The sequence below is a fragment of the Flavobacterium sp. genome (genome assembly GCF_043780635.1).
GTDB lineage: Bacteria > Bacteroidota > Bacteroidia > Flavobacteriales > Flavobacteriaceae > Flavobacterium.
In genome coordinates this window covers 1-49532 of sequence record NZ_JAYWCK010000047.1, presented here as the reverse complement: position 1 = coordinate 49532, position 49532 = coordinate 1, and the positions used below count along the sequence as shown (strand labels likewise).

Here is a 49532-nt window from a genome sequence, read left to right as displayed (position 1 = left end):
TCACCGTCGAATGCAGCTCTTGCAGCATCGACAGCAGTATTTACATCTTCGATTTGTGCTTCTGGAACGGTTGCTATCACCTCTTTTGTAGCAGGATTTAGTATGTTTCTGGTTTTCTTGGAAACAGAATCTACAAAAGCTCCATTGATATACATTTTATACATATTTTCTATTTTATGAATAATAAATCTGAATTAATTTGGGCTACAAATAAATTGTCACCGATTGTTCTACAATTTTTGTCAATGCGACTGATGAATCTTCGGTTTTGATGATTTTTTTGTCCCAATTATTCTTCGGGCAAAACTTCGCGTTCTGCAATTACTGCTTGAGAATTGGGATTTATAGATTTTATTATCATTGTATTTTTCTTTATTTTAAATCTTTTTAAAAAATATCAAAAACTGCACTAGCCATTCTTTTTGTGATTTGGCCGTCTTTCAACGTTTCTGATAAAATCAATTTTTGTGCGGTTTCATTATCTAAAACTTCGTCCATCGAACGAATATCTCCACACGGAACATTATCGCTTTTTAGTTCTTTTAACAGAGTTTCACTATCAAATTTCGAAAATGCTTCAGCTAATATTTCTCCTAATTTTATACGGTTTTGAACTCGTAAAATATTATTTTTAAACAAATTTAAAGCATCAACGTTTTTTAAATCTAGACATCCACATAGAGATTCAAATTGCTTATCATTCCCAACGGCAAGCACAATTGCTTTTCCATCGTTTGTATAAAACGTTTCTCCATAAGGAGCAATATTTGGGTGCAAACTTCCCATTCGTTGTGGAATTTCACCTCCCATTAAATAGTTTGTTGCCTGATTTGCCAATGACGAAAGCGCCGCATTATATAATGAAACATGAGCTATTGACCCCAAACCTGTTTTGGAACGCTGTAATAAAGCAACTAATACTGCTTCTTTCAACTGATGCGCAGCCAAAATATCTATCATTGCAATTGGCATTTTTAAAGGCACACCTCCAGTTTCTCCGTTGATGAACATAAAACCAGCTTCAGCTTGAAGTACTACATCAAAGGCAGGAGTTTCATCATCAATACCGTAGCCGCTAATTTGTGCATAAATCAGTTTGGGAAATTTTTTACATATCGTAATCGCATCCAATCCTAATTGTTTAGCGGATGAAGGTTTGAAATTGGAAATCACGACATCTGCTGATGCGATATGATTTAATACCATTTCCAAATCAGCAGCTTTTTTTAAATCTGCCCAAATAATAGTTTTGTTGTAATTCACACTACTATAATAGGCAGACTGTGTATTTTGACTTTCTGATTCCAAACGCCAACTGCGCGTTACATCTCCATTATTGGATGGATTTTCTACTTTTAGAACATTTGCACCGAGTTCTGAAAAGAACATTCCAACAGCAGGACCAGCCAAAACTCCGGCAAGTTCAACTACTTTTAAATCAGCAAATAATTCTTGTTTTAACATCAAAAAAATAATTAATGATTCTCGCTCAATTTTGTGTTTGGATCCAAAGGCCAATACATCAAAACCGAACAGTTTCCGCTTCGGGGATCATCTAAATAATCAAATAATGGTTCGACCAAAATGAATCCGCATTTGGTTTGAGCCGTAACTGTTGGATCAATGATTTCGCCTTTTATTAATTTCTCACAATATTCGGCAATCGTCATTTGGTCTTTTACTTTGTCATAACCAATAGGCATTCCTGCAGTCATTTGACCTTTAGTTCCCATTGCTCTAGCTACTTCCTGACGTGCATTGTAGATTTCTCTTCCAATACCTTTTCCTTGATAATCAGGATGAACAGAAACATCCAATCCATAAAGCCAATCCGCTTTTGGGTCGTGAGTTCCTAACCATAAATTATCCGAAATCTCCAGGAAAGTATGGTGCCCTTTGTGATAATTTTGCATCAAAGTTGTTGTTGCTGCTATAACTCTATCTCCATCCAAAACAATCATTTGACCTTCAGGGAAAATCTCAATATGCCTTTTATATTGAGCTTCCGTCATTAGTTCTTCTTCCGACAAAGTTGGAAAAACAATTTTTTGAAGTTCAGCTTCTTGTTTTGCATATTCTGGTGTAGCAGTTTGCAAAATGTACTTGCCTAAAATTTCTTTTTTCATAATTTGATGTATTATACCTGATAGGTTTTAAAAACCTGTCAGGCATTATATTAAGACATATTCCCGTAACTGATTAATTTTAATTCCAAGTATTCTTTTAATCCTTCGGAACCGGATTCGTGACCAATTCCACTACTTTTTATTCCCACGAAAGGCAATTCTGTTCCGTGTGCAGCCCATTCGTTGATTCCTACCATTCCAAATTCCAGATTTTCTGCATAGAAATTAGCGGTTTTGATATGATTGGTAAATACATAAGAAGCCAAACCATATTCGGTGTCATTCGCCCATTCTAGCACTTGTTCTTTAGTTTCGAAAGGAATCACAATCATCAACGGACCAAACACTTCCGTCTTGATGAATTCCTGAGTTTGTCTTGCTTCAATCAAAGCCGGATGAACGAAAAATCCTTTTTCCGAAGCTTCTCCACCAATATGAATTGTTGCTCCATCACTTTTTGCTTTTTCGAGCATTGCCAAGGAATGCTTTTGCTGGGTTTTATTAATTAACGGTCCAACAAAATCAATATCACCTCCATTAATTCCGGTTTTCAATTTCGAAATATCATCTTTTACAATAGATACAAATTGATTGAAAATATCCGAATGCACATAAAAACGCTGTGGAGAAACACAAACCTGACCACAATTTCTCAATTTGGCAACAATTGCTTGATGCGCAATCGCTTCAACATCTATATCTTTTTCAATAATTACCGGAGCATTTCCGCCCAATTCAAGCGATAATTTAGTCGACGTTTTAGATGCTCCATCCATCAGAATTTTGCCAACTCTTGTACTTCCAGTAAAACTTATTTTTTTCAATAAAGGATTTTCAATCATTTCGATTCCAGTAGAAACTGGTTCTGTGTTGATTAAATTGAAAACTCCTTTTGGTATTCCGGCTTCATGCAACGCTTTTGCCATATTAAAACTCGACAAAGGTGTAAATTCAGAGCCTCTCATCACCACACTACAACCAGCGGCTAAAGCAGCTGCAACTGCGCGCGCAGGATTATAAGCCGGGAAATTCCAGGCTGTAATCACACCAATAACTCCTAACGGCTGATAAATAACCATAGAGCGTTTGTCGATTCTGCTTGACGGAATCACTCGCCCGTAACTGCGTTTTCCTTCTTCGGCGTACCATTCAAAAAGGTTGGCTGAAACCTGCCATTCTCCACGAGATTCTAGCATTGGTTTTCCTGTTTCCAATGAAGTTTCTTTGGCGAAAGACTCAGCATTGGTACGCATATAATCGGCTGCTTTTTTTAGAATTTCAGCCCTAAAGTAAGGCGTTGTATTTTTCCAAGTTTTGAAAGAAGCATCGGCTGCCGCAATCGCTTTTTTACAATCACCAGCATTCCCGAAAGGAACTTTATCTAAAATTTCTTCGGTAGAAGGACTTTGCAAATCCCAAGTGGCACCACTAATTGCGTCGCACCATTCTCCGTTTATATATTGTTTTCTCATTAGAGCACTTCTTTTATAGTTTCTTCCAAAATTTCCAAACCTTTTTCCAAGATTTCGTCTGCAATAAATAAAGGACTCAATATTCGGATGCAATTTCCATAGGTTCCGGATGTGATTACGATTAATCCTTTTGCAAGGCATTTATCCACAATTGCTTTTGTTGAAACCCCATCAGGCATTCCAGTTGTTGGATTAAAAAATTCAATAGCCATCATCGCTCCTAAACCGCGAACATCAGTAATGTTTTTTGGATATAAAGCCTGTAACTGATTGAATCTGCCACGAACCACTTTACCGACTTTTTCACCAGCGGCATTGATATTGTTTTTTTGCATATAATTAATGCTAGCCAACGAAGCTACGCAACTCAAAGGTCCTCCAAGATAGGTTCCTCCAATAAGCCCTGGTTTTATGGCATCCATAATTTCAGCTTTGCCAATAACGGCACCAATTGGCATTCCGCCACCCATAGATTTTGCCCAAGTGGACAAATCCGGAGTTACTCCATAATGCTCATAAGCTGCCCATTTCCCTGTACGACCGAAACCGGATTGAACTTCATCAAAAATCAAGAAAATATTATTTTCAGTACAGAATTTACGTAAATACTGCACATATTTTTTAGAAGCTACCGTGAAACCACCTTCGCCTTGAACCAATTCCATTATGATTGCTGCCGTTTGAGTAGCCGAAACCGTTGATGAAAAAGTCTTGTGCAACTTCATAATCATCAAATCGTCGAATTCATCCTGAGACATTCTGGCGTTCATACTCGGTTTGTAATATGGATATTCCAAACGATACACTTCAGGAGCATAAGGACCGGCGCCTTCTTTGTATTTCACGTTAGATGTCAAAGTCATTGCCATCATTGTACGCCCGTGAAACGAACCATCATAACAAATAATCCCTGATTTCCCAGTTACGGCACGAGCAATTTTGATAGCATTTTCAACAGACTCAGCACCTGATAATGTCAGCATTGCTTTGGTGGAATCTCCGTGAGGAAGTATTTCGCACAATTTTTCGGTCAAATCTAGATATTGCTCATAGACAGATACGTTGAATGAAGCATGGATAAATTTATCGGCCTGAATTTTTATGGCTTCAATAATTTCGGGCACACCGTGACCTGCATTATTTACACCAATACCTCCTGCGAAATCAATTAATTCATTGCCATCAGCGTCAATGATTATGGCTCCTTTGGCTGATTGAATACTGGATGGATTGAAAATCCCCAAAGCATTTGGCACACTATTTTTCCTTCTTTCGTATAATTTGTCTGTATTATTCATTTTGCTTGCTTGATAATTTTGCTAATTCTAAATCTGGTTGTGAAATTTTATAAATTTTCATATACATATTGGTTTTGGTATCATAAACACCGTCCAAAACGTGTATTTTTTCGCCTATTAATTCATTAAGATGTTCCATATCTCGACACATTACATTGGCTTCAATATCAAAATCTCCTGATACCAATGCCAAAAAACTTATTTCCGGCAACTTTATTAATTCTTCAAAAATAGAGTTCATAAACGTCTTTGGTTTAACTGAAATTAAAACACTTGCATAGGCATTAAATCCAATTTTATTGGGGTCAATCCTTCCTATTATTTTCAAAGTACCATCTTCGACCAAATTGATAAAACGGTGTCGAATCGTACTCACAGCTACGTTAATTTCTTTTGAAATTTCAGTAAATGACATTCTGCCGTCTTTTTGAAGCAGTTTCAATATTTGATAATCTAAATCGTCGTCGAGTGCACTCATTATTGGGTTGGGGTTTTATGTTTTGGGTTTTGGGCTTTAAAATCCATAACCATTAACTATTTTTTATATTTTAATTCTCCGTTTATCCAAGTTTGACTGGCTTCAACGTCAGAAACATTTTCTAATTCAAAAGGGTCTTTATCCAAAACAATAAAATCGGCAAATTTCCCTTTGGAAAGACTTCCTTTTAAATGTCCTAAATTATCGGCAATGGCACTTCCGAGCGTGTAAGCTTTTAAAGCTTGCTGAAAAGTGATTTTTTGGCTTTCGCCAATAACGAAACCATCGGCTGCTTTTCGTGTGACCGCTGTTTCCATATTGACCCAAGGATTTATTTCTTTCACCACAGGACCATCGGTTGATAACGCCAAATTTATTCCGTTATCCAAAACGGTTTTGCAAGGATAAACCACATCCAATAATTCGTCTGGCAAAGTACTTTTGAAATTATTTGCCAATTCGTAAATGAAAATCGGCTGCATTGCGGCAGTCATATTCATCGTCTGAAAATCCTTTATATTTTCATTGGATAAAAATCCAACGTGTTCTATTCTGTGTTGTAAAGTAGTATCGATTTTGAATAAATCGCGATACACTTTCAAAGTCAAGTCGACCGCCTGATGGCCGATTGCATGTGTTGCCACTGAAAATCCTTTGTCAACCGCTTCTTTGGCAGTTTCATAGAATTTATCATAATCCAATCGCAAAACACCTTTATATCCATCGGTATTTTTGTAAGGAACATTAATTGCTGCTGTAGCTGAACTCAAGCCTCCATCAGAAAAAAACTTCACGGTTTTTATTTGCAAAAATTCCGATTCATATATTTCTGGTAAAACCTGAATTTCGTCACTTCCGTCAGGAATTCGAAGCGGAAAAACATTCATTCGTACTTTCAACAATCCTTCCTTATCCAATCGAATGTAAGCATCCAAAAGTTCTTCGTTTGCAGCAGGATCAGTAGCACTTGTAATTCCGAGACTCAACAAATAATTATGTGCTTCGAGAATCATATTTTTATATTCATCGAAAGTAAAAGCGGGAATGTTGTTCATAATCAATCCCAATGCTCTTTCGGTAAAAATACCTTGTAGACTTCCATCTTTATTTTTACGAATTTCTCCACCAAAAGGGACTTCGGTTGTTTCTGAAACTTCCGAAATTTCAATAGCTTTTGAATTGGCGATACCAACGTGAGCACAAGTTCTGATTACAAAAACAGGTCTATCAGAAATCACTTCATCCAAATCTTCTTTGGTTGGCAATCGTTTTTCTTCGAGCACCATTTCATTGATTCCGCGAGCCATAATCCAATTTGTACCTGGATTTTTTTCTACGAAATCTTTTAATTTTACTTTGAATTCAACAATGGATTTTATACCACGAACATCGAGCATATACGTTCGAAGATGACCGATTTTCCATACGTGAATATGAGCATCATTTAGACCTGGTACAATCGTTTTGCCTTGAAAATTAACTTCTTTAGAAAAAGAGAAGAATTTATCTCGCAATTCTTTTTCAGTTCCAACGGCTTCGATTTTTCCCAAAGTATTAATTACCATAGCATCTGCTTTTGGAAAAGCATCATCCATAGTAATAATATTGGCATTATATATTAATTTGAAATTCATTTTTTTTTCACCCACAACCCCTCTCCAAAAGAGAGGGAAGTAGAGTATTTAAGTTATTTGAATCTATTTTCTTTCAGATAAAACGTCTGCAATTGCTTGTTCAATTACGTCCATTCCTTCGTTTAATTGTTCGTCAGTGATTACAATTGGAGGCAAGAAACGGATACAGTTTGTGTATAAACCGGCACGAATCAAAATCAAACCATTAGAAACACATTTTTTGATTACTGCCATTGCAAAATCCATATCTGGCTCTTTGGTTTTTCTGTCTTTTACAAATTCTACAACAAGCATTGCTCCTATTCCACGAATATCGCCAATGATTGAAAATTTTTCGCTCATTGCAGTCAAACGGTTTGTAATGATGTTTCCAACATGAGTGGCTTTTGCCAAAAACTCTGGCGTGTTGATTTGTTTCACGGTTTCTAAAGCAGCTACTACTGCAAGTGGACTTCCTGAATACGTTCCTCCAACTCCACCTAAATGCGGTGCATCCATAATATCAGCTCTACCAGTGGTAGCACTAATTGGCATTCCTGAACCGATAGATTTTGCCATTGTTACAATGTCTGGAATTACGCCAGAATGTTCGATAGAAAGAAATTTCCCAGTTCTTCCTGCTCCAGCTTGTACTTCGTCAGCGATGAAAACAATACCGTGTTGGTCACAAACTTGTCTAATTTTTTCAAGAAAACGTTTTGGAACTGGAATAAATCCACCTTCACCTTGAACTGGCTCAATGATAATTGCTGCCACTGCAGATGGATCAACATGAGAAATTAGATTTTGGTCAAAACGTTCGATACAAAAATCAATGTATTCTTCTTTGGTCATACTATCCGGTTTTCTGTACACATTTGGTGAATGAAAACGGTAAATATCCGGAGCGAAATTTCCAAAACCTCGTTTGAATAAACCGTATTTACTGGTCAAACTCAAAGTTAGCATTGTACGTCCGTGATAAGCCCCTTCGAAACAAATGATAGCAGGTCTTTTTGTAAAATATTTAGCTGTAGAAATAGCGTTTTCTACTGCTTCGGAACCAGAACAAGCTAATAAAGTTTTCTTAGGAAAATCACCAGGAGTTATAGCATTAAGCATTTCGGCAAATTCTATATACGGCTCGAAAGTGGTTACCAATGCTCCGGTATGAATGTATTTGTCCATTTGATCTTTGATAGCATTGACAACAGCTTCTGGTCTATGACCTAGATTCACCATCCCAATTCCACCGGCAAAATCAATTAGCTGATTCCCATCAACATCCCATACCAAAGCTCCTTCGGCTTTTTCTACAACCACTTCGGTAGATTTTCCTAAACCCGCTGGCAAAGCTGCCATTCTTCTTGCTAATATTAAAGCGCTTTTTGGGCCAGGAATTTCTGATACTTTCTTAATATGTTTCATTTTTTTAGTTTTTAGGCCTTTGGCAAAAGCCAGTAGCCAATCATTATTTATTTAAAATATTTTTCTTCTAATTTATAATTCTCATCAACTGGATAGTACATTAAAATACTTGCATCACCCGATTCAGGATCACTTATATAATTGTATAATGGCTTAATCCATCGAAAGCCAGATTTCATTTGAGGTGTAATTGTTGGATCCGTAAATTCATTATTTCCTAATCGTTCACAATATTCCTCAATAGTCATTTGGTCTTTTACCTTTCCATACCCAATAGTCATTCCGGCAATTATCTGTGCTTTTATACCCAATGTTCGGCAAACTTGATGACGTGCTTTGTACATTTCTTTGGAAAGTCCTAATCCTCTATATTCTGGCAGAACTCCCATATCAAAACCATACATCCAATCACCATCTGATTTGTGAGCATTCGTAATCCATAAGTTATCACAAGAATCTAAAAAAGTATGCTCATGTTCAGGAAAATCACATCTAAATGTGCTGGCAGAACCTATAACTAAACCGTCTTTCTCTACAACCAACTGACCTTCCGGAAACACTTTGATATGATTTGCAAAATGTGCCCTATTCATCAACTCTGATTCATGTAAAGTTGGAAAACATTGTGCTTGAACATATTCCATCCGAATTGCATCTTCAGGAGTTGCGGTTCTCACTATAAAACTTCCATCTAAAACTTTATTATAAATCATAGGTTTAAATTTTAACGAGTTTTTTCAATTCTATAATTTTCATCTACTGGCAAATACATTAAAACACAAGCAAAACCAGCTTGAGGATCATCAATATGATTATAAAGAGGCCTAATCCACCTGAAACCTGCTTTCATTTGCGGAGTTATTGTAGGGTCTGTAAACTTTTTAATTTCCAGAGCATAACAATACTCTTCTATGGTCATTCTGTTCTTAACTCTGCCATACCCTATCGCCATTCCCGCAATTAATTGTCCTTTTAACCCTAATTTTTTTCCGATTTCTTGTCTCGCCAAGTATAATTCTCTAGAGAAACCCATCCCCCGATATTCCGGTAAAACCCCGATATCAATTCCGTACATCCAATCACCTTCTGGATTGTGAGTATTAGTTATCCATAGATTATCCGTAATTTCAAGATACGTAGGATCGTGTTCTGGAAAATCGCTCCTCATAGAACTGGCAGAACCAACAATGATTCCATCCATTTCAATCACAATTTGACCTTCAGGAAATGTTTTTATATGATTTATAAAATGAGTCCTATTCATCAATGCTGATTCGTGCAAGCTAGGATAACATTGTTTTTGAACGTACTCCATCTGAATTGCATCATCTGGAGTAGCGTTTCTAATTATAAAATCTTCTAAAATTTCTTTCCGAATCATATATTAAAATTATAAGACAAACCCAGCTATAAGATAAACTACAGATGAAGCTACAAAAATGATCATTTGATATGGAAATTGTGAAATACCATGTTTCATCATATCCACTTTACAAGATTGTGCTGTAAGTACTCTATTGTCTGAGAAGAAACAAGCTGCTGCTCCCCAAACTGTTCCTGATGCTAATGCTCCTTGAGTTAACCAAAAATCTGCATGAACCTGATTCGACAAAATAGCTGTTGTAGGCACAAGAATTGCATATATCCCCCAGTTTGAGCCAGTTGCCCAACAAATCCAAGCTACTAATGCAAAAACTATAAATGGAAGTGTAGCATTGTTTAACCAACTAATTCCTTCTAGGTGTGAAGCAACAAACTCATTAAATCCTAATGCGTTTTGAACATCTTTTAATAAATAAGTAAAGCCTAAAACTGCCAATACAAAGGTGATTGTTTCAAGTCCTTTTACGAAATTGGCAGAAATTTTATGAAAATCTACAATTTTGAATATCCAGAAATACAAATAAACGAATACACAAGCCGTTGCGATACCTCTTAATGCATCGATACTACCAAAAACATAATCCATAGAAAAGGTAAATCCACTTCCCCAATAGTCAAAATCCCAAGGATAAGGAAATATGGTACAGAAAATCAATATTAATAAAGGCATTAAAAAATACATTACTTTACCTTCTTTTTTGTCTTTTCTATTTAATTTTTCTTTTTTCTCTTCTATAACAACAGCGGCTTCTGCAGCTTTTATCCCTGCAAAATCCGGAAGAAACTCATAAACTACTAAAGCTCCAAGAATCAAAGAAATCCAGGCCGAAAAGTTATATGGAATAGTATGCATAAATGCCTCAATTGGACTTGTAATTGCGTGACCAGTACTATCCATAACGCCGCCTTCAATTGCGGCGATTTGAGTTCCGTAAAAAATTGTCCAGGTAGAAATTGGAAAAATAATTGTCAATGGGACACAAACAAAACTTAAAACCAAAGCTAATTTATCTCTGGAAACTCCAAATTTATCTGTAATAGGTCTCATTGTGTTTCCTACTGATAACGCACTGAAATAATCGTCCAAGAAAAAGAAAAAACTCAACCAATACGTCATCAATAAAGATTGTTTTTTTGTTTTTACATGGTTTTCAGAATATTTACCTACAGCTTTAATTCCTCCAGATGCAACAACCATCTGAACAAATGCACCGTATAATATACATACTAATATTACCCAAATTAATCCACCATCATGAGCATCTCTGGCTATTGATGAAAATAATCCATCAAACATATTTAAAGGAAAAATCATTCCTTCCCCTTCTGGAAACCATTCTTTAGACCCTCCTTGTTTTGCTAAAAGGATAAATCCTATAGCACAACCTATAATAAGAGGTTCCAATGCTTTCCTTGTAATAATTGCTATTCCCAATACAGTAAATGCAGGAACTAAAGCATGCCAGTTAATAAAATAGCAAAGAGCTGCCAAAAATAATAAGGCGACTCCGACAATTGTTGAGACCGATTTCATTGATTTCATTCGTTTTTGGTTTTGGTTAATAAATAATAATTGGTTTAATTCTGTTAATTTTTAACTCAGATTTCCCTCACTTTTCAAAATATTCAATCTTGTAAATAAGTTAACATGTGTGTCAATTTTTTGTAAATCTAACAATATTTTTGATACACGCAAAAAAATCTATTTATTTTTTATTATTTTTTGTATATTTGAAAAAAATTTAAATTAGATATTATGTCATTTAACGAAGTAAAAAACTTTATAAACGGGGAGTTTAAATCCGGAAGTTCCGCAAAAATTCATTCCGTTATCTCTCCTTTAGACGGTGAGAAATTAACTACTTTCAATGAATCTACTATGGAAGATTTGAATGAAATTGTAGCCACTGCAGAAAAAGCACAAAAAGCTTGGCAAAAAGTAACTTTAAAAGAAAGAGTACAAGTTTTCTATAAATACAAACAGTTATTAGAAAAAAATAGTGTTGAACTTACCGAAATTATTTACAATGAAAACGGAAAAATTCACGGAGAAGCAAAAGCAGAAATTGATAAAGCTATCGAACTTACAGAATTTGCCTGTTCTTTACCACAATTTGTAAATGGTGAAAATATGGAAGTTAGCCGAGGAGTTTATTGTTCTTCTACCAGAAATCCTCTTGGAATCGTAGCTTCAATAGTTCCTTTTAATTTTCCAAGTATGGTTCCGCATTGGACAATAGTAAATGCCATTGCTCTTGGAAATGCCATGATTTTAAAACCATCGGAATCTGTTCCAATCAGCAGTCAATATATTGCAAAATTATTAAAAGAAGCCGGACTTCCTGACGGTCTTTTTAATGTAATCAATGGAACCCAATCAACAGTTGAAAATATTTGTGACCATCCCGGAATCAAAGCAGTAACTTTTGTTGGTTCTACCAAAGTGGCCAAAATTGTTTATCAAAGAGCCAGTAATAATTTGAAACAAGTATTAGCTCTTGGTGGAGCAAAAAATCATATTATTTTATTGCCAGACGCACATCCGGATATGGCTTCGTCCAATATTGTCGCTTCAATGAGTGGTTGTGCCGGACAGCGTTGTATGGCTGCGGCTACTTTAATTGCTGTTGGTAATTGCGATGCTATTCTGGATAAATTAATAGGTGACGCTCAAAAAATTCAATGCGGAACCACTTTAGGAGCCGTGATTTCGAAAGCTGCCAAAGAAAGAATTGAAAGTTACATTACAGAAGCAGAACAACAAGGTGCTAAAATCATTTTGGACGGCAGAAATACTGTTGTTCCTGGAAAAGAAAATGGATTTTATGTTGGTCCTACCTTAATAGATTATGCCACTGCCGATATGAAAATTGCAAGAGAAGAAGTTTTCGGACCTGTTCTCGCTATTGTTCGTGTTAAAACTATCGATGAAGCTTTGGCAATTGAAAATGCAAATCCTTATGGAAATGCGTGTTCTGTATTTACACAAAGTGGCGGTTTGGCCAATTATGTTACTGAAAATGCTTCGGCGGGAATGTGTGGCGTAAACATTGGCGTTCCAGTTCCTAGAGAACCTTTTGGTTTTGGCGGATGGAATGAATCTCGCTTTGGTTCTGGTGATATTACCGGGAAAAGTTCGATTGGATTTTTTACCAAAGAAAAGAAAACAACCACTAAATGGAATCCTGAAGCAGGAACGAATTGGATGAGCTAATTAAGAATTTTATGTTAGAAAAAGTAAAAGCGGACGATTTTTTATATATTTATCATTTATATATGAATCGAGAAGTGAATCCATATTTACTTTATGAAACGATGGATTTGGACACTTTCCGACCCATTTTTGATGATTTGCTGAAAGACGAAGTTTTATACCTATATAAAGAGGGTTCTGAAACTTTAGGAATGTGTAAACTTATCAGGCAAAAATACAGGAATGATCACATCCTATATTTAGGAGGAGTAGCCATTCATCCTGAACATTTCGGTAAAGGATTTGGAAGAAAAATGATGTTGGAAATCATTGATTTTTGCAAAAAGAATGCTGTTTTAAGAATTGAATTGACCGTTGCCATTCATAACGAAAAAGCCATTCAACTCTATGAAAGTGTAGGCTTTACAAAAGAAGGAGTTTTGAAAAAATATACTTATTTAAAAAATAAGAATCAATTTATAGATGAAGTATTAATGTCTAATTTATTATAAAAATATGATACGAAAAGCCACACTACAAGATTTAGACCAATTGACAGCCTTGTTTGATCAATACCTCGTTTTTTACAAAAAGCCTTCCAATATTGAAAAACACAAATCTTTTTTAAAAGAAAGAATGGAAAATAACGAAGCCATTATTTTCTTAGCTTTTGACGATACGAAAGAAGAAAAAGCGATTGGTTTTACCTTGATTTATCCAACATTTTCCTCCATTCTATTGAGCAAGATTTTGATTTTAAACGACTTGTATGTTGATTCTACTATTCGAAATAATGGCACAGGAGAAAAACTAATTCTTAAAACTGTCGAACTAGCAAAGGAACTTGGTGTGAAATTAGTTCGATTGCGAACTGCTAAAAACAATATAATTGCACAAGGCTTGTATCATAAAATGGGATTTGTAAGAGATGATCTTGTATATACTTATGATCTCGCCGTAAAATAAATTAAAACTAAAATTTTAAAAATAATGTTAAGTAAAGAACAAATTATTTGCGACAGTAAAGAATTCAGTCTATTCTCCTGGTCAGCACAAGCAAGCGTAAATCCAATTGCTATCGAAAGAGCTGAAGGAGTCTATTTGTATGAATTTGGAGGAAAAAGAATTATTGATTTCTCCAGCGGATTAATGTCGGTAAATATCGGTCACGGTGATCAACGAGTTACAGCAGCTGTGGTAGAACAAATGCAAAAAGTGAGTTTTGTAACACCTACCTGCACCACAGAAATTCGTGCCAAATTATCAAAAAAATTAGCAGAAATCTGCCCGGGTGATTTGAATAAAGCTTTCTTTACTTTATGCGGTACTTCTTCTGTAGATAATGCCATCAAATTAGCAAGACTTTATACCGGAAGACATAAAATCGTGGGAAGATATAGGGCTTTTCACGGAGGTTCCATTGGAGGAATGTCCGTAGGTGGCGATCCAAGAAAACTGGCCAACGATTCACAACAAATGCCAAATGCAGTTCTATTGGACGATCCTTACTATTTCTTTGGAATGAAAGATTTAGACGATGCAACAAAATTAAATTTAAGTTTGGAATATGTAGAAAGAGTTATTCATTTTGAAGGTAAAGCTAATATTGCAGCCTTTATTTTTGAAGGCGAAAGTGGATCTTCGGGTTGTTTACATTATCCAAAAGGCTATTTGAAAGGAATAAAAGCGCTTTGTGAAAAATATGGAATTCTATTCATTGCCGATGAAGTAATGAGTGGATTTGGAAGAACCGGAAAATGGTTCGGATTCGAAAATCACGATATTATTCCGGATATGGTTTGTATGGCAAAAGGTTTGACTTCTTCTTACTTACCTCTCGGTTGTTTGATGGTTTCAGATAAAATCGCAGCTAAATTTGATAACACACCAATGATGATTGGATTGACTTATAATGCTCATCCAGTAGCTTTGGCAGCATCATTGGCCGTAATCAACATTTACGAAAGCGACAAATTGATAGAGAACACTCGTAAAATGAGTGCTTACCTAGAGTCTAAAATAGAAGAAATGAGAAGTAAACATCCAAGTATGGGAGCTTTCAGAAACACAGGACTTCTGGGTTGTTTGGATATTTTAAAAAGCAAAACCACGGGAGAACTTATCGCTCCGTATAATGCAGCTGGCGAAGATTTGAAAGTAACGAATCTAATAGCAGCCAAAGTAAGAGAATTGGGATTGTATACTTTTGTTCGTTGGGGTTATATTTTTATTGCTCCACCATTGTGTATTAACGAAAAAGAAATAGATGAAGGATTGGCGATTATATCGGAAGCATTGAAAATTGCCGATGAACATTTAGGGCATTAAAGTAATTGTGTTTTTATAAAAAAAGCTCCAAGTCTTAAGTGATTTGGAGCTTTTTTTAATTTGAAAATATAAACTATTTATCTAAAACCACTTTATAGCTAGATGAAGTTTGATCTGTAGCAACATTTACAATGTAAACTCCGTTAGCTTCTCCAGACATATCAATGCTTTTGCTTTTTTCTGTGTCAGTAGTTTCTACTTTTATAGATTTTACTACTTGACCTAAAACGTTTACAATATCTATCCTACTTACAGGAATATCATTGTACTGTAAATTGACAACACCATTACTTGGGTTAGGATAGATAGCCACTTTTGTTTTGTAAACACTTTCAAGACTCAAAGCCGATGGTGTCCAAGTAAGTGTCATTGTAGATAATGGTCCAACATTAGCCGGATTAGTAGTAGCTATTGAAGCGCCTTTAGCAAAAGAATATCCCATATTAATAAAATCATGAGTATCTGGAGGACCATCAATCCAAGCCATTTCAACCCATACTTTATAACTACCATCTGGTACTAAAACAGGAGTTGTAGCACCCGTTTTTCCGTCCCAAGAAACCGAATATGCACCCCAAGCTAATGGAGCAGTACTAGCAGTACGAGTAGCACCCGTAATCGCATTTATTGTATTACCAGTAGTAGCATCATTAACCCCACCATTACCATTAGGAGCAGCTCCAGAAGCACCTGATTTAAGGCTGAATTGAGGTAAATGGTCACCAGTGTTTGACGAAACATAAAGTAAGTTCGTTTTAATAAATGTACCCGCAGCATTTTCAATCCATACTGCATCTACCTGCTTTGATGCTCCACCTTGTTGTACTGTTGTAAAATTAAAAGTCATAGAACCAGTAGTTTGAGCTGCTCCGTTTGCTGAGAAGAATAATGCAGCAGCAAAAAAGGCTAAAGAGAGTAATTTTGTTTTCATAATTTTAAATTTAATTGTCAATCTTAATCTAATAAATTGTTTTCCAAAAGTACTGATTATTAAGGTATTAAAATGTGATTTTAATCATATAACAAAATCAAATGTAAATGATAAGTGTCACAAATTGTTAAACAATTTTGACAAGTCTTATTCCTTTATAATTTCTTGAATCTTTATTAATCTCTATAGAAAATTATACCTTTACATATACTAAAAAGGGGGAACTTATGAGAAAAATTGGATTTACACTTAGTCTTTTTTTACTTTATTCGGGAATTATATACTCTCAACAAGAACCTATTAGAATTGAAGGCCAAGCCCAAGGCACAACCTATCACATTACCTATTTTGACAATCAAAACCGAGATTTTCAGCCAGAAATAGAGAAAATTTTAAAAGATTTCGATTTGTCTGTTTCAACTTATATCCCCAATTCTATTATTTCGAGAATTAATTCAAATGAAAAAAATGTAATCGTTGACAAATACTTTATAGCGTGTTTTAATAAAGCCAAAGAAGTATGGAAAAATACTGAAGGTGCTTTTGACCCAACCATTTATCCACTGAGCAATGCCTATGGTTTTGGACCCGGTAAAAAACAAAAAATAGAAAAAGCTAAAATTGATAGTATGCTTCAATTTGTTGGATTTCAATTAATCAAATTAAAAGACAATAAAGTTGTTAAAAAAGACCCACGAGTTGCTTTGGATTTTAATGCATTTGCCCAAGGATATTCCGTTGATGTGGTTTCTGATTATTTAAATTCGAAAGGAATCACAGCTTATATTGTTGAAATTGGTGACGAAGTATACGCCAAAGGTCGCAATTCGAATGGCGAGAACTGGAAAATTGGAATCGAAAAACCCATTGACAATAAAGAATCAGGAAACCCACTAAAGGCAATTGCTAAACTAGAAAATATGGCCATTGCCACCTCAGGAAATTACCGTAGGTTCATTATTGAGGATGGTGTAAAATATGTACATCATATAGATCCAAAAACCGGTTATCCAACAAAAAACAATTTATTGAGCGCTTCGATATTTGCCAAAGAATGCATTACATCGGATGCGAATGCAACGGGAGTTTTAGTTCTGGGACTTGAAAAAGCCAAAGTGTTTTTGAACAAACATCCAGAATTACAAGCCTATTTAATTTATTCTGATGACAAAGGGAATTATCAGGTTTATGAAACTCCGGGCATAAAAGCTATTGTATCCGAAGCTAAAGAATAAAAAAAGCATCCGCCAAATGACAAATGCTTTTTTATTGATTAAATTAGACAAAATTTAATTATTTGTCTAAAATTACTTTGTAGTTAGAAGTTCCTTCCTTATTAGAAACCTTAATAATGTAAATTCCATTTCCAAAACGGGAAAGATTAAGATTTTTAGTTGTTCCAGCTGCACTTTTAGCAACTTTTTCCTCATAAACAACTTGTCCCAACATATTTGAAACCTTAATATTATTAATTTCATTTTTGAAATCAATATTAAATATTCCATTAGTTGGATTTGGATAAATAACTACTTTAGTATTTGGTGAAATAGTATCGCTAAGACCTAATGCTGTAGGAACCCAATCAAGCGTAATACCGGTAAATTTAGTATCGGCGGCAGGTGTCGGATGATCTGCAACTGGTCCTTTTGTAAAAGAAAAAGATCTAAGAACAGTTGCAGTTCCATGACCCCATGTTTCTTGAATCGTCACTTGATAAGTCCCGTCAGGAACAACAGTTCCATTTAACGTCCCTGATACATTTTTACACCTCCTCAACCATCGACTTCACTGGCGGTTTATATCCTTCTGTTACTGGTGCTACAACAACAAATTCTATGTCATCATCAATCACTTCTGGTACGTGCAACAGCTGCCACAATGGTATTTCAAGAAGTAGAATTTGGACAAAATAAGCATTTGCTTATATAAAATCTGCTCCATTATTTGTTGATTTAATCAATAAATAATGGAGTATTTATTAAAAATAATCGAAAAATAAATAGCAAAATTTAAAATAAAAAAATACTATTCCTAGTAATATCGCATTGCTTTGAACAGATTTTAAATCCTCCTTTATTTTCTTTTTGATAAAAAAATTAAAATTTAAACTCCAATTGCGTAATAGGATTGTCTAAACGACCACTTTTGCGTTTTCCAAAAAGTTCCACGTGAACAATATTCATTTGATCTTCAAAGAAGTCACATAGAATACTGTCGTCAATTTTTATATTCTTAAAAGGTTTTGCAGGTTCTATTTCCAAATATACATTTACAACCTCTCGATCTATTTCGTAACCAATATAGTTTTGTTCTAGTTTCTTATCGCTTATTGTGATTTGCAAATGATTTTGTATGTATTTTTTTATAATTAAATCCATTTCGTTATGCAAGGTAAGACCAGTAAGATCAATTTTAGTTTTGTTTTGTTTACGGAGCGCATTTTCAAAATCATCGCTAAATAATTTACATAAAATCTCTACACTTTTTTGTTTATTATTGTACGATATTTCTGTAGTACTAACGTGTAATGGATGAAAATAGGAATCACTAAAAGAATGTAAACCAAATATAAAAATGAAAAATAATGTTGTTTTTGAATATAGAAAATACATAATAAATAATATTTTTGCTTAATGAATAAAAATACAATACTTTTAGCAACCAAATGTAACAAACGCCAGTCAATAAAATAGAACTTAAATGCCCCTAAACGATTTTTTATTTTATTTTCAATTAGGTTGGTCGCATTTAGTTAGTTTCGATGCACTCGACCATCAATTATTTATTTTGAGTTTAATAGCCTTATATACTCTTCCAGATATTAAAAAAATTCTCATCCTGGTTACTGCTTTTACTGTTGGACATTCGATAACTTTAGTTTTAAGTGCAATAGATATTTTTCGGTTGCCAAGTAATTGGGTTGAATTTTTAATTCCCTGTACTATAGTTATAACAGCCTTGAGTAATATTACAAAAATAAAATTCAAAACCAATGCAACTACTATTAATTACTATTTCGCAGTGGGTTTTGGATTAATACACGGGCTGGGTTTTGCCACTACTATTCGAATAATTTTGGCAAATGATCAAAATATCGTATGGGGTTTATTGAGTTTTAATTTGGGTTTGGAAATTGGGCAATTATTTTTTATGGCCTTTATTTTACTGTTTACCACATTGGCGCTCGCATACTTCAAGGTAAATAAAAACAATTGGGTATTGTTTATTTCCGCTGCAGTATTTAGTTTATCACTACAAATGGCTTTAAAACGAATTTCTTTTAATTAATAATAATAGTAAATGAACAAATTTGCAAAAACACTGTTGCTGATGACTTTTATGGGTCAGGTAATAATGGCACAAAACATTTTAAACAATCCGGGAAGTAACCACGGAAATAAGTTTGAACAGTTGGGAGGCATTTTATCAACGCCCAATGAACAGCGCACTGCAAGCGGAGCTCCAGGAGTTAAATACTGGCAACAAAGAGCCAATTATAACATTAACTGTGAATTGGACGAAAAAACCTTGACTTTAAAAGGAAGCGAAACCATTACTTATTTTAATAATTCTCCAGATGTATTGACCTATGTTTGGCTACAACTCGACGAGAATGAGCACAACAATTTAAAAAATGCCAACTATCAAAGTGCAAGTGTGATGCCGACTACAAGCAACAACATATTGATGGACACAAATTTAGAAAGCAACAGACCGGACGACAACGGTGCAGGAATAAACATAATAAGCATAACCGATTCTTTAGGAAAAAAATTAAAATACACCATTAACAAAACAATGATGCGTGTAGAAATTCCTCAGTTAAAATCAGGACAGCACTGTGTTTTTAATGTCGATTGGAATTACAAAATTACAAATCGTATTGCTGGAGGAGGTCGTGGGGGCTATGAATTTTTTCCAAACGAAAAAAATTATATTTTTACAATGTCACAATGGTATCCTCGTTTGTGCGTGTACAGCGATTTCCAAGGATGGCAAAACCATCAATTTACAGGAAGAGGTGAATTTGCGCTAACTTTTGGTGATTTTAATGTAAAAATGACCGTTCCGGCCAATCATGTCATTACTTCAACTGGAGAATGCACCAATTATAACACTGTTTTAACTCCCGCACAATTGACTCGTTACCAAAAAGCACAAACTGCTATTGAACCTATAGAAGTGGTTACATTGGCAGAAGCTAAACTATCTGAACAAAACATTACAGAAGCCAAGAAAACATGGATTTATAAAGCCAATAATGTGCGTGATTTTGCTTGGGGTTCCTCTCCAAAATTTGTCTGGGATGCAATGGCACAAAGTATAAAAGGTAAAAAAGTAATGTGCATGAGTTTTTATGGAAAAGAAGCCTATGGTTTGTATCGAAAATTTTCGACTCGTGCCGTGGCACACACTATAAAAACGTATTCCGATTTTACAATTGCATATCCATATCCAGTGGCACAAAGTGTAGAAGCGGCTAGCGGTATGGAATATCCAATGATTTGTTTTAACTATGGTCGCGCCCTGGCCGATGGCACATATAGTGAAAATACCAAAAATGGAATGCTTGGAGTGGTAATACATGAGGTAGGGCACAACTTTTTTCCAATGATTATAAACAGTGACGAACGTCAATGGAGTTGGATGGACGAGGGATTAAACACGTTTGTTCAATATTTAACAGAAGAACTTTGGGACAATAAGTTTCCAAGCAAAAGAGGACCAGCCTATACTATTGTCGATTATATGAAATTGCCTAAAGATGAATTAGAGCCAATTATGTCGAACTCTGAAAACATAGTAAACTTTGGTCCTAATGCGTATTCTAAACCTGCTACAGGATTAAACATTTTGCGTGAAACTATTATGGGAAGGGAATTGTTTGATTATGCTTTTAAAGAATATGCTAAACGTTGGGCTTTTAAACATCCAACGCCAGCTGATTTTTTCCGAACAATGGAAGATGCTAGTGGTGAAGATTTAGATTGGTTTTGGAGAGGATGGTTCTATGGAACCGATTCTTGTGATATTGCTCTAGAAAGTGTAAAGTTTGCTAAAGCAGACTACATCACATTTACTGTTGAAGATAAAAAAGACAAGAAAAATCGTATAGATAAACCCGAGGTTAATACTTTTGAAGACATTTCAAAAGTTAGAAATCGCACTTCAAATGATTTAAAATTCTATACTGATACTGATTTAGAAGCAAGAGATTTTTATTGGAAGTACGCACGTGGTTTGGTTGAAATAGACACTACTTTGGCATTGAAAAATATGCCGGTGCCCTCCATTTTACCAATGGATGAATTTACAGCAGAAGAAAAAGAAAAATACAGCAGCAAATTTTTCTACGAGCTAAACTTCACCAACAAAGGAGGCTTGGTAATGCCAATTATTGTTGAATTCACATTTAAAGATGGAACCAAATTGATTGATAGAATTCCAGCGCAAATTTGGAGACTTAATGAATCAAAAACATCGAAATTTTATGTTCACGACAAAGAAATAGCTTCTATAAAAATAGATCCAATGCTTGAAACTTCTGATATTGACGTGAAAAATAATGTTTGGGGAGCTGAAACCGTTGAGCCGTCTAAACTTCAAATGTTTAAAGCACGTGCCGGAACAGCGCTGACAAGAGGCCAATCCGTAGGACAAAACCCGATGCAGTTACAATAGAAATAGAAATAATATTTTTTTCATACTATAAAAAAGCTGTACAACATTTATTTTTTGTACAGCTTTTCTTATTTCAGGATGATCCAAAATCTACTTTTAAGTTTTTCTTTGTTCGTTCACTTCAGCACATATTCCATTTTCAAATAAAGTAATGAATGATGCGATTTCCCGATTCTCTTGCATCCATGACTTAACGCGCTGCTCTCTATTTAAAAAAAAAAAAATTGAAGGGTTATCGTGTAATAGATGTTTTATAAGTTTGGATAAATGGCAAAAATAAATTATAACTATACTATCAATCAATATATTACTTCTATTATAGAATACCTCAATTTGTTTATTTGAAACTAATTCTATATTGTTTTCTTTTTTAGAATTGCTGGAAACATTTGCATATGTAAAACCAAAAGAAATAAATACGAATAACACATTGTAACTCTTGATTTTATTTATTTTAAATTTTTACTAAAAACGAAAACAAAAAATTTAGTTGCTTCAATTATGAAATTACAAGGGAATATTTCCGTGTTTTCTAATAGGCGTTACACTAACTTTATTTTCAAGCATACTAAATGCTTTTATCAATTTACGTCTGGTATCTTGCGGTAAGATCACCTCATCGACAAAACCCCGTTGGGCTGCAGTATATGGATTGGCAAACAAATCAGCATATTCAGTTTCTTTTTCTAAAAGTTTTGCAGCTGGATCTTCGGCTTCGCTGATTTCTTTTTTGAAGATGATTTCTGATGCTCCCTTGGCTCCCATTACGGCAATTTCAGCCGTTGGCCAAGCAAAATTCATATCAGCACCAATGTGTTTTGAATTCATAACATCATAAGCACCACCATAAGCTTTTCGAGTGATTACGGTAACTCTTGGCACGGTAGCTTCGCTTAAAGCGTACAATAATTTTGCTCCGTGAACAATAATACCGTTCCATTCTTGATCGGTTCCCGGTAAAAAACCTGGTACATCAACCAATACAAGCAACGGAATATTAAAACAATCACAAAAACGGGTAAAACGTGCCGCTTTTTTCGAACTATTTACGTCCAAAACACCGGCAAGAAACATAGGTTGGTTGGCAACAATTCCTATACTTCTTCCTCCCAAACGTGCAAATCCCACAAGAATGTTTTCGGCATAGTTTTTATGAATTTCAAAAAACGAATTTTCATCAATAATACCGCCAATCACGCTATGCATATCATAAGGTTTGTTCGGATTATCTGGAATAATATTGGCTAATTGCTCCCTAACCTCATCATTTAACTGATATGGTAAATTATGAGGTGTTTCTTTATTACTTTGTGGCAAATAACTCAATAATCGTTTAAGATCTTCTAGACATTCTACATCATTTGTGGAAGTCCAATGTGCCACACCAGACTTAGTAGAATGAGTACTTGCTCCACCCAATTCTTCTGAAGTAACAGTTTCGTTGGTAACGGTTTTCACCACATTAGGTCCAGTTACAAACATATAACTTGTCTCTTCAACCATCATGGTAAAATCAGTCATTGCTGGCGAATAAACAGCTCCGCCTGCGCAAGGGCCCATGATAGCAGAAATTTGTGGAATTACCCCTGATGCTTGTACGTTTCTGTAAAAAATATCGGCATAACCTCCCAAAGAACGAACTCCTTCCTGAATCCGTGCACCACCAGAATCGTTAAGTCCAATGATAGGCGCACCCATTTTGACTGCCATATCCATAACTTTACATATTTTTTCGGCATGTGTTTCAGATAATGCACCTCCAAAAACCGTAAAATCTTGGGCAAAAATATAAACCAATCTTCCATTAATAGTTCCATATCCAGTGATAACTCCATCACCATAATAGATTTCTGCATCCATTCCGAAATCAGTAGTTCGGTGTGTAACCAACTTGCCAATTTCTTCGAAAGAACCTTCATCCAACAAATAATTAACACGCTCTCTTGCGGTTAATTTTTTCTTTTCATGTTGTTTTCCAATACGTTTTAAACCTCCGCCCAAATGAGCCTGAGCAATTTTATCGTTTAATACTTTAATTTTGTGTTCCATAATTTATTGAATTGGCAAGCGTAAAACTTTTTGATCTTCAAAATACTGTTTCAAAGCTAAAAGGGCAGCTATTTCAGCTTCTTTAACCTTTTGGACTTTTAATACTTCAGGTGAATAATATTTTTTTACAAAGTTGGTATCAAAATTTCCTGAACGGAAAGCTTCATGTTCAAAAACAAATTTCCCAAAAGGTAAAGTGGTCTCTACTCCTTCTATCTTGTAGTTTTCAATTGCTTTTAACATTAATTCTATAGATTCTTCTCGAGTCTTTCCATAAGTAATTAATTTAGATAACATTGGATCATAATAAATAGGAATATCCATACCTTGTTCAAAACCATTATCTACACGAATACCTTCGCCCACGGGCAATTGATATACATCCAAATGTCCAACGCAAGGTAAAAAATCATTTAAAGGATCTTCGGCATACACACGCAATTCCATAGCGTGACCTTTTATCTCTAAATCTTCTTGCTTGATAGTTAATGCTTCTCCACGAGCCACTCTAATTTGTAGTTCGACTAAGTCGGTTCCTGTAATCCATTCTGAAACAGGGTGTTCTACCTGCAAACGAGTATTCATTTCTAGAAAATAAAAATTATCCTTTTCATCATATAAAAACTCTACCGTTCCTGCTCCAAGATAATCACAAGACTTAGCAACAAGAACCGCTGCTTCCCCCATTTGTTTTCTTTTTTCCGGAGTCAAGACTGAAGAAGGAGCTTCTTCAATTACTTTTTGATGGCGTCGCTGAATACTGCATTCCCTTTCGAATAGATACAAAACATTGCCATGACTGTCAGCCATAATTTGGATTTCAATATGTCTTGAAGAAGCAACATACTTTTCTATAAAAACGGAACCATCACCAAAAGCAGCAATTGCTTCACTGATTGCTCTGTTCATTTGAGATTCGAAATCGCTTTCTTTTTCTACCACACGCATTCCTTTTCCACCACCACCTGCTGAGGCTTTAATCAAAATAGGAAAACCAATTATATTTGCAGTTTTCTTAGCTTCATCAATATCCGTAATAGCATGATCTACTCCGGGAACCATTGGAATGTTGTATTTCATAACCGCATCCTTGGCGGCTAGTTTACTTCCCATTATTTCAATAGCTTTTGATTTGGGACCAATAAAAATAATATTATTCAATTCACACTCTTGGGCAAATTCAGCATTTTCGCTTAGAAATCCATACCCTGGATGAATAGCATCAACATTTAATGATTTGGCTACTTCTATAATTTTACTCCCCAACAAATAAGATTGATTGGATGGAGATTCACCAATCCAAACGACTTCATCGGCAAATTTCACGTGAGGTGCATTTCTATCCACAGTAGAATATACGGCAACGGTTTTAATTCCCATTTTCTTGGCCGTTTTCATTACTCTAATAGCAATTTCTCCTCTATTGGCAACTAATAACTTTTTCATAATTATTCAAATTCAATTAATAGTTGTCCCTTATCCACTGCATCACCCATGTTAACCGAAATTGACTTGATGATTCCGTCCCTTGGAGAAAGAAAACTGTTTTCCATTTTCATAGCACCCAAAATGATTAAGCTATCATTTTCCATAACAGATTGTCCTACAACCACACTAATTTCCAAAATTAATCCAGGCATTGGTGCCTTAATAAAATTAATCTGTTTAGTGTGTCCTACTTCAAAACCCATTTCTTTTATCAAGATATCTAATGGATTTGAAATAGCAACATGATAAATGTTGTTATTCACCTTAACCGTATACTTTTTTTGATCGAAATCTGAAACAATAATTTCAGCTTTGTAAGGGAGATTTTGATGAAGAATATGAAATTTATTAGTTTCCAAACTCACGGCATCTAATTTTGAGATACTATCCTTTCCGAACTCAAACTGAAAAGTATCATTAACATTTACTTTATAAGGAATACTCATTTGCATCTATTTTATAGTGCAAAATTAGTTAAAGAAAACGTTTTCGTAGATGAAATTGGGAAGAATTTTGCTAAATTGATATAGTTATTTGAAAATATATTTTCACATCAATAATAACTTAGATTTTCTCAAAATATTCGAAGGTTTTGAATACCAAAACAATTCAATATCTTACAATGAATATTGAATCAAATAATTTTTTTATCAAAGAAGATGTGAAATGAATCTTCTCTAAATTTAAAAATATTTTTAGAAATAATTAATATTTATTTCTAAAAACATCGTCAAACATTTCAAATAATTTTTCTCTATTAATTGGTTTGGTTATGTAACCATAAAATCCAGAATTATAAATTCTAACTTCATCTTCGCTTGATGAATAAGCGGTTTGGGCAATTACAATTAATTCTGGTCGTATCACCTTTATTTTTTCCAATGCCTCAAAACCATTCATAATAGGCATTTTTATATCCATAAGAACTAAATCTATATTTGGATTATTAATACAGATATCTACAGCTTCTTGCCCGTTTACCGCTCTGATAACATTATAATTCCTGAGTTTTATTATTTTTTGAAATAACAAGAAATTAATATTATCATCTTCAGCGATTAAGATTGTCCCCTCTTCTTTCCCTTTTGAATCATCAGAACTCTTTATGGATCTCACTATAATTCTTTGTTCTTTATCATATTCCAGAGGAATTGAAAATGAAAAAATAGAACCTTCTTCAACTATAGATTCCAAGGTGATTGTTCCTCCCATCATTTCAACATAAGCTTTAGAAATGGCCAATCCTAAACCTAAACCACCAGCCTTAATTGATAAGTCGCTATCTATTCTTTTAAAACGATCAAAAATATATTTATGATTATTTTTATCTATTCCAAGTCCTGTATCTTGTATTTTAAAGATGATTTTGGCATTTTTATCGTCTACTTCATAACCAAAAGCAACATAGCCTTTATCAGTAAATTTAATAGCATTATTCACTAAATTAACAAGAACCTGCTTTAATTTAGTTTCATCAGAAATAATATTATAGGGAACAGACTGTTTGTTTTCAATTATTCTGAAATCTATCTCTTTAGATTTTGGAATAGTGATTTTTATGGTTTCATATAATTCATTGATGCAGGATTCTAAATTTATATTAGTCAAGTTAGGGGTAACTTGATTCGATTCAATTTTAGACATTTCAATAAGGTCATCAATGATTGAAACCAAATTTTTTCCACTTTTTTCGATTATTTTTAAATACTCTAATTTTTCTTCTTTATTTAATTTAGTATTAATTAGTAAATCCGTAAAACCATTAATGGCATTCATTGGAGTTCTAATCTCGTGTGATAAATTAGCAAGAAAAGATGATTTAAGCCTATCTCCTTCTTCCGCCTTTATTTTCGCATTAATTAACTCCTTTTTTTGTTCATTGTTTTCTTCAAAAAGGTTGCCTATATATCTAAATTCACCTGTAGTCGATTTCAATTCTTTTATTGATTTTCTATTTCCAGTTTCAAGAACATTTGTAATCAAATTCAGTGGAGAATAAACCCATTTTCTTGTAAAAATTAAATTAACTATAAAATTTATAAAAAAAGCAACGAAAATCAAATAGAGGATAGTTAGCATGTTTTCAAAATAAACATCAAAATCCCTTTTGAAAAATAAATTCGTTACCTTATTACCTTCACAGTCATTTAATACGATTGTCGCAAAAATATGATGTTTTTCATTTTCAGACTCTTTAACTTTATCAATAAAATTAATCTTTGAATTTGTTAAACTTTCTAAATTTAATAGGAAATTTTTATCCAAAAGTCTTGCTACAAAAAAATAGCCTGATGTTTTTGTCTTATTTTTAAAAGGATCATTCGATGGATGGATTGATGCACCAATAACTTCAACGATTCCCTCTGGAATTTTCATATAAAACCTGCTTAACCCAGATTTATTTAGATTTATCATCGCTTGTTTAGGAACAAAATCAATTGATTTTATTTTAGGCGAGGCTTTACGGATTATAAATTTTCCGTCTTGGTCGTAAGCCCCTAAATAATCTACTTTATATATTTCCTGCTCATTTCCGATGGTTTCATTAAACCATTTTGCATCTCTAGTCTTTATGAAATTTACAAACTCATCCCAATTAGTATCATTATTTATGGCAACTGTAATGGGTTTTGAATCTAAAATCAAAAAACTTTTTACTTCACTATAAAATTGCTCATTTGAAGCAGTATAAACTTGCTTTTCAACTTTTCTTGTATAAAAATAAAGAGCAGAATATAGGATTATAAAAAAGACACTTGATGAAAGAAACAAGAATAAAATTTTGGGGTAGGTTTTCTTTAATATGATTTTCATTTCATCAAAAAATTGAGGTACTTAAAAAAGAAATTAATCTAAAATAGATTCGTAATTAATCTACAAATCTAATTTAAAAAAGAAACATTTAGCCTATATTATCTTTTAATTAGTCTTATAACACTAAATTATCCTTGTAGACTATAAACAAACGAAATGCCTATATACATATTTTCTTAATAAAACTTTATAGCTAGAGGAAATAACACTTGAACCAATTATCTATTCAAAATTCAATGCTTATTTTTTTTGGCTTGTATGCAAATAAAAATCGAAAAGATCAAGATTCGATATGTATAAAATTAAAGTACGGATTTACGTCATATTAATTAAAAATGACAAAGAATTTATTATCTTTTTTTATAAAACTAACAATCCAAATTCCCTTAAAGTATTAACTGGTTTCGAATACCAAAACAATTCAAAATCTTCAAAACGAGTTTCAAAATCAGATTTTATATCCTGAAAAGTATAAATTTTAGAACTGTAAACCAAAAGTTTTTCAAGCATTTGAATCAGCCATTCTCCTTCCTTTTTGTAAGTTTGAATGGTAAAACTTTCTTTCTTGTCGTGAAAAGTCAAAGCCATAATTTCCCAAGAGTTTCCTTTTTTGGATTTCGTGAAATGTTCTACAAGTGGCTTTCCTCCTAGCCAAACAATTTTGGCAGTTGGTTTAATATTGAAATTTTCTTCTTCCTCTAAAGCATTGGCAATAAAATCGGGATGGATTTTTGTTTTTGGGATTTTGAAATCGAACCACTCCTGCAATTCATAATCAAAGCAAATGCCGTGCATAAAATTGAACAAGGATTTCTTTAAGCCAAAACTGAATTTATCGTGGTCGATTCCAGTTTTGTCAACATAATTAATGTCATTATTAGCAAAAGTTCCAATGGTTTCGGTTTCCTTCACAACTCCAAAATTTTCCGGATACATTCCCACAGGGCTGTGTGCTGTCATCGCAAATTGATGCCAAAAACCAGATTGCAAAACACCTACTTCAAACAATTGGCGAACCATTTCTAAACTATCAACAGTTTCCTGAACCGTTTGTGTTGGATAACCGTACATTAAATAGGAATGCACCATAATGCCGGCTTCAGTAAAATTCCTTGTGACTTTTGCTACTTGTTCTACAGTTACACCTTTATCAATTAATTTCAACAATCTGTCCGAAGCTACTTCGAGTCCACCAGAAACGGCAATACAACCGGAAGCTTTGAGCAACAAACACAAATCTCCAGAGAATCTTTTCTCGAATCGAATGTTGGTCCACCAAGTCACCACCAGTTTCCTGCGGAGTATTTCGATTGCCAAAGCTTGCATCAATTTTGGAGGAGCAGCTTCATCCACAAAATGGAATCCATTTTCACCTGTTTGAGCTATCATTTCCTCCATTCGATCACACAATAAATTGGCGGCGATGGGCTCGTAAATTTTAATATAATCCAATGAAATATCGCAAAACGTACATTTTCCCCAATAGCAACCGTGAGCCATCGTGAGCTTGTTCCATCGACCGTCGCTCCACATTCGATGCATTGGATTCACGATTTCAATAACCGAAATGTACTTGTCCAAAAGCAAATCAGAATAATCGGGTGTACCAACTTCTGATTGTTTGTAGTCACTGCGTATGGAATTATTTTTGTAAACTACTTTACCATTTTCGAGTAGAAAAGTTCTTTTGAATTCCAGATCCACAGGCTCAGTCTGACAAGCAGCTTTAACTAGTAATTCCACAGGTAATTCACCATCATCCAAAGTTATATAATCGAAAAACTCAAAAACACGAGCATCCGAAAGCGAACGCAATTCGGTATTTGGGAAACCGCCGCCCATCGCTATTTTGATATTTGGATAGTGTTTTTTTACATATTGAGCCGAACGAAAAGCGGAATATAAATTTCCCGGGAAAGGAACAGAAATCAGGAATAATTCGGGTTGAATGGTTTCGATTCTTTCCGTTAAAATCGAAAACAAAACTTGATCTATATAAGTAGGTTCCTCTTGTAAAGCCAAATATAATTCGTCGAAAGAATTAGCACTTCTTCCCAAACGTTCTGCATACCGACTGAAACCGAAATTGACATCCACACATTCCACAATAAAATCGGAGATGTCTTCGAGGTATAAAGTCGCCAAATGCTTTGCTTTGTCCTGGGTTCCCATTGTTCCGAAAGCCCAATCAGTATCTTCGAGTTGTGCAAAACGGGAAGCTTCCGGCAAGAAATCTTCCTGACAAATTTGCAATGCCAATGTTGGATTTTTCCCTTGTAGAAAAGCAATAACCGAATCAATAGTTTTGATGTATTCGTCTTGTAAAGCGAGAATTCTTTGGCTGTTGGGTGTTAGGTTTTGGGTTTTGGGTATAGTATGATTAAATAGATTTTCCAATCCTTCTTTCGAAAACAATTCTAAAATCACTTCGATACCTAAATCGGCTTGAGTAGAAGGAATGTTTTTAGTATTCAGAAAACCTTTGATATAGGCAGTTGCCGGATATGGTGTATTCAGTTGGGTAAATGGTGGCGTGATTAGAAATACTTTGGTTTTCAAAGAGAATTGTTTTGTGCAAAAGTAGGAGATATTTGGAGATTTTTTACAAAATGATTTCAAGGTTACTTTTTGCTATTTTAAATCTTTTTTCTAGTTCCCTTTTGTAGATATTTAGTTACATTTGTAGTCTCCAAATCATTCCAATGAGACGCATATTGTTTATTCTATTTTTATTTTTCGCAAGTTATTTATTTGCTCAAAACAAAAACCAATCCATTGGATTTAAAGAAAACAAAGGACAGATTATTGACCAGAAAGGAAAACCCAATCCTGATGTAAAATACCTTTTAAACACCAATGGATTGAATGTTCAAATTAAATCTAATGGGTTTTCGTATGACATTTATGAAACACAAAAGCATCTGGTAACCGAAAAGCAAAAAGCAAAACTTAGACCTATTTCATTTTCCGACAAAGACAAGAATACCACTCCAGAATATTCCTTAGAATACATTTACCACAGAATAGACATAGATTTTGTGAATTCGAATCCCAAAGTGGAACTAATTACAGAACAAAAATCGAAAGATTATGACAACTATTATAATGTACCCAATAAACCCGATGGTGTTTTGATGGTGCATCAATACCAACAAATTACATACAAAAATATTTATCCCAATATTGATGTTCTTTTCTCTATTCCAAAAGACAGTACTAAAGCAGTAGAATACAACTTTGTGGTTCATCCAAAAGGAAAAATTTCAGACATTCAATTGAAATTTAACGGAGCTAAAACAGAATTGGTTGATAATAAAATTCAAATGCAAGTTCGTTTTGGCGCAATGGAAGAAACCCTGCCAATGAGTTGGACAGAAGATGGAAAATGCAAAAAGGAGATTGCTGTAGGATATACCAAAATCAAGAAAAATGTGTATGGTTTTGAAAGTGTTGAAAACGTTTCTGGTAAAACGGTAGTAATTGATCCTGTACCTATACGGTTATGGGGGACTTTTTATGGGGGAGAAAAAGAAGAAAACACACTTTCTTTAGAAATAGACATAATTGGAAACTCTTATATTTGTGGACGTACCTCCAGTATGAATTTTATTGCAACCAGTAGTGCACATCAAAATAGTTTTGGCTCCTCAATTTATTATGGGCCTAATCTATATATTACAGATGGGTTTATCGCAAAATTTGATGAAAAAGGTAATAGACTATGGAGTACATTTTATGGAGGCAACGTGGACGATGATATTACAGACATAGCTATTTCTAATAATGGATTAATAGGTTTTTGTGGAAATAGTTGGAGTAACAATAATATTTCTACTCTAGGGAGTTTCAAAGATTTTAAATCTGGCTCTTATGGTGAAATGTATCTTGGGGTTTTAAATGCTAATGGAGTTCGATTGTGGGCATCCTACTATGGGAATGATAATGGAATAACTTTAGCAAATTGTATATTGGTTGATAAACAAAACTATTTTTATCTTTCAGGTACAACTACAAGTGATGCTTATATTTCAACTCCCAATTCATTCAAAGAAACAATAATTGACAATAATCGGTTTGATGGTTTTTTAGCCAAATTTGACCAAAACGGAAATAGAATTTGGGGAACATATTTTGGAGGTGATAAAGATGATTACATTGAAGATTTAACTATTGATTCTAATGATAATATAATCATAGTTGGGTACACTATCAGTACAAATGGAATTTCAACACCAAAATCTTTTCAACAATATTTATCATCAGATCAAAATTACGATGGGTTTATTACAAGTTTTACAAATAACGGTATTCAAAATTGGGGTACTTATTTTGGAAGCATTAAAGATGATAAGATTTTTAGAGTTAAAAACTTTAATAATACCCTTTATTTCAGTGGAACTACTAACAATAATGATCTAGCCACACCAAATGCTTTTGAAACCATAAATCAAAACGGATATTTTATTTCAAAATTCAACATTCAAAATCAAAAGAAGATTTGGTTGAGTTATAGTTCAGTAAAAATTACGGATTTCGATATCAATCAAAATGAGGAAATTTATTTAGTAGGAGAATCTAGCAACATAAGTAATATTGCAACTCCAAATGCTTTTAATCCCGTTAATATTGGATTTTCAAGTTTCATACGTAAAATAAATAATAATTGCGGAATAATTTGGGGGACTTATTTAGGAAGCCAAGGTTTTATAAATGAACCTTATATTAAATACTTAAATAATGATATTTTTTATGTTGCTGGTACTTGTTATTCATATTGGTCTTCGCCTCAATTCACTAATTATGGTTTAACAACTCCAAATTCATTTCAAGAAATATCAAATGGAAACCGTGAAGCTTACATAAATAAGTTCCAAGATTGTAACATTGCTTCTTTAGCATCAAGCAACTCTCCAATCTGCATTGGTAACACTATAGAACTAAAAGCATCTGGTGGAACAAATTACTCTTGGACAGGACCAAATGGTTTTACTTCATCAGACCAAAACCCAACAATAACTAATGCTTCTGCATTGAATACTGGCAAATATATCTGTAACATAACAGGAACCATCGGTTGCGACGGCATTGTAACTGTTGATGTTATAGTTGGGGACAATCAACCCGCCGTTCCAAACCTCGCAACACTCCCAACAATTACTGGAGATTGCAAAACCATAATTACCATAATCCCAACTGCTACAGATATTTGTGCTGGACTAATTACGGCAACGACTACCAGTCCACTTTCCTATAGTTTGAAGGGAACTTACACTGTAGTGTGGAATTATAATGATGGGACTGGAAATTCTGTTCCTCAAAACCAAACAGTTATCATTAGCCCTCAATCATTACCCACAGCAACTTCCCCACAAACTTTCTGTATTCAGCAAAATGCAACTATCAGGTCAATAACCATCACAGGTCAAAACATAAAATGGTACGATGCTTTAACCAATGGAAATCTTCTTGCCAATACAACTCCATTACAAAATGGAACAACGTATTACGCTTCTCAAACCATAAATGGATGCGAAAGTGACAGAATTCCAGTTCTAATAAACATTCAAAATACTGCAACTCCCTCAGCAACTTCTCCTCAAACTTTTTGCGCTAGCCAAAACCCCTCTTTAAATACTATTGTAATTACTGGAACAACTCTAAAATGGTATAATAGCTCGACCGATTTGAATGTTTTGCCGATTTCAACTCCTTTGCAAAATGGACAAATCTATTATGCAACACAAACTTTGAATGGTTGCGAAAGTCCAAGTAGATTAGCAGTAACTGTTGCACTCATTTCTACTTTACCCGCAAATAATTATGCTGAATTATTCTGTGATGATTTGAATGACGGAAAGGAAACCTTGAATTTAAGCAGTTACAATTCTAACATCATTTCAAATACAACCGATTATAGTTTCACTTATTACACTTCGCTTTCCGGTGCAGAAAATGAAACGGCAAGCAATAAAATAGCGAATTTCACCAACTATAAATTGGCTTTAGGAGACAATCAAATCTATGTTCGCATTAATTCAAATACGCCTTGTTATGCCATTGCCGAAATAAAATTGACCCTTTTTTCAAAACCCATTATCAATATCCAGGACATTGTGCCAATATGTGAAAATAATTCCATCACGATTGATGCAGGTGAAGGATTTGACAGTTATTTGTGGTCCAATGGAACAACGAATCAGACAATTTTAGTCGAAAATCCAGGCAATTTTTGGGTGACTGTAACTGATGATTATGATACTATTTCATGTTCAAGCACAAAAAACTTTGAGGTAAAGAAATCAAATAAAGCCACCATAAATTCTATTGAAACTAAAGACTGGACTGACAACGAAAATATAATCATAGTAAACATTGCTGCATCTAGTATTGGCAACTATGAATATTCAATTGATGGCTATAATTATCAAGACAGCAATCAGTTTACAGGTTTAAATAGTGGTAAATATACCGTTTTGGTTAAAGACAAAAATGGCTGTGGAACACCACCACCCTATGAGGTGTATCTATTAATGTTTCCAAAATTCTTCACTCCAAACGGTGACGGATATAACGACACTTGGAAAATTAAATTCTCGGATGTTGAAGAAGGTTTGACCATAAAAATATTCGACCGCTATGGCAAACTGATTAAAACTTTAGCGAATAATTCGAGCGAATGGAACGGGACATTCAACGGAACTGAACTTCCTTCCACCGATTATTGGTTTGTGGTTACAAGAGCAAACGGCAAAGAATACAAAGGGCATTTTAGTTTAAAACGTTAGTTCAACTTATTCCATTAAACTAAAACCCATTTTACTTCACAGTTTTCAACTCTTTAAATTTTATGTACGAATAGACAATGGGAACAATTGAAATTATTGCTGTAATGCTTATAAAAAAGTAAAAATTAATATTTTCAGGAATAACCAAATTAGAGATTACTATCAATAATCCGCCAACAATCCATAATTTCCCAGCTAAAATATGAGTTAGTTTCCAAACTTCTTCACTCTCTAATGTCCAAGGCGTTTTTATTCCAAGGAAATAATTTTGCTTGATTACTTTAAAGTAATTACCCAAAGCCATAAACAACAATCCTATCAAAACAAAAACCGTACTCGGGCTTGAAAGCGTTTGACTTTTAGACGAATGTATAATAAAAAGTGCCAAAACCGACATAAAACCAATTAAAACAAATTTTATTTGGTAATACTTCCCTCCCATTAATTCGATTCGCTTTTTGGGATCTATTTTCGGAATAACAAGCATTAAAACATAAGTAAGAACAGGTAATAAAAAGACTAATCCAATTAAAGAATATTTAGTTCCCCAATCGTCAATTTCGCCTTTGTAATTCCAGTGAATTGGTACTTTTTCGGGCAAACTATTCCATAAATAGGCCAAATAAATAAAAGGCAATAACACAAATCCAATAATTGGAAGTTCTTTTTTTAAAGTAACATTCATCATTTTATTTTTTAAAAGTTAAAATCCATTGCAAAACGTCTTCCATAATTGTAGTGTTTAAAGAGTAAATAACAAATTGCCCTTTTTTTTCGGAAGAAATTAAATCGGCACGTTTCAAAATATCCAAATGGTGAGAAATACTGGGTTTCGAAATATTAAAATAATCTGCTATTTCACCAGCAGACAAATCTTTAACTTTCAAAAGTTCCAGAATTTCTCTTCTTGTTGCGTCATTTAATGCTTTGAAAATAGCATTCATTGATTTTTGTTTATATATTTAGACAAATATCTAAATGTTTAATCAATAATCAAAGTAAAATTGGAATTAATTTAAAAATACGATTAAATCAAAATTGATGATCCTTTTTACGAATCAGCAAAAGCGAGAAGAAAGTCATCACCGCAGCAGCCGATAAATAATAACCCACATAGGTAATTCCATAATTTTTGGCAATCCAAATAGCGATTATGGGAGCAAAAGCAGCACCAAATATTCCTGCAAAATTAAATGTAAGTGAAGCACCAGAATAACGCACTTCTGTTGGAAAAAGTTCCGAAAGAAAAGTTCCTAACGGTCCGTAAGTCATTCCCATTAATGTCATTCCCAAACATAAAAATAATGTGATTAGAGTTGTATTTCCAGAACCAAGCAGCGAAGAAAAAAACAATCCAAAAATGGCAATGGCAATTGAAATTACAATCAGCACGAATCTTCGTCCAAATCTATCGGCTAAAACGGCAGATACAGGAATCGATATTCCAAAAAACACAACCGAAAAAAGCTGCATAATCAGGAAGTCACGTCTTGTGTAACCTAAATCTGAAGTAGCCCAACTTAAAGAAAAAACAGTCATCAAATAAAAAGTAACAAAGGTGGTAACTGCGGCAAGAGTTCCAAAAACAAGTTCGCGTTTGAACGACTTCAATAAAGTTACCAAAGGAATTTTTATCAGTTTTTTAGTTTCTAAAGACGCCAGAAAAGATGGTGTTTCGGTAATTTTCAAACGAATATAAAATCCAACCACCACTAAAATAGCACTTGCTATAAAAGGAATTCTCCAACCGTAATCAAAGAATTGCTTGTTTGTCAAAGTGTCGCTCAACAAAATGAAAGTTCCGCCGGAAAGCAACAAACCAATGGGTGCACCAAGCTGAGGAAACATTCCGTACCAAGCGCGTTTTCCCGGAGGTGCATTTTCTATTGCCAATAAAACAGCTCCACCCCATTCTCCGCCAAGTCCTAATCCCTGACCAAAACGGAAAAGCATCAATAATAAAGGAGCGGCAATTCCGATGCTGGCATAAGTCGGTAAAAAACCAATGGCAACGGTCGAGATTCCCATCGTTAACAAGGCAACAACCAAGGTGGTTTTTCGTCCAATTTTATCGCCATAATGTCCAAAAACAGCTGAACCAATTGGGCGCGCAAAAAAAGCAATAGAAAAAGTAGCCAGAGATTCAATCGTAGAAATCGTAGGATCAGTTCCAGGGAAAAACAATTGTGGAAATACCAAAACGGCTGCATTGGCATAAATATAGAAATCAAAAAACTCAATGGTGGTGCCAATTAAACTACCAAAAAGTACGTGTTTTAATGAATTTACCTTATCAGGATTAGAATTGTCTTTCATAGGAATATTATAATATTTCGATAAAAATGATGTTATTTTTCGAAAGTAACAAATATTTAGTTCCAATAATTTTTGGTAATTTAGCATCAAATAAAATTCATTATGCCAACTGACTGTATTAGCTATCAAAATTCTGGTTATTTCTCGCCTCTGATGAATGATTATTTAGACCAAAAACCTAATTTGCAGTCACTTTACAATCGGTTTCCATATCTTGAAAATTTTGAAGCACAAATTCAGGAAAAACAAGAAAATTTTAATGCTAAAAACAGAACAGTTTTAGTTTCAGTTTTGAAAGAACAATATTCAAAAATTTCATCTTCAGATTTAACCAAACAAAACATTGAAGCACTATTAAGCTCAAGTACTTTCACAATTACAACCGGTCACCAGTTGAATTTATTTTCCGGTCCTTTGTATTTTTTGTACAAAATAATTTCGACTATCAATTTAGCAAAGGAATTAAAGACTAAATATCCTTCACACCACTTTGTTCCCATTTATTGGATGGCAACCGAAGACCACGATTTTGAAGAAATTAATTATTTCAATTTCAAAAGTCGAAAATTCCGCTGGAACAAAGAAAGTAAAGGGCCTGTTGGACGATTATCCACTGAAGGTCTAGCTGATTTTTTTGAAGTGTACGAACGTGAACTAGGTTCCGGAACTAATGCTGATACCATTAGAAAACTTTTTCAGGAAGCGTATTTATACCATTCCACTTTGGCTGATGCCACTCATCATTTGGCAAACGCTCTTTTTGGTCAATATGGTTTAGTTATTCTCGACGCCGATAATCAAGATTTAAAACAAGCTTTTATTCCTTATATAAAAGAAGAATTAGTACGGCAAACTTCCTATAATAAAGTTATTGAAACGACCAAAAAACTAAAAAACTATACTATTCAGGTCAATCCAAGAGAAATCAATTTATTTTACCTGGAAGACAATTTGCGAGCACGTATTATTTTAGAAAAAGGAAAATACAAAATAAACAATACCAAAATAGAATTCACGGAAAGCGAAATTCTTTCTTTATCAGAAAACCATCCCGAGAAATTTAGTCCTAACGTGATTATGCGTCCGTTATATCAGGAAGTGATTTTACCCAATTTATGCTACATTGGCGGAGGCGGAGAAATCGCGTATTGGCTCGAACTGAAATCTTTTTTCGATGCGGTAAAAGTTACTTTTCCAATACTTTTGCTGAGGAATTCTGTGGTATTGGCAACCGAAAAACAGGTCGCAAAAGCAGACAAATTAGGATTAAGTTGGAAAGATCTATTTTCCAAACAAAATGATTTGGTCAATGCTAAAACAACGCAATTGTCTGAATTTCCTATCGATTTATCGATTCAAAAAGAACACCTTCGAAAACAATTCGAAAGCTTATATGAAATTGCACTTCAAACCGACAAATCCTTTATTGGTGCTGTAAAAGCACAGGAAGCCAAACAAATAAAAGGCTTAGAAAATCTGGAAAAACGTTTGCTGAAAGCTCAAAAGCGGAAATATTCTGAAACTTTAGAGCGAATTATTGATTTACAAAACGAATTGTTTCCCAATCAAAGTTTGCAGGAACGCCAAGCTAATTTTTCGGAATTTTATTTAGAGAATGGAGAGAATTTAATAGAAAAATTAATACTGAAACTAAAACCTTTGGATGCTAATTTCGAAATACTAACACTTCGTTAAAAAAAGAAAAGAATATTCAATTTTAACCAAAAAACCTATGATTAAAGAGCGTTTAACTTCACTAGATGTATTCAGAGGCTTTACTATAATGATGATGACCATTGTCAATAATCCGGGAAGTTGGTCGTCTATTTATCCACCTTTGGAACACGCAGAATGGAACGGTTGCACCCCAACTGATTTAGTTTTTCCCTTCTTTATATTTATAATGGGAACGGCAATTCCTTTTGCTATGCCGGCAAAAGTGTTTGGTCCGGCTACCTTCAATAAAATAATGGTACGCTCACTGAGAATATTTTGCTTGGGATTATTCCTGAATTTTTTTAGCAAAATTGAACTTTTTGGATTGGAAGGAATTGCGTTATTAATAGGTAAATTAGTGCTGACTTTTGCAGTAGCTTATGCATTGCTGGGAACCTTTAGCACAAAAATTAAAATGGTTTTGGCCTTTTCTGTTCTAGGTATTTTACTCTTTTTAGCTTACAGCGGAATCGAAGCCTATCAGGATGTCAGAATTCCTGGAGTTTTACAACGAATCGGGATTGTCTATTTCTTCACATCACTAGTCTATTTAAAGGCAAATCTGAAAACACAAATCTTGGTGGTTGCATCGCTTTTACTAATTTATTGGGGTTTAATGACACTCGTACCCATTCCAGGAATTGGAGCAGCAAATCTGGAAAAGGGAACCAATTTATCAGCTTATATCGACGGTCTGTTCTTAAAAAACCATATGTGGAGTCAGTCAATAACTTGGGATCCGGAAGGAATTTTAAATACGATTCCGGCAATCGCTTCCGGTATAATGGGAATGCTGATTGGACAAGTATTGAATCAGTCGTTGCCGAAACTTGAAATCGTCAAAAAAATGAGCGTAATTGGACTTGTTTTAGTAATCCTTGGATTAATCTGGAACATCGTTTTTCCAATAAACAAATCACTTTGGACCAGTTCACATGTTATATATACAGCCGGATTAGCAAGCCTTTGCCTTAGTTTATTATATTATATAATTGAAATTGCTGATTATAAAAAATGGACTAAATTGTTCTTAATTTGGGGCGTGAACCCAATGATTGTGTTCTTTTTTTCAGGAATAATTCCCAGAGTACTCACGATGATAAAAGTGGAACACCCAGGAATTCCGAATGAACCATTAGGCTTTCAAAGCTATTTTTATAATTATGGTATCACTCCTTATTTCGTAAACCCAATGAATGCCTCTTTGGCTTATGCACTGATTTACGCTATTTTTTGGTCATTTATTTTATGGATTTTATATAAAAACAAGTTGATATTCAAAGTGTAATATTTAGAAACATCTTTATTAATACCAAATAACAAGCATTTTCTTGTTGATTTATTAAAATCAATTCATAAAAAAGTCTATTTTTGCACAAAATTTAAAAAAAATAAAAAAAATGGCAACAAATAGAACTTTTACAATGATCAAACCTGATGCGGTTGAAAACGGACACATCGGAAATATATTGGCAATGATTACAAATGCAGGTTTCAAAATCGTTTCATTGAAACTAACACAATTAACTATTGCTGATGCAAAAGCCTTTTATGCTGTTCACGCTGCAAGACCTTTCTACGGAGAATTAGTAGAATTTATGACTCGTGGACCAATCGTTGCCGCAATTTTAGAAAAAGAAAATGCTGTTGAAGATTTCAGAATTTTGATTGGAGCAACAAATCCAGCTGAAGCTGCTGAAGGAACTATCCGTAAAGCATATGCCACTTCTATTGGCGAAAATGCAGTTCACGGTTCTGACAGTGATGAAAATGCAGCTATCGAAGGTGCTTTTCATTTTGCAGGAAGAGAGCAATTCTAGTATTCAGATAGCAGATTTCAGATAGTAGAACGCAGTTGGAAATCTATAAAATACAAATCCCATCCCGATTTTTTTATCTGGATGGGATTTTTTATTTCTGAAATCTGCAAACTGAAACCTGCAAACTGATTATCTCAAAACAACATCTTTAACAACATCACGTCGCAATTCTTCGTTAATCATAGCAACAATTTTTGACTTCCCATGGCTTAATTCTTCCCTCAAAACCGCCGAAGAAAGCTCTACATACAAAGTACTTCCTTTTAAAACCACATTCTTGGTATAATGATTTACGCCATTGCCCATAAGATTTTTCCAAGCATCTTTTACATCGATTTGGTCCATTCCGGGTTGCAGTTTGTTGACTTGGATAATTTGTTTCAAAACATCACCAACAGTACTTTGATTATTTAATCTTTTTGCCATCTCCTTCTAAATTTATTGGTGCTGCTTTTTTATAATGATATTCCTTATTCTCGGCATTTTTAAAAACCAATTTATCCTTGGAAATCGCAATCAATTCCTCAGACCATTTGGCATATGGAGTTGCATAATCCAAGAAAACTTTATCATTTTCAAATCGGACAGCCACATCTTCTTGTGAATCATTCACTAAAAAAGTACCATCCAATTGTGGCATCACTTTCTTCCTGAAACCAGTATTGTTTTTGCCCATTTCGAAATAATCGTAACTCTCGTTTATGGTGTAATTTTTATCTTTTTCCTGGTCAAAAACTACTTTCTCAATTTCCCAATAGCCATTAATTTTGGGTATATCTGATGGCACAATCTTTTGCTGACAAGAAATAAAAAGAAATGAAACGAATAAAAATCCAACTATATTCTTCATCTATGATATATTTTTTTAGATTGTCATTGCGAAGAATGAAGCAATCTGCTAGGGTTTTTGAATCAAAAAGACTTATTCTTTTCTCCCACAAAGTTAATCTTCTTAAGCTCAAATAAAAGAAAAATAAATAAAACTCGTTAAACTATTTTGTATATTTTTGGTCTTACCGTTCAAAACAATTCACTATAATATGACTAAAATAATTTATAGTTTACTAATCGCATTCTTGTATATCAGTTGTAGTTCTGAAAACGTACAACCGATACCTCCTTCAACAGAAACAATGTATTTCCCTCCAGTAAACGGCAATGTATGGGAAACAAAATCAATCGCAAGTCTGGGTTGGAAACAAACAGCCGTACAACCACTTTTGGATTATTTAGAACTCAAACATTCAAAAGGTTTTATCATTTTGGTTAACGGAAGAATTGTTTTGGAAAATTATTTCAACGGACATTCCGCTTCGACGAGTTGGTATTGGGCAAGTGCTGGCAAAACCTTAACGTCAACAATCACTGGGATTGCACAACAGGAAGGTTTGATAAACATCAATAACAATGTTTCTGACTATATTGGAACGGGCTGGACGAGTTTGCCATTGGCAAAAGAAAATTTAATTACAAATAAGCATTTGCTAACCATGACTTCAGGTTTAGAAGATATTGCCAATGGTGATGCCGTTGATCCTGCTAGTCTAACCTATAAAGCTGATGCAGGAACTCGCTGGGCGTATCATAATGTTTATGTAAAATTGCAAGATGTCATTGCTCAGGCAAGCAGTCAAAGTTTTGAAAACTATTTCAATTCAAAACTAAAAACCAAAATTGGAATGGATGGATTGTGGTTTACTACCGGAAACAATTCAGTTTTTGCCAGTACAACACGAAGTATGGCTCGTTTTGGTTTACTAATGATAAACAAAGGAAAATGGGAAAACGACATAATTTTAAATGAAAATTATTTCAATGAAGCTACAAATACATCACAAAATATCAATCTTTCTTATGGCTATTTGTGGTGGCTGAACGGGAAAACAAGTTATCATTTGCCACAATCCCAACTACAACTACCCGGGAGTATAATTCCTTCAGGACCAAATGATATGTTTATGGCTTTGGGTAAAAACGACCAAAAAATCTACGTGATTCCCAGTAAAAAAATGGTAGTCATTAGAATGGGTGAGGCCGCTGACAGTGTAAATCTGGCTTTATCCAGTTTTGATGATGTGCTTTGGCAAAAAATAAATGCTTTATACCAATAGAAATATTATCTATTATTTCTTCTTATAAAAAACCCAACAATAAAGAAAATAGCACCAAAAAATAGCAAAATATAATACAACACCATGTTTTTATCTCTGACAACATTTGACAAAACAAAGCATATAACACTCACTAAGTAAAGGTAAATTGGCGGAATATTTTTTATAGAAGTAAAATTCATTGAACTGTTATTTAAAGAAACTATCTACGAATTCATATTTGTTAAACACCTGTAAATCTTCTATTCCTTCCCCTACTCCAATGTATTTTACTGGAATTTTGAATTGATCTGAAATCCCAATAACCACTCCGCCTTTGGCAGTTCCGTCAAGTTTTGTGACTGCAAGTGAAGTCACTTCGGTAGCAGCAGTAAATTCTTTGGCTTGTTCGAAAGCGTTTTGTCCTGTTGAGCCATCAATAACCAATAAGACATCGTGTGGCGCATCAACAACAACTTTTTGCATCACGCGTTTCACTTTTGTCAATTCGTTCATCAGGTTGATTTTATTGTGCAAACGTCCCGCTGTATCAATAATAACAATGTCGGCATTTTGAGCAACTGCTGATTGCAATGTATCAAAAGCTACTGAAGCCGGATCACTTCCCATATTTTGTCTAACGATGGGAACACCAACTCTGTCAGCCCAAATTTGCAATTGGTCAATTGCTGCTGCACGAAAAGTATCGGCTGCGCCAAGAACAACTTTATAACCTGCTTTTTTGAATTGGAATGCTAGTTTACCAATAGTAGTGGTTTTCCCCACACCATTGACACCAACAACCATCAAAACATAAGGTTTTGTATTACTTGGAATAACAAATTCAGTAGCTTCTCCGGAATTAGTTTCTGAGAGTAAACCTGCAATTTCTTCGTGAAGAATTTTATTGAGTTCTTCTGTTCCAAGGAATTTATTTTCAGAAACGCGTTTTTCTATTCGGGTGATGATTTTTAGAGTTGTATTCACACCAACATCCGAAGAAACAAGTATTTCTTCCAGATTATCCAGAACCTCGTCATCAACCTTTGATTTTCCTGCAACGGCTTTGGTTAACTTGGAAAAGAAAGATGCTTTTGATTTCTCTAGTCCTTTATCTAGCGTTTCTTTTTTCTCTGAAGAAAATATTTTTTTAAAAAAACTCATTATGGTATATAATTTACGGTATGCAATTTACGAACGGGTTATTCAAAATTATTAATCTATTGTAAATTAGATCATACGATGACAGCAATCCATTTCGATGGTAAATATAAAAAATAAAAAAGCTACTTCCGAATGAAAGTAGCTTTTCTATATAATGCGATTGTTAATTATTTCTTTTTCAAGAACTCATCAACTAATTCAGGTGCCATAATAGATTCTACGAATGTATATGCGCCAGATTTTGGAGATTTCACCATTTTGATGGCTTTTGATAATCTCTTAGAAGATGTCTGTAAGGATGCTACGGTTTTCTTTGCCATGATTCAAATGTTATTTATGTTTTAAAAAAATCTCCAAATGTGATTCATTTGAGATTTAGAATAAAATCTCTAATTATTATTTAATTTCTTTATGAACTGTTACACGTTTCAAGATTGGATTAAATTTTTTAATCTCTAATCTGTCTGGAGTATTTTTCTTGTTCTTTGTTGTGATGTATCTTGAAGTCCCTGCAACACCTGATGTTTTGTGTTCAGTACATTCTAAAATTACCTGGATTCTATTTCCTTTACTTTTCTTTGCCATCTTGATATATATTTAGAAATGGATTATTTAATAAATCCACCTGCTTGTGCTTTTTTCAAAACTGCAGTGATTCCATTTTTATTAATTGTTTTTACCGTAGATGCAGCTACTCTTAGAGTAATCCATCTATCTTCTTCTGGAAGATAAAAACGCTTTTTAACTAAGTTAACAGAAAATTTTCTCTTAGTTTTATTCATAGCGTGAGAAACGTTATTTCCTACCATCGCTCTTTTACCTGTAAGGTCGCAAACTCTTGACATTATCTTATCTTTTATCGTTATTCAAATCGAGGGTGCAAAGAAAAGAAAAATAAACCTATTTAGCAAAAAAATTATTGCACATTTTTTAAAATTTCTTTCCGCAACATTTCTAAACTCTTCATCACTGTTCTATCTATCACTTTTTCACGGGGTTGACCAAAATTAAATTCTTCAATTATTACTTCATTTGGTGTTGCCAATGCTATAAAAACAGTTCCAAGCTCGGCTTTCGAATCTCCTTTTGATGGTCCGGCATTTCCAGTGGTGGCAATAGCATAGTCGGTTTTCATTATCTCTTTGACATTAATTGCCATTTGTTTTGCCACTTCAGCACTTACCACAGAATGTTCTTTGATTAAATCTTCTGAAAGCCCCAAAACAGATGTTTTTATTTCAGTAGCATACGTAACTACACTTCCTTTAAAATAATTTGAAGCACCAGAAACGGATGTCAAAACCTGAGCGATTTTTCCTCCTGTACAACTTTCAGCAGTCGAAATCGTTTTGTTTTGTTGCGTCAGAAGCCTTCCTAAAACTGTTTCAAGCGTTTCATCATCATCAAAACCTACTATAAAATTTCCAATTATTTTAGATAATGAGATTACATTTTCTTCAATGTATTTTTCTAAAATTTCTTTATCAGCTCCACGAGCAGATAGTCGCAAACGCACACTTCCTAGACTTGGTAAATAAGCTAATTTTATAAACTCTGGCAAATCATTTTCCCAATTCTCGATGGTTTCTGACAATAAACTTTCACCAATTCCATAGGTCAAAATCGTTTTATGGATGATGTAAGGTCTTTTATATTCGGCAACAATCTTTGGTATGATTTCGTTTTCAACCAAATATTTCATCTCGAAAGGGACTCCCGGAAGCGAAATAAAGACAGTATTTTCTTTTTTTATCCACATTCCTGGTGCTGTTCCCACTTGATTGTGAAGTACAGTGCATTTTGAAGGAACTAAGGCTTGATCTTTATTAATTTGTGTGATAGCGCGTTTGTAAAAACCCTCAATAAGTTTCGTGACGTGCTGGAGAACCTCATCATTAAAAACAAGCTGGTCTTCAAAATAATCGCAAAATGTTTTTTTGGTAATATCATCCTTGGTTGGCCCAAGTCCACCAGTAATAACAACTAAATCGACTGTATTTTGGAACTTTGAAAAGGTTTCCAGAATGTGTTGCTTGTTATCACTAATTGAAATCATTTCGTGAATTTCAACACCGATTCTGTCTAATGATTTGGCAATAAAAGCTGAATTTGTATCGACAATTTGTCCTATTAAAATTTCGTCGCCTATAGTAATTATGGCTGCTTTCATTTTAGATATTAATTTAGTCTGGAATTATTGAAATAGAAAAAATATTAAAAAAGTTTTAATTTGAAGAAATCAAAAGGCAATCTATAAATCAAAATCTTTTTTCAACTCTTTTATAGCATCCTCCACTTGATGTTTGACACTCTTAAACGTTTCTTTTATTTCTTTCTTTTCGCCTTCCGCTTTTGTCCAAGCTTCGACTTGAAGAATTTCTTCAAAAGCCACTTTTAAACCAAGTAGATCGAGTGATGGTTTAACTTTATGTGCATAAGAATAAGCATGTTTATGATCTTTCTTTTTAATTCCTTCTTTGATTTCCGCTAAGTCTTCAGGGATTTCAGTGACAAATAACGTTACTATTTGGAGAACAAATTCCGGATCGTTATCTGAAAGTGCGTACACTTTTGCTAGGTTGTAATGTAGTGCCATTATTTTATTTTTATACTAAATAGTTTATGTCCTTCTAAAAATCCTTCCAAGAAATCTTCTGATTTTACAGCTGCAACTCCTTCTGGAGTTCCGGTAAAAATAATATCACCAATTTTTAAAGTAAAATATCGAGAAATAAAGGAAATTAGTTCGTCAATCTTCCACAACATGTGACTGGAATTGCTTTTTTGAACGGTCTTATTGTTGTTCGTCAATTCAAAAGTAATATTTTCTAATGAATTAAATTGACTTTTTGGCAAAAATTCTCCTATGACTGCTGAACCATCAAACGATTTCGCTTTTTCCCAAGGCAATCCTTTAATTTTTAATTGTTCTTGTACGTCTCGTGCCGTGAAATCAATTCCCACACTAATTTCATCATAATACTTGTGAGCAAACTTGGCATCAATGTGTTTTCCAACTTTGTTTATTCGAACAATAATTTCTATTTCGTGATGAATATCCTGCGAAAAATCAGGAATCACAAAAGGATGCTGTTTTAATAATACTGCCGAATCGGGTTTCATAAAAATAACAGGTTCCGTTGGCCTTTCATTTTTCAACTCTTCAATATGATTGACGTAATTTCTCCCGATGCAGATAATTTTCATATTCTTAAATTCAAAAAATTAATTCAATTTAGTATTTAATTTTCTCAACTTGATTGCCGTCAAAACTTTCTTAGTGTATAAAGGAAAATCCGCGTTTTGTATCCAACTGAAATAACCCGGCTCTGTTTCTAAAACCTTATCTACTTTTACTCCTTTGTGTTTTCCAAAAGCAAAAATTTCGTCGCCATCTTCATCAAAAGCAATCATTCCGGCAAAATCGGCAATTTTTTTTCTGGTAGTAAATTCTGATAATGATTTTATGTCGTTTTCAAGTTCCGGATATCGATCTAATTGGGCTAACATAATTTCATATGTTGCCATTGTATCAGCTTCTGCAGAATGGGCATTTTCGATTTTTTTATTACAATAAAATTTCAAAGCTGCGCTCAAAGTTCGTTCTTCCATTTTATGAAAAATAGTCTGGACATCTACCGAAACTCGGTTTTTCATGTCAAAATCCACTCCGGCACGAAGCAATTCTTCAGCTAATAATGGAATATCAAAACGATCCGAGTTATAACCCGCCAAATCTGAATCTTTAATCATATTGTAAACCTGTGAAGCCAATTCGTTGAATGTTGGTTCGTTAGCTACTTTTTCATTGCTGATTCCGTGAATGGCCGTAGATTGAGGAGGAATTGGAATAGTTGGGTTGACCAACCAGGTTTTGCTTTCTTTATTTCCGTTAGGAAAAACTTTGAAAATTGATATTTCAACAATTCGATCTTTAGCGACATCAATTCCGGTGGTTTCTAGGTCGAAGAAACAAATTGGTTTATTAAGCTTGAGCTCCATTTTTTAATTTTAGAATGACAAATATATCTTTTTGAACTTACCGTTCATCGATTGTTTAAAAAAGTTTTGGACAAAATTAAAAAACCCAACAAGTCGAAAAACAGTCGGGTTTAAGTATTAAAATTTACTTCATATTAAAAATCGCTATCTGCATCAAAAGCTTCAAGATAATCCGCAACGCGTTTTACAAAACTTCCACCCAATGCACCATCTACAACACGATGGTCATAACTGTGAGAAAGGAACATTTTTTGGCGAATGCCAATAAAATCTCCTTCGGGAGTTTCGATAACTGCTGGTACTTTTCGAATTGCGCCAAGAGCCAAAATTCCCACTTGCGGTTGATTGATAATTGGCGTTCCGAAAACACTTCCGAAAGTCCCCACATTAGTTACAGTATAAGTTCCACCTTGTGTATCGTCTGGTTTAAGTTTCCCTGCTTTTGCCCTGCCTCCTAAATCATTCACAGCTTTTGCCATTCCAACTAAATTCAATTGGTCTGCATTTTTAATAACCGGAACAATTAAGTTTCCGTTTGGCAATGATGCCGCCATTCCAAGGTTTATATTTTTTCTTTTTATGATAGTGTCACCATCAACAGAAATATTCATCATTGGGAAATCTTTCAAAGCTTTGGCAACCGCTTCCATAAAAATTGGAGTATACGTTAGCTTCTCGCCTTCTCTTTTTTCGAATGCAGTTTTTACTTTTTCTCTCCATTTCACAATATTCGTCACATCGACTTCTATGAACGATTGAACGTGAGCTGAAGTTTGCACCGACGCCACCATATAACCTGCAATCAGCTTGCGCATTCTGTCCATTTCTATAATTTCGTCTCCACCGTTTATAGAAACTGGAGTGACTGTCTGTGACTTATTAATTATAGTTTGCTGCTGAAGAGCTGGTTTTACTGACTCGATTGCATTTGGCGTTTCAGCCCCTTTATTTTTTATATAATTTAAAATATCTTCTTTAGTAACTCTTCCTTCTTTTCCTGAACCTGAAATATTTTCTAATTCAGCAACCGAAATACCTTCTTCTTTAGCAATGTTTTTTACCAATGGAGAAAAGAACTTTTCAGAAGATGAAAAATTAATTGGAGTTGAAACTGTTTCTTTGGCGATTTCAATACTTTTTTCAATTACTTCCACCTCAACTGGAGCAGCAATTTCTTGATTTGGAGTTTCTGAAACGGAATCGACTTCGGTTTCAATAATTGCAATAGTTTGCCCTACCTGAACCAAATCATCTTTTCCAAATAATTGCTCCACTAAAACACCTGAAACTTCGCTTGGCACTTCGCTATCGACTTTATCAGTAGCGATTTCAAGCACAGCTTCGTCGGCTTCAATT

The 49532-nt window shown here is 34.1% G+C and carries 45 protein-coding genes; 12 read left to right on the top strand and 33 right to left on the bottom strand.

Annotated features, from left to right (window positions below; genetic code table 11):
• The 11 genes from ACH2BV_RS04840 to ACH2BV_RS04790 all read right to left on the bottom strand — a co-directional run.
• A partial coding sequence (locus tag ACH2BV_RS04840; protein ID WP_395049594.1) for an aldehyde dehydrogenase family protein occupies positions 1–155 on the bottom strand: 155 nt, incomplete at its 3' end.
• 232 nt (positions 156–387) lie between these two features.
• Positions 388–1464: a CaiB/BaiF CoA transferase family protein gene (locus ACH2BV_RS04835; protein WP_395049593.1), complete on the bottom strand. Its 1077-nt coding sequence runs from the start codon at positions 1462–1464 to the stop codon at positions 388–390.
• An 11-nt stretch (positions 1465–1475) separates the two neighbouring features.
• On the bottom strand, positions 1476–2126 hold the full coding sequence (locus ACH2BV_RS04830) for a GNAT family N-acetyltransferase (protein WP_395049592.1): 651 nt from the start codon (positions 2124–2126) through the stop codon (positions 1476–1478).
• Between the two features lie 50 nt (positions 2127–2176).
• Complete coding sequence (locus ACH2BV_RS04825; RefSeq protein ID WP_395049591.1) at positions 2177–3598, bottom strand: NAD-dependent succinate-semialdehyde dehydrogenase; 1422 nt, start codon at positions 3596–3598, stop codon at positions 2177–2179.
• On the bottom strand, positions 3598–4896 hold the full coding sequence (locus ACH2BV_RS04820) for an aspartate aminotransferase family protein (RefSeq protein WP_395049590.1): 1299 nt from the start codon (positions 4894–4896) through the stop codon (positions 3598–3600). The genes ACH2BV_RS04825 and ACH2BV_RS04820 overlap by 1 nt, the downstream gene beginning before the upstream one ends.
• A complete protein-coding gene (locus ACH2BV_RS04815; protein ID WP_395049589.1) occupies positions 4889–5374 on the bottom strand; it encodes an Lrp/AsnC family transcriptional regulator in 486 nt (161 codons plus the stop codon). The genes ACH2BV_RS04820 and ACH2BV_RS04815 overlap by 8 nt, the downstream gene beginning before the upstream one ends.
• A 56-nt stretch (positions 5375–5430) precedes the next feature.
• Entirely contained in the window at positions 5431–7008 is a 1578-nt protein-coding gene (locus ACH2BV_RS04810; protein WP_395049588.1) for an amidohydrolase, read from the bottom strand.
• Positions 7009–7071: 63 nt separating this feature from the next.
• Entirely contained in the window at positions 7072–8415 is a 1344-nt protein-coding gene (locus tag ACH2BV_RS04805; protein WP_395049587.1) for an aspartate aminotransferase family protein, read from the bottom strand.
• Positions 8416–8462: 47 nt separating this feature from the next.
• A complete protein-coding gene (locus ACH2BV_RS04800) occupies positions 8463–9128 on the bottom strand; it encodes a GNAT family N-acetyltransferase (RefSeq protein ID WP_395049586.1) in 666 nt (221 codons plus the stop codon).
• Between the two features lie 11 nt (positions 9129–9139).
• Positions 9140–9796 (bottom strand): GNAT family N-acetyltransferase, encoded by a 657-nt coding sequence (locus ACH2BV_RS04795; protein WP_395049585.1) that lies wholly within the window; start codon positions 9794–9796, stop codon positions 9140–9142.
• Positions 9797–9805: 9 nt separating this feature from the next.
• Entirely contained in the window at positions 9806–11341 is a 1536-nt protein-coding gene (locus ACH2BV_RS04790; RefSeq protein WP_395049584.1) for a hypothetical protein, read from the bottom strand.
• 213 nt (positions 11342–11554) lie between these two features.
• On the opposite strand from ACH2BV_RS04790, the gene ACH2BV_RS04785 reads away from it, so the two are divergent.
• Genes ACH2BV_RS04785 through ACH2BV_RS04770 form a run of 4 tightly spaced genes read left to right on the top strand, consistent with a single transcriptional unit; the run spans position 11555 to position 15319 of the window.
• Positions 11555–13012 (top strand): CoA-acylating methylmalonate-semialdehyde dehydrogenase, encoded by a 1458-nt coding sequence (locus ACH2BV_RS04785; RefSeq protein ID WP_395049583.1) that lies wholly within the window; start codon positions 11555–11557, stop codon positions 13010–13012.
• Between the two features lie 11 nt (positions 13013–13023).
• A complete protein-coding gene (locus tag ACH2BV_RS04780; protein WP_395049582.1) occupies positions 13024–13503 on the top strand; it encodes a GNAT family N-acetyltransferase in 480 nt (159 codons plus the stop codon).
• A 4-nt stretch (positions 13504–13507) separates the two neighbouring features.
• A complete protein-coding gene (locus tag ACH2BV_RS04775; RefSeq protein ID WP_395049581.1) occupies positions 13508–13957 on the top strand; it encodes a GNAT family N-acetyltransferase in 450 nt (149 codons plus the stop codon).
• Positions 13958–13981: 24 nt separating this feature from the next.
• The gene (locus ACH2BV_RS04770) at positions 13982–15319 is read left to right on the top strand and encodes an aminotransferase class III-fold pyridoxal phosphate-dependent enzyme (RefSeq protein WP_395049580.1); all 1338 of its coding nucleotides are present in this window, start codon (positions 13982–13984) and stop codon (positions 15317–15319) included.
• 73 nt (positions 15320–15392) lie between these two features.
• Here ACH2BV_RS04770 and ACH2BV_RS04765 read toward each other — a convergent pair whose 3' ends face one another.
• Positions 15393–16250: a T9SS type A sorting domain-containing protein gene (locus ACH2BV_RS04765; protein WP_395049579.1), complete on the bottom strand. Its 858-nt coding sequence runs from the start codon at positions 16248–16250 to the stop codon at positions 15393–15395.
• Between the two features lie 227 nt (positions 16251–16477).
• On the opposite strand from ACH2BV_RS04765, the gene ACH2BV_RS04760 reads away from it, so the two are divergent.
• Positions 16478–17485 (top strand): FAD:protein FMN transferase, encoded by a 1008-nt coding sequence (locus ACH2BV_RS04760; protein WP_395049578.1) that lies wholly within the window; start codon positions 16478–16480, stop codon positions 17483–17485.
• Positions 17486–17543: 58 nt separating this feature from the next.
• Here ACH2BV_RS04760 and ACH2BV_RS04755 read toward each other — a convergent pair whose 3' ends face one another.
• Both ACH2BV_RS04755 and ACH2BV_RS04750 read right to left on the bottom strand, forming a co-directional pair.
• Positions 17544–18026, bottom strand: a complete 483-nt coding sequence (locus ACH2BV_RS04755) for a T9SS type A sorting domain-containing protein (RefSeq protein WP_395049577.1) — start codon at positions 18024–18026, stop codon at positions 17544–17546.
• A gap of 320 nt (positions 18027–18346) precedes the next feature.
• Positions 18347–18862: a DUF6702 family protein gene (locus ACH2BV_RS04750; protein ID WP_395049576.1), complete on the bottom strand. Its 516-nt coding sequence runs from the start codon at positions 18860–18862 to the stop codon at positions 18347–18349.
• A gap of 88 nt (positions 18863–18950) precedes the next feature.
• Between ACH2BV_RS04750 and ACH2BV_RS04745 the strand changes: the two genes are divergently transcribed.
• Entirely contained in the window at positions 18951–19538 is a 588-nt protein-coding gene (locus ACH2BV_RS04745) for a HupE/UreJ family protein (RefSeq protein ID WP_395049575.1), read from the top strand.
• Between the two features lie 12 nt (positions 19539–19550).
• Positions 19551–21932 (top strand): M1 family metallopeptidase, encoded by a 2382-nt coding sequence (locus ACH2BV_RS04740; RefSeq protein ID WP_395049574.1) that lies wholly within the window; start codon positions 19551–19553, stop codon positions 21930–21932.
• Positions 21933–22439: 507 nt separating this feature from the next.
• On the opposite strand, the gene ACH2BV_RS04735 is transcribed toward ACH2BV_RS04740, so the two are convergent.
• From ACH2BV_RS04735 to ACH2BV_RS04715, 5 genes are all read right to left on the bottom strand, one after another.
• A complete protein-coding gene (locus tag ACH2BV_RS04735) occupies positions 22440–23981 on the bottom strand; it encodes an acyl-CoA carboxylase subunit beta (RefSeq protein ID WP_395049573.1) in 1542 nt (513 codons plus the stop codon).
• A 3-nt stretch (positions 23982–23984) separates the two neighbouring features.
• Positions 23985–25427 carry an acetyl/propionyl/methylcrotonyl-CoA carboxylase subunit alpha gene (locus tag ACH2BV_RS04730; RefSeq protein WP_395049572.1) on the bottom strand — a complete coding sequence of 481 codons (1443 nt, stop codon included), beginning with the start codon at positions 25425–25427 and terminating at the stop codon, positions 23985–23987.
• A gap of 2 nt (positions 25428–25429) precedes the next feature.
• A complete protein-coding gene (locus ACH2BV_RS04725; RefSeq protein WP_395049571.1) occupies positions 25430–25915 on the bottom strand; it encodes an acetyl-CoA carboxylase biotin carboxyl carrier protein subunit in 486 nt (161 codons plus the stop codon).
• A gap of 259 nt (positions 25916–26174) precedes the next feature.
• The gene (locus ACH2BV_RS04720; RefSeq protein WP_395049570.1) at positions 26175–28283 is read right to left on the bottom strand and encodes an ATP-binding protein; all 2109 of its coding nucleotides are present in this window, start codon (positions 28281–28283) and stop codon (positions 26175–26177) included.
• A 360-nt stretch (positions 28284–28643) separates the two neighbouring features.
• Positions 28644–30842 carry a B12-binding domain-containing radical SAM protein gene (locus tag ACH2BV_RS04715; protein ID WP_395049569.1) on the bottom strand — a complete coding sequence of 733 codons (2199 nt, stop codon included), beginning with the start codon at positions 30840–30842 and terminating at the stop codon, positions 28644–28646.
• A 143-nt stretch (positions 30843–30985) separates the two neighbouring features.
• Here ACH2BV_RS04715 and ACH2BV_RS04710 point away from each other — a divergent pair, with 143 nt between their 5' ends.
• Positions 30986–35068, top strand: a complete 4083-nt coding sequence (locus ACH2BV_RS04710; protein ID WP_395049568.1) for a T9SS type B sorting domain-containing protein — start codon at positions 30986–30988, stop codon at positions 35066–35068.
• Positions 35069–35099: 31 nt separating this feature from the next.
• Here the strand turns inward: ACH2BV_RS04710 and ACH2BV_RS04705 are convergent, their stop codons facing one another.
• The 3 genes from ACH2BV_RS04705 to ACH2BV_RS04695 form a co-directional block, all read right to left on the bottom strand.
• Complete coding sequence (locus ACH2BV_RS04705; protein ID WP_395049567.1) at positions 35100–35753, bottom strand: SdpI family protein; 654 nt, start codon at positions 35751–35753, stop codon at positions 35100–35102.
• 4 nt (positions 35754–35757) lie between these two features.
• Positions 35758–36012 (bottom strand): autorepressor SdpR family transcription factor, encoded by a 255-nt coding sequence (locus tag ACH2BV_RS04700; RefSeq protein WP_395049566.1) that lies wholly within the window; start codon positions 36010–36012, stop codon positions 35758–35760.
• Between the two features lie 88 nt (positions 36013–36100).
• Positions 36101–37384, bottom strand: a complete 1284-nt coding sequence (locus ACH2BV_RS04695; protein ID WP_395049565.1) for an MFS transporter — start codon at positions 37382–37384, stop codon at positions 36101–36103.
• A gap of 102 nt (positions 37385–37486) precedes the next feature.
• Between ACH2BV_RS04695 and bshC the strand changes: the two genes are divergently transcribed.
• From bshC to ACH2BV_RS04680, 3 genes are all read left to right on the top strand, one after another.
• Positions 37487–39079, top strand: a complete 1593-nt coding sequence (bshC, locus tag ACH2BV_RS04690) for a bacillithiol biosynthesis cysteine-adding enzyme BshC (RefSeq protein WP_395049564.1) — start codon at positions 37487–37489, stop codon at positions 39077–39079.
• A 37-nt stretch (positions 39080–39116) separates the two neighbouring features.
• Positions 39117–40388, top strand: coding sequence for an acyltransferase family protein (locus ACH2BV_RS04685; protein ID WP_395049563.1), 1272 nt, complete (start codon positions 39117–39119; stop codon positions 40386–40388).
• 112 nt (positions 40389–40500) lie between these two features.
• Positions 40501–40920 (top strand): nucleoside-diphosphate kinase, encoded by a 420-nt coding sequence (locus ACH2BV_RS04680; protein ID WP_395049562.1) that lies wholly within the window; start codon positions 40501–40503, stop codon positions 40918–40920.
• A gap of 129 nt (positions 40921–41049) precedes the next feature.
• Here the strand turns inward: ACH2BV_RS04680 and ACH2BV_RS04675 are convergent, their stop codons facing one another.
• Both ACH2BV_RS04675 and ACH2BV_RS04670 read right to left on the bottom strand, forming a co-directional pair.
• Positions 41050–41346 (bottom strand): DUF721 domain-containing protein, encoded by a 297-nt coding sequence (locus tag ACH2BV_RS04675; RefSeq protein ID WP_395049561.1) that lies wholly within the window; start codon positions 41344–41346, stop codon positions 41050–41052.
• Positions 41327–41770, bottom strand: a complete 444-nt coding sequence (locus ACH2BV_RS04670) for a lipocalin family protein (protein ID WP_395049560.1) — start codon at positions 41768–41770, stop codon at positions 41327–41329. The genes ACH2BV_RS04675 and ACH2BV_RS04670 overlap by 20 nt, the downstream gene beginning before the upstream one ends.
• A gap of 190 nt (positions 41771–41960) precedes the next feature.
• On the opposite strand from ACH2BV_RS04670, the gene ACH2BV_RS04665 reads away from it, so the two are divergent.
• Entirely contained in the window at positions 41961–43031 is a 1071-nt protein-coding gene (locus ACH2BV_RS04665; RefSeq protein ID WP_395049559.1) for a serine hydrolase domain-containing protein, read from the top strand.
• A gap of 189 nt (positions 43032–43220) precedes the next feature.
• On the opposite strand, the gene ftsY is transcribed toward ACH2BV_RS04665, so the two are convergent.
• The 9 genes from ftsY to ACH2BV_RS04620 all read right to left on the bottom strand — a co-directional run bounded on the left by ftsY (position 43221) and on the right by ACH2BV_RS04620 (position 49531).
• Positions 43221–44174 carry a signal recognition particle-docking protein FtsY gene (gene ftsY / locus ACH2BV_RS04660; protein ID WP_395049558.1) on the bottom strand — a complete coding sequence of 318 codons (954 nt, stop codon included), beginning with the start codon at positions 44172–44174 and terminating at the stop codon, positions 43221–43223.
• A gap of 167 nt (positions 44175–44341) precedes the next feature.
• Positions 44342–44494, bottom strand: a complete 153-nt coding sequence (locus ACH2BV_RS04655; protein ID WP_395049557.1) for a DUF4295 domain-containing protein — start codon at positions 44492–44494, stop codon at positions 44342–44344.
• 76 nt (positions 44495–44570) lie between these two features.
• Positions 44571–44759 carry a 50S ribosomal protein L33 gene (rpmG, locus tag ACH2BV_RS04650; RefSeq protein ID WP_194310820.1) on the bottom strand — a complete coding sequence of 63 codons (189 nt, stop codon included), beginning with the start codon at positions 44757–44759 and terminating at the stop codon, positions 44571–44573.
• Between the two features lie 23 nt (positions 44760–44782).
• Positions 44783–45019, bottom strand: a complete 237-nt coding sequence (rpmB, locus tag ACH2BV_RS04645) for a 50S ribosomal protein L28 (protein WP_395049556.1) — start codon at positions 45017–45019, stop codon at positions 44783–44785.
• 71 nt (positions 45020–45090) lie between these two features.
• The gene (locus ACH2BV_RS04640) at positions 45091–46344 is read right to left on the bottom strand and encodes a competence/damage-inducible protein A (protein WP_395049555.1); all 1254 of its coding nucleotides are present in this window, start codon (positions 46342–46344) and stop codon (positions 45091–45093) included.
• Positions 46345–46425: 81 nt separating this feature from the next.
• Positions 46426–46770, bottom strand: a complete 345-nt coding sequence (locus ACH2BV_RS04635; RefSeq protein ID WP_395049554.1) for an Hpt domain-containing protein — start codon at positions 46768–46770, stop codon at positions 46426–46428.
• Complete coding sequence (locus ACH2BV_RS04630; RefSeq protein WP_395049553.1) at positions 46770–47381, bottom strand: fumarylacetoacetate hydrolase family protein; 612 nt, start codon at positions 47379–47381, stop codon at positions 46770–46772. Before ACH2BV_RS04630 ends, ACH2BV_RS04635 begins: the two co-directional genes overlap by 1 nt.
• A gap of 18 nt (positions 47382–47399) precedes the next feature.
• Positions 47400–48176: an exonuclease domain-containing protein gene (locus ACH2BV_RS04625; protein WP_395049552.1), complete on the bottom strand. Its 777-nt coding sequence runs from the start codon at positions 48174–48176 to the stop codon at positions 47400–47402.
• 134 nt (positions 48177–48310) lie between these two features.
• Positions 48311–49531 (bottom strand): dihydrolipoamide acetyltransferase family protein, encoded by a 1221-nt coding sequence (locus ACH2BV_RS04620; protein ID WP_395049551.1) that lies wholly within the window; start codon positions 49529–49531, stop codon positions 48311–48313.
• Between the last annotated feature and the right edge of the window lies 1 nt (position 49532).

What these genes read in the sequence shown, in the direction of transcription:
- ACH2BV_RS04835 (WP_395049593.1), bottom strand. Translation starts at nt 1,464, where the DNA reads ATGTTAAAACAAGAATTATTTGCTGATTTAAAAGTAGTTGAACTTGCC.
- ACH2BV_RS04830 (WP_395049592.1), bottom strand. Translation starts at nt 2,126, where the DNA reads ATGAAAAAAGAAATTTTAGGCAAGTACATTTTGCAAACTGCTACACCA.
- ACH2BV_RS04825 (WP_395049591.1), bottom strand. Translation starts at nt 3,598, where the DNA reads ATGAGAAAACAATATATAAACGGAGAATGGTGCGACGCAATTAGTGGT.
- ACH2BV_RS04820 (WP_395049590.1), bottom strand. Translation starts at nt 4,896, where the DNA reads ATGAATAATACAGACAAATTATACGAAAGAAGGAAAAATAGTGTGCCA.
- ACH2BV_RS04815 (WP_395049589.1), bottom strand. Translation starts at nt 5,374, where the DNA reads ATGAGTGCACTCGACGACGATTTAGATTATCAAATATTGAAACTGCTT.
- ACH2BV_RS04810 (WP_395049588.1), bottom strand. Translation starts at nt 7,008, where the DNA reads ATGAATTTCAAATTAATATATAATGCCAATATTATTACTATGGATGAT.
- ACH2BV_RS04805 (WP_395049587.1), bottom strand. Translation starts at nt 8,415, where the DNA reads ATGAAACATATTAAGAAAGTATCAGAAATTCCTGGCCCAAAAAGCGCT.
- ACH2BV_RS04800 (WP_395049586.1), bottom strand. Translation starts at nt 9,128, where the DNA reads ATGATTTATAATAAAGTTTTAGATGGAAGTTTTATAGTGAGAACCGCA.
- ACH2BV_RS04795 (WP_395049585.1), bottom strand. Translation starts at nt 9,796, where the DNA reads ATGATTCGGAAAGAAATTTTAGAAGATTTTATAATTAGAAACGCTACT.
- ACH2BV_RS04790 (WP_395049584.1), bottom strand. Translation starts at nt 11,341, where the DNA reads ATGAAATCAATGAAATCGGTCTCAACAATTGTCGGAGTCGCCTTATTA.
- ACH2BV_RS04785 (WP_395049583.1), top strand. Translation starts at nt 11,555, where the DNA reads ATGTCATTTAACGAAGTAAAAAACTTTATAAACGGGGAGTTTAAATCC.
- ACH2BV_RS04780 (WP_395049582.1), top strand. Translation starts at nt 13,024, where the DNA reads ATGTTAGAAAAAGTAAAAGCGGACGATTTTTTATATATTTATCATTTA.
- ACH2BV_RS04775 (WP_395049581.1), top strand. Translation starts at nt 13,508, where the DNA reads ATGATACGAAAAGCCACACTACAAGATTTAGACCAATTGACAGCCTTG.
- ACH2BV_RS04770 (WP_395049580.1), top strand. Translation starts at nt 13,982, where the DNA reads ATGTTAAGTAAAGAACAAATTATTTGCGACAGTAAAGAATTCAGTCTA.
- ACH2BV_RS04765 (WP_395049579.1), bottom strand. Translation starts at nt 16,250, where the DNA reads ATGAAAACAAAATTACTCTCTTTAGCCTTTTTTGCTGCTGCATTATTC.
- ACH2BV_RS04760 (WP_395049578.1), top strand. Translation starts at nt 16,478, where the DNA reads ATGAGAAAAATTGGATTTACACTTAGTCTTTTTTTACTTTATTCGGGA.
- ACH2BV_RS04750 (WP_395049576.1), bottom strand. Translation starts at nt 18,862, where the DNA reads ATGTATTTTCTATATTCAAAAACAACATTATTTTTCATTTTTATATTT.
- ACH2BV_RS04745 (WP_395049575.1), top strand. Translation starts at nt 18,951, where the DNA reads ATGCCCCTAAACGATTTTTTATTTTATTTTCAATTAGGTTGGTCGCAT.
- ACH2BV_RS04740 (WP_395049574.1), top strand. Translation starts at nt 19,551, where the DNA reads ATGAACAAATTTGCAAAAACACTGTTGCTGATGACTTTTATGGGTCAG.
- ACH2BV_RS04735 (WP_395049573.1), bottom strand. Translation starts at nt 23,981, where the DNA reads ATGGAACACAAAATTAAAGTATTAAACGATAAAATTGCTCAGGCTCAT.
- ACH2BV_RS04730 (WP_395049572.1), bottom strand. Translation starts at nt 25,427, where the DNA reads ATGAAAAAGTTATTAGTTGCCAATAGAGGAGAAATTGCTATTAGAGTA.
- ACH2BV_RS04725 (WP_395049571.1), bottom strand. Translation starts at nt 25,915, where the DNA reads ATGAGTATTCCTTATAAAGTAAATGTTAATGATACTTTTCAGTTTGAG.
- ACH2BV_RS04720 (WP_395049570.1), bottom strand. Translation starts at nt 28,283, where the DNA reads ATGAAAATCATATTAAAGAAAACCTACCCCAAAATTTTATTCTTGTTT.
- ACH2BV_RS04710 (WP_395049568.1), top strand. Translation starts at nt 30,986, where the DNA reads ATGAGACGCATATTGTTTATTCTATTTTTATTTTTCGCAAGTTATTTA.
- ACH2BV_RS04705 (WP_395049567.1), bottom strand. Translation starts at nt 35,753, where the DNA reads ATGAATGTTACTTTAAAAAAAGAACTTCCAATTATTGGATTTGTGTTA.
- ACH2BV_RS04700 (WP_395049566.1), bottom strand. Translation starts at nt 36,012, where the DNA reads ATGAATGCTATTTTCAAAGCATTAAATGACGCAACAAGAAGAGAAATT.
- ACH2BV_RS04695 (WP_395049565.1), bottom strand. Translation starts at nt 37,384, where the DNA reads ATGAAAGACAATTCTAATCCTGATAAGGTAAATTCATTAAAACACGTA.
- bshC (WP_395049564.1), top strand. Translation starts at nt 37,487, where the DNA reads ATGCCAACTGACTGTATTAGCTATCAAAATTCTGGTTATTTCTCGCCT.
- ACH2BV_RS04685 (WP_395049563.1), top strand. Translation starts at nt 39,117, where the DNA reads ATGATTAAAGAGCGTTTAACTTCACTAGATGTATTCAGAGGCTTTACT.
- ACH2BV_RS04680 (WP_395049562.1), top strand. Translation starts at nt 40,501, where the DNA reads ATGGCAACAAATAGAACTTTTACAATGATCAAACCTGATGCGGTTGAA.
- ACH2BV_RS04675 (WP_395049561.1), bottom strand. Translation starts at nt 41,346, where the DNA reads ATGGCAAAAAGATTAAATAATCAAAGTACTGTTGGTGATGTTTTGAAA.
- ACH2BV_RS04670 (WP_395049560.1), bottom strand. Translation starts at nt 41,770, where the DNA reads ATGAAGAATATAGTTGGATTTTTATTCGTTTCATTTCTTTTTATTTCT.
- ACH2BV_RS04665 (WP_395049559.1), top strand. Translation starts at nt 41,961, where the DNA reads ATGACTAAAATAATTTATAGTTTACTAATCGCATTCTTGTATATCAGT.
- ftsY (WP_395049558.1), bottom strand. Translation starts at nt 44,174, where the DNA reads ATGAGTTTTTTTAAAAAAATATTTTCTTCAGAGAAAAAAGAAACGCTA.
- ACH2BV_RS04655 (WP_395049557.1), bottom strand. Translation starts at nt 44,494, where the DNA reads ATGGCAAAGAAAACCGTAGCATCCTTACAGACATCTTCTAAGAGATTA.
- rpmG (WP_194310820.1), bottom strand. Translation starts at nt 44,759, where the DNA reads ATGGCAAAGAAAAGTAAAGGAAATAGAATCCAGGTAATTTTAGAATGT.
- rpmB (WP_395049556.1), bottom strand. Translation starts at nt 45,019, where the DNA reads ATGTCAAGAGTTTGCGACCTTACAGGTAAAAGAGCGATGGTAGGAAAT.
- ACH2BV_RS04640 (WP_395049555.1), bottom strand. Translation starts at nt 46,344, where the DNA reads ATGAAAGCAGCCATAATTACTATAGGCGACGAAATTTTAATAGGACAA.
- ACH2BV_RS04635 (WP_395049554.1), bottom strand. Translation starts at nt 46,770, where the DNA reads ATGGCACTACATTACAACCTAGCAAAAGTGTACGCACTTTCAGATAAC.
- ACH2BV_RS04630 (WP_395049553.1), bottom strand. Translation starts at nt 47,381, where the DNA reads ATGAAAATTATCTGCATCGGGAGAAATTACGTCAATCATATTGAAGAG.
- ACH2BV_RS04625 (WP_395049552.1), bottom strand. Translation starts at nt 48,176, where the DNA reads ATGGAGCTCAAGCTTAATAAACCAATTTGTTTCTTCGACCTAGAAACC.